34 protein-coding genes and 1 tRNA gene (2 of these 35 cut by a window edge) are annotated in these 57671 nt (G+C 58.1%); 21 read left to right on the top strand and 14 right to left on the bottom strand.

The features are described 5' to 3' along the window. The 7 genes from OXR04_RS00690 to yejF all read left to right on the top strand — a co-directional run. On the top strand, positions 1-622 hold the 3' portion of the coding sequence (locus OXR04_RS00690) for a phosphatase PAP2 family protein (protein ID WP_009089134.1). Its footprint begins 86 nt before the window's first position; the window shows 622 of its 708 coding nt (coding positions 87-708); the start codon falls outside the window, past its left edge; its stop codon occupies positions 620-622. Positions 623-1136: 514 nt separating this feature from the next. Further along, positions 1137-1712: a bifunctional murein DD-endopeptidase/murein LD-carboxypeptidase gene (mepS, locus tag OXR04_RS00685; protein ID WP_046102239.1), complete on the top strand. Its 576-nt coding sequence runs from the start codon at positions 1137-1139 to the stop codon at positions 1710-1712. 221 nt (positions 1713-1933) lie between these two features. Beyond that, entirely contained in the window at positions 1934-3496 is a 1563-nt protein-coding gene (locus OXR04_RS00680; protein WP_267371712.1) for a cyclic di-GMP phosphodiesterase, read from the top strand. Between the two features lie 49 nt (positions 3497-3545). Next, the gene (locus OXR04_RS00675; protein ID WP_267371715.1) at positions 3546-5354 is read left to right on the top strand and encodes an extracellular solute-binding protein; all 1809 of its coding nucleotides are present in this window, start codon (positions 3546-3548) and stop codon (positions 5352-5354) included. Between the two features lie 10 nt (positions 5355-5364). Further along, positions 5365-6456 carry a microcin C ABC transporter permease YejB gene (locus tag OXR04_RS00670; protein ID WP_267371718.1) on the top strand — a complete coding sequence of 364 codons (1092 nt, stop codon included), beginning with the start codon at positions 5365-5367 and terminating at the stop codon, positions 6454-6456. Then, the gene (locus tag OXR04_RS00665; protein WP_267371721.1) at positions 6456-7478 is read left to right on the top strand and encodes a microcin C ABC transporter permease; all 1023 of its coding nucleotides are present in this window, start codon (positions 6456-6458) and stop codon (positions 7476-7478) included. Before OXR04_RS00670 ends, OXR04_RS00665 begins: the two co-directional genes overlap by 1 nt. Next, a complete protein-coding gene (yejF, locus tag OXR04_RS00660; protein ID WP_267371723.1) occupies positions 7479-9083 on the top strand; it encodes a microcin C ABC transporter ATP-binding protein YejF in 1605 nt (534 codons plus the stop codon). It begins immediately after the preceding gene. On the opposite strand, the gene OXR04_RS00655 is transcribed toward yejF, so the two are convergent. The 3 genes from OXR04_RS00655 to rsuA all read right to left on the bottom strand — a co-directional run bounded on the left by OXR04_RS00655 (position 9070) and on the right by rsuA (position 11637). Beyond that, entirely contained in the window at positions 9070-9387 is a 318-nt protein-coding gene (locus OXR04_RS00655) for a hypothetical protein (protein WP_009089120.1), read from the bottom strand. The two genes, yejF and OXR04_RS00655, sit on opposite strands and share 14 nt — an antisense overlap. 283 nt (positions 9388-9670) lie before the next feature. Further along, on the bottom strand, positions 9671-10867 hold the full coding sequence (locus OXR04_RS00650; RefSeq protein WP_265138833.1) for a Bcr/CflA family multidrug efflux MFS transporter: 1197 nt from the start codon (positions 10865-10867) through the stop codon (positions 9671-9673). Between the two features lie 50 nt (positions 10868-10917). After that, positions 10918-11637: a 16S rRNA pseudouridine(516) synthase RsuA gene (rsuA, locus tag OXR04_RS00645; RefSeq protein ID WP_058956725.1), complete on the bottom strand. Its 720-nt coding sequence runs from the start codon at positions 11635-11637 to the stop codon at positions 10918-10920. 155 nt (positions 11638-11792) lie between these two features. On the opposite strand from rsuA, the gene OXR04_RS00640 reads away from it, so the two are divergent. Next, complete coding sequence (locus OXR04_RS00640; RefSeq protein ID WP_009089113.1) at positions 11793-13547, top strand: DEAD/DEAH box helicase family protein; 1755 nt, start codon at positions 11793-11795, stop codon at positions 13545-13547. 153 nt (positions 13548-13700) lie between these two features. After that, complete coding sequence (rplY, locus tag OXR04_RS00635) at positions 13701-13985, top strand: 50S ribosomal protein L25 (RefSeq protein ID WP_009089112.1); 285 nt, start codon at positions 13701-13703, stop codon at positions 13983-13985. Between the two features lie 118 nt (positions 13986-14103). Here rplY and yejK read toward each other — a convergent pair whose 3' ends face one another. Further along, positions 14104-15108 (bottom strand): nucleoid-associated protein YejK, encoded by a 1005-nt coding sequence (gene yejK, locus OXR04_RS00630; RefSeq protein ID WP_009089109.1) that lies wholly within the window; start codon positions 15106-15108, stop codon positions 14104-14106. Between the two features lie 158 nt (positions 15109-15266). On the opposite strand from yejK, the gene OXR04_RS00625 reads away from it, so the two are divergent. The 3 genes from OXR04_RS00625 to OXR04_RS00615 all read left to right on the top strand — a co-directional run bounded on the left by OXR04_RS00625 (position 15267) and on the right by OXR04_RS00615 (position 17421). Beyond that, entirely contained in the window at positions 15267-15494 is a 228-nt protein-coding gene (locus tag OXR04_RS00625; protein WP_009089108.1) for a YejL family protein, read from the top strand. A gap of 22 nt (positions 15495-15516) precedes the next feature. Next, positions 15517-17271, top strand: a complete 1755-nt coding sequence (yejM, locus tag OXR04_RS00620) for an LPS biosynthesis-modulating metalloenzyme YejM (RefSeq protein WP_058956728.1) — start codon at positions 15517-15519, stop codon at positions 17269-17271. Positions 17272-17344: 73 nt separating this feature from the next. After that, positions 17345-17421, top strand: a tRNA-Pro gene (locus OXR04_RS00615). 138 nt (positions 17422-17559) lie between these two features. On the opposite strand, the gene OXR04_RS00610 is transcribed toward OXR04_RS00615, so the two are convergent. Next, on the bottom strand, positions 17560-18330 hold the full coding sequence (locus OXR04_RS00610) for a DUF3800 domain-containing protein (protein WP_267371730.1): 771 nt from the start codon (positions 18328-18330) through the stop codon (positions 17560-17562). A gap of 246 nt (positions 18331-18576) precedes the next feature. Between OXR04_RS00610 and OXR04_RS00605 the strand changes: the two genes are divergently transcribed. The 5 genes from OXR04_RS00605 (at position 18577) to OXR04_RS00580 (ending at position 24246) form a co-directional block, all read left to right on the top strand. Next, the gene (locus OXR04_RS00605; protein WP_267371733.1) at positions 18577-20190 is read left to right on the top strand and encodes a restriction endonuclease; all 1614 of its coding nucleotides are present in this window, start codon (positions 18577-18579) and stop codon (positions 20188-20190) included. A gap of 1225 nt (positions 20191-21415) precedes the next feature. Then, positions 21416-22420, top strand: a complete 1005-nt coding sequence (locus OXR04_RS00600; protein WP_267371735.1) for a hypothetical protein — start codon at positions 21416-21418, stop codon at positions 22418-22420. Between the two features lie 14 nt (positions 22421-22434). After that, positions 22435-22809: a hypothetical protein gene (locus tag OXR04_RS00595; RefSeq protein ID WP_267371737.1), complete on the top strand. Its 375-nt coding sequence runs from the start codon at positions 22435-22437 to the stop codon at positions 22807-22809. A 445-nt stretch (positions 22810-23254) separates the two neighbouring features. After that, on the top strand, positions 23255-23458 hold the full coding sequence (locus tag OXR04_RS00585; protein WP_009089095.1) for a hypothetical protein: 204 nt from the start codon (positions 23255-23257) through the stop codon (positions 23456-23458). 71 nt (positions 23459-23529) lie between these two features. Further along, positions 23530-24246 (top strand): 4'-phosphopantetheinyl transferase superfamily protein, encoded by a 717-nt coding sequence (locus OXR04_RS00580; RefSeq protein WP_267371740.1) that lies wholly within the window; start codon positions 23530-23532, stop codon positions 24244-24246. Positions 24247-24402: 156 nt separating this feature from the next. Here OXR04_RS00580 and OXR04_RS00575 read toward each other — a convergent pair whose 3' ends face one another. The 3 genes from OXR04_RS00575 to apbE form a co-directional block, all read right to left on the bottom strand. Then, a complete protein-coding gene (locus OXR04_RS00575) occupies positions 24403-26055 on the bottom strand; it encodes a multidrug ABC transporter permease/ATP-binding protein (protein WP_267371743.1) in 1653 nt (550 codons plus the stop codon). 96 nt (positions 26056-26151) lie between these two features. Further along, positions 26152-26793, bottom strand: coding sequence for a DNA oxidative demethylase AlkB (gene alkB / locus OXR04_RS00570; RefSeq protein WP_009089090.1), 642 nt, complete (start codon positions 26791-26793; stop codon positions 26152-26154). Next, positions 26793-27842 carry an FAD:protein FMN transferase ApbE gene (gene apbE, locus OXR04_RS00565; protein ID WP_009089088.1) on the bottom strand — a complete coding sequence of 350 codons (1050 nt, stop codon included), beginning with the start codon at positions 27840-27842 and terminating at the stop codon, positions 26793-26795. The genes alkB and apbE overlap by 1 nt, the downstream gene beginning before the upstream one ends. 171 nt (positions 27843-28013) lie before the next feature. On the opposite strand from apbE, the gene OXR04_RS00560 reads away from it, so the two are divergent. Further along, positions 28014-28124 carry a hypothetical protein gene (locus tag OXR04_RS00560; RefSeq protein ID WP_009089087.1) on the top strand — a complete coding sequence of 37 codons (111 nt, stop codon included), beginning with the start codon at positions 28014-28016 and terminating at the stop codon, positions 28122-28124. Between the two features lie 152 nt (positions 28125-28276). Beyond that, positions 28277-28468, top strand: coding sequence for a hypothetical protein (locus tag OXR04_RS00555; RefSeq protein ID WP_009089085.1), 192 nt, complete (start codon positions 28277-28279; stop codon positions 28466-28468). A 17-nt stretch (positions 28469-28485) separates the two neighbouring features. Here the strand turns inward: OXR04_RS00555 and ompC are convergent, their stop codons facing one another. The 6 genes from ompC to OXR04_RS00525 all read right to left on the bottom strand — a co-directional run bounded on the left by ompC (position 28486) and on the right by OXR04_RS00525 (position 55153). Beyond that, entirely contained in the window at positions 28486-29604 is a 1119-nt protein-coding gene (ompC, locus tag OXR04_RS00550; protein ID WP_009089083.1) for a porin OmpC, read from the bottom strand. Between the two features lie 598 nt (positions 29605-30202). Further along, on the bottom strand, positions 30203-31372 hold the full coding sequence (locus tag OXR04_RS00545) for an HlyD family efflux transporter periplasmic adaptor subunit (protein ID WP_046102252.1): 1170 nt from the start codon (positions 31370-31372) through the stop codon (positions 30203-30205). Next, on the bottom strand, positions 31369-33510 hold the full coding sequence (locus tag OXR04_RS00540; protein ID WP_267371752.1) for a type I secretion system permease/ATPase: 2142 nt from the start codon (positions 33508-33510) through the stop codon (positions 31369-31371). The genes OXR04_RS00545 and OXR04_RS00540 overlap by 4 nt, the downstream gene beginning before the upstream one ends. A gap of 16 nt (positions 33511-33526) precedes the next feature. Next, entirely contained in the window at positions 33527-34882 is a 1356-nt protein-coding gene (locus OXR04_RS00535) for a TolC family outer membrane protein (protein WP_009089078.1), read from the bottom strand. A gap of 303 nt (positions 34883-35185) precedes the next feature. Next, a complete protein-coding gene (locus OXR04_RS00530; RefSeq protein ID WP_267371755.1) occupies positions 35186-37084 on the bottom strand; it encodes an Ig-like domain-containing protein in 1899 nt (632 codons plus the stop codon). Between the two features lie 351 nt (positions 37085-37435). Continuing rightward, on the bottom strand, positions 37436-55153 hold the full coding sequence (locus OXR04_RS00525) for an Ig-like domain-containing protein (protein WP_267371756.1): 17718 nt from the start codon (positions 55151-55153) through the stop codon (positions 37436-37438). 739 nt (positions 55154-55892) lie between these two features. Between OXR04_RS00525 and OXR04_RS00520 the strand changes: the two genes are divergently transcribed. Both OXR04_RS00520 and rcsD read left to right on the top strand, forming a co-directional pair. Further along, positions 55893-57047 (top strand): MFS transporter, encoded by a 1155-nt coding sequence (locus OXR04_RS00520; RefSeq protein WP_058957781.1) that lies wholly within the window; start codon positions 55893-55895, stop codon positions 57045-57047. 19 nt (positions 57048-57066) lie between these two features. Continuing rightward, positions 57067-57671, top strand: the beginning of a protein-coding gene (gene rcsD, locus OXR04_RS00515; protein WP_009089070.1) for a phosphotransferase RcsD. The gene runs 2053 nt beyond the window's last position; the window shows 605 of its 2658 coding nt (coding positions 1-605); it begins with the start codon at positions 57067-57069; its stop codon lies beyond the right edge, outside the window.

The following is a 57671-nucleotide window of genomic DNA, read 5'->3' as shown; positions in this document are numbered from 1 at the left end:
TGGTTTCTGGTTCGGCATCGATAAATCGATTTTTTATGGCTTCAATAATCAGATGGTGACCCATCCGCTGTTTGCGCTGATCGTCGCTATCACCAACTTCCGTGGCTTTGATGTGGTGTCACTGCTGGCGATGGGCCTGCTGTATCTGTCGATCTGGCGCCATGAAGCGCCTCAGGCACGCCGCCGGATGCTGGCTATCGGTATCACCATGCTGCTGACTGCCGTGGTGCTGAATCAGCTGGGGCATCTGCTGCCGGTGAAACACTCCAGCCCGACCCTCTTCTTCGAAAACGTGCATCGCGTCAGTGAGCTGACCGGCATTCCCGCCAAAGATGCGTCGAAAGACAGCTTCCCTGGCGACCACGGCATGATGCTGATTATTTTCGCCTGCTTTATCTGGCGTTATTTTGGTTTCAGCCGTTTTTTAATCGCGCTGGCAATTGTGGTGCTATTTTCTCTGCCGCGCGTCATGGCCGGGGCGCACTGGTTTACCGATATTGCCGTGGGATCGCTGTCCGTGGTTCTGGTGGGTCTGAGCTGGTGGCTTTTAACCCCTGCCAGTGACGCGCTGGTTAACTGGTTTTATCGCAAATTACCGGGAAAATATAAGCCCGTGATGTAAATGTTAAGCGCGGTCGGTTTATTTGACAGGATGTTAACTGCCCGCGCTAATAAAAAACAGCTCATCATTATTAGTCTGCTAATTAAAATAGCGAGAGGAAAAGGTTATGACCCCGCCAGGTGGTTAAATAGTCGTCACCCGCCGCTGTCAATAAAGAAAATTCCAGAATCCGTTTCTATGCGCCGAATTGGCGCCCCTTTTACCGCTTGTTATCGCCATCATTTCCCCATAATTGTTGCTAAATTAGTCAGCGTGTTACGGTTTGATTTCACATCAAAAAAACCTATATAAAATTGATTAAAAGCACTCGCCACGGCGTGTGTAATCAGTTAACCTCAGTCCCTGTGAGGCATTAGCGGCAGAAAATTCGGATTTTTACCGTGAAAAAATGTGTCCATTAACACATTTTAGTCATTAAGGATTTGTCTTAGTCTGTCTCGCTTATTAATCTCCCTGTTTTGTTATCTGGCTGGCGACAATTCTGTCGTAAGGACATCGAAGGAAAACCCGAATAATGGTCAAGTCTCAACCAATACTGAGATATATTTTGCGGATTGTGCCCGCACTGGCGCTGGCAACCCTCCTCTCAGCTTGTAGCAGTACCCATAGCAGTCAGAACGCGAATAACGAGAATCATGAAGTTAACAACCAGAATGGTTTTTTACTTCAGGCGTCTCAGGATGAGTTTGAAGAAATGGTGCGTAATGTCGACGTTAAGTCGCGCATCATGGAACAATACGCCGTCTGGAAAGGTGTGCGCTATCGTCTCGGTGGCGATACCAAACGCGGAATCGACTGTTCCGCCTTTGTACAACGTACCTTCCGCGATCAGTTTGGCCTGGAATTACCCCGCTCCACCTCTGAGCAGCAGGACACCGGCAGAGAAATTACCCGCAGTAAACTGCGTCCGGGCGATCTGGTGATGTTCCGCGCAGGTTCAACCGGTCGTCATGTCGGGATCTATCTGGGCAACGATAACTTCGTTCATGCCTCAACCAGCAGTGGCGTCATGATCTCCAGTCTGAATGATGACTACTGGAAAAAGCGTTACCGTGAAGGGCGCCGGGTACTGAGTCGTAACCCGTCCTGATCCTCAGATTCGATTTTCTCTCAGCCAGAGAACATGAAACGCTGCTTACGCAGCGTTTTTTTTCGTCTTTTGTTTTATCCGCCTTCGCCATAGCAGATAAAAGCATTGTATTTCAGATTAATAACGAGACATCCCCGGCATTCTCGTTATATTCTCGGTCGCTTAAACCGAAGCAGTCGTGTGCATTAACATAATAATAATTTGATCAGGGGAAGCTCCTCATGCCACTGTCGGGGGCGCTACAGCGCCATGCCACCTATCCTCACCGAATCGCATGGCGTAGCGCGATGGTCGGCGGCCTATTCTTTCTCCTGTTCACGCTGCTGGCGATGCATCACACCTGGCATAAGCGCGAGCGGCAACATCAGCGCCTGCTGGAGCACAGCCGGTCGGCACTACAGCAAACGCTCGCCAGCCTGTATAACAGCACCCTCAGTCCCCTGCTTCCGTTTACCCATAATGCCTGCCATACCATCAATCGTGAACTGACCTCACGCGCCGCCTTTGCCGGGAATCTTCGTGCCATCCTGCTGGTGAACAATGGCAATGCCTTTTGCTCCTCGGCCACCGGCAGTTTCAGTCTGCCGATCAACGTGATTTCGCCCCAGAGTGATATCTCGCGCGATACCGATTTGCAGCTGATGCCGGGCACGCCGTTGCAGCCGGATAAACCGGCCCTGGCCCTGTGGGTAAAGAATCCCGGCAATCTGCAGACCGGGGTTTTCGCGACACTCAACATCAGCCTGGCCCCCTATCAGCTGATGGCCTCCTGGCATCCGGAGATTACCGGTATGGCGCTGGTGGCACAGCACAGTGCCCTGACCAGCTGGCAGCATGGCGTAACGGAGAATGAGAACCTGCCGACACCGCTGGTTCAGCGGTCGCTGGAAGGCTATCCGCTGCAGTTTGTTCTCTACGGTTCCACTCTCGCCTTCAGCGATTATCAGAACATCCTGCTGAGTGGTCTGCTGCTGTCACTGCTGGTTGCCGGTGGCTGCTGGCTGCTGCTCGCCCACTATCAGCGTCCGGGCAGAGAGCTGATTCGGGGCATGAAGCGGGGCGAGTTTCACGTGGAGTATCAGCCGCTGGTTACTTCTCACGATAGTCAGCCTTATGGCATGGAGGCACTGCTGCGCTGGACGCACCCGACGGAAGGCCCGATCCCGCCCGATGTCTTTATTCAGTATGCCGAGTCGCAAAACCTGATTGTTCCACTGACCCGCCATCTGTTTCAGCTGGTTTCCCGCGATGCGCACCTGCTCTGTCACACCGTTCCCCGTTATGCCAGCCTCAGCCTCAACATTTCGCCCCTGCACCTGGCCGACCGCAGCTTCCGTCAGGATGTCCTGAACTGGCTTGAGAGCATGCCGGTCGGCCACTTTAATTATGTGTTCGAGATTACTGAACGCGTCATGGTGCGCGACGAAAATGTCGGCGAGCTGTTTGACTGGCTGCATCAGCAGCAGATCCGCATCGCCATTGATGACTTCGGCACCGGACACAGCGCACTGATCTATCTGGAGCGCTACGCCTTTGATTACCTGAAAATCGATCGCGGCTTTGTGCAGAGTATCGGCACCGAGACGCTGACCTCGCCTGTTCTGGATACCGTACTGCAGCTGGCAAAAAAGCTGAACCTGAAAAGCGTGGCCGAGGGCGTGGAAACGGGCGAACAGGCGGCGTGGCTGATCAATCGCGGCGTGACTCACCTGCAGGGTTATATCTTTAGTCGCCCGCTGCGGCCGGAAACGCTGATAGACTATTTTCAGCGTCATCGCGCCTGACCGGTCTGGCCCGGGCGGAGCCGAACACTTACTGGAGAGGGCATTCGCTATGCTGCTTCGCGCTGGACTTCTGCTGACAGGTGCCCTACTCAGCGCCCCGCTGCTGGCCGCCTCCGTTCTGCAAAGTTACGCTTTTACTCAGGCCGGGGAAGCGAAATATCCGCCCGGCTTCAGCCACTATGAGTATGCCGATCCCGATGCGCCCAAAGGCGGCAGCATCACCCTGGCGGTTATTGGCACCTACGACAACTTCAACCGCTACGCCTCGCGCGGCAATCCGGGTATCAATACCGGTGCGCTTTATGATGGGCTCTACACCAGTTCAGACGACGAGCCGGGTAGCTACTACCCGCTGATCGCCCTGTCGGCGCGCTACGCCAGCGATTTTTCGTGGACTGAGATTCGCCTGAATCCCCGCGCCCGCTTTCACGATGGCTCACCGATTACGGCCCGTGATGTGGCTTTCAGCTTTCAGAAGTTTATGACCGAAGGCGTGCCTCAGTTCCGTGTGGCCTATCGCGGCGTGACGGTGACCGCGCTGAACGATCTTACGGTGCGCATCGACGCGACTAAACCGGACAGAGATCTGCTGATGGGCTTGCTGACGCTGCCGGTCATTCCGGCGTCATTCTGGAAAGATAAGCAGTTTAATGAGCCGCTGAGCGCCCCGCCGCTCTCCAGCGGGCCCTATCGCATCAGCCGCTGGAAGCTGGGTCAGTTTATTGAGTTCAGCCGGGTCAAAGATTACTGGGCCGCCGATCTGCCGGTGAATCGCGGGCGCTTCAATTTTGATCGGATGCGCTACGACTACTATCTGGATGACAACGTGGCGTTCGAAGCCTTTAAAGCGGGGGCTTACGACTGGCGTGAGGAGGTCTCAGCGAAGAAATGGGCCACCCAGTATCGCGGCCGCGCCTTCGACGAGGGCGATATAGTGAAGCAGACCACGCCCAACGAGGCCGCTACTGATACCCGCTGGCTGGCGTTTAACAATGAGAAACCGCTGTTCCATGACCGTCGCGTGCGCCAGGCTTTTTCACTGATGTTCGATTTTAACTGGATGAATAAGGCGCTCTATTACGGTGCCTGGCAGCGCGCCAGCAGCTACTTCCAGAACACAGAGTATGCTGCTCAGGGTGCGCCGGATGCGGAACAGCGGGCCCTGCTGGCACCGTGGCGCGCGCAGTTGCCCGCCGGACTGTTCACTCAGCCTTACCAGCCTCCGGCGAGCGATGGCAGTGGCTACGACCGCGCCAGCCTGTTAAAAGCATACGCGCTGCTGAAAGAGGCGGGCTGGCAGATTAAGAATCAGCGTCTGGTCAATGACAAAACCGGTCAGCCGTTCACCGTTGAGCTGCTGCTGCGCGGCGGCACCAGCACGGAGTGGGCACTGCCGTTCCAGCACGCGCTCTCGCGGCTCGGCATCACCCTGAACCTGCGGCAGATCGACAGCTCGCAATATCTGCGGCGCTGGCGTGAAGGCGACTATGACATGATCGCTACCCTCTATCAGGCGATGCCGATCCCCACCTCCAGCCTGCAGATCCTGTGGCAGTCAAACTACATCAGCTCCTCCTGGAATACCGCGCGGGTGAGAGATCCTGTCGTTGACCACTTCGTGCAGCAGATCGTGGCGCACCAGGGCGATCCCGCTGCGCTGCGGCCGCTGGCGCAGTCACTGGATCGGGTACTGCTGTGGAATGCGTATATGATCCCGATGTGGTACAACGCAGAGCAGCGGCTGGCTTACTGGGATAAGTTTTCCCATCCCGCCCGCAAGCCTGCCTACAGTACCGGTCTGGATAGCTGGTGGTACGACGCACACAAAGCCGGACGCCTGCCGGCCAGTAAACGCTAAGGAGACGCCGTTGACCGCTTACTTTCTGCGCAGACTCCTGCTGATCGTTCCGACGCTGTGGGCGATCATCACGCTGAACTTCTTTATTGTGCAAATCGCCCCCGGCGGACCGGTCGATCAGGCGCTGGCTAATATTGAGTTTGGTCAGACAACCGGCCTGCCCGGCAGCGGCGCCGACAGCGCCGGTTCACATGCCACGCGCAGTCATCTCAATCCCGCCGACAATCAGTACCGGGGCGCACGCGGGCTGGACCCGGAGGTAATTGCAGAGATCAAACAGCGCTACGGATTCGATAAACCCCTGTGGCAGCGCTACGGCGAGATGCTGTGGAACTATCTGCGCTTCGATTTTGGCGACAGCCTGTTTCGCAGCGCCTCGGTAGTGGGGCTGATCAAAGAGAGCCTGCCGGTTTCCATCAGTCTGGGGTTATGGAGCACCCTGATTATCTATCTGGTGTCGATCCCGCTGGGTATCCGCAAGGCGGTGCGCAACGGCTCTGCGTTTGATATCTGGAGCAGCGCCCTGATTATTGTGGGCTACTCCGTTCCGGCTTTCCTGTTCGGCATCATGCTGATCGTACTGTTTGCCGGGGGCAGCTATCTGGACTGGTTTCCGCTGCGCGGGCTCACCTCTGCGCAGCACGACACGCTGCCCTGGTATGGTCAGGTGCTGGATTACTTCTGGCACATCGCGTTGCCGGTGCTGGCGACGGTGATCGGCGGCTTCGCCACGCTGACGATGCTGACAAAAAACGCGTTTCTGGATGAGATCCGCAAACTCTATGTGGTGACCGCGCGCGCCAAAGGAGTGCCGGAGCGGCGTATTCTCTATCATCATGTGTTTCGCAATGCGATGCTGCTGGTCATCGCCAGCTTTCCTGCCACCTTTATCAGCATGTTCTTTACCAGTTCCGTGCTGATCGAGGTAATGTTCTCCCTGAACGGGCTGGGGCTGCTCGGCTATGACGCCACCCTGCAACGCGACTATCCGGTCATGTTTGGCACGCTCTATATTTTTACCCTGATCGGGTTACTGATGAACATTCTCAGCGATCTGACCTATACGCTGGTCGATCCGCGCATCGATTTCAGGAGCCATTGATGCCGCTTTCTCCCCTCACTCAGCAGCGCTGGCAGCGCTTTCGCCATAACCGGCGCGGCTACTGGTCGCTGTGGATCTTTCTGGTCCTTTTTCTGCTGTCGCTGGGTGCCGAGCTGATTGCCAATGAAAAGCCGCTGCTGGTGCATTACCAGCAGCGCTGGATGCTGCCACTGCTGTTTAACTACAGCGAAACGGACTATGGCGGCGTGCTGCCGACCGCCGCCGATTATCAGGACCCGTGGCTGCAGCAGCGCATTGCCCGGCAGGGCTGGGCCCTGTGGGCGCCGATTCGCTTCAGCGACAGCACCCTCAATTTTGCGACCCAGGTGCCCTTCCCCTCTCCGCCGTCGGCGCAGAACTGGCTTGGTACCGACGCCAACGGGGGCGACGTGCTGGCGCGGCTGCTTTACGGCACGCGTATCTCGCTGCTATTCGGTCTGCTGCTGACGCTCTTCTCCAGCGTAATTGGCATTGTGGTCGGCGCGGTGCAGGGCTATTTCGGCGGCAGAATCGATCTGATCGGGCAGCGGCTGGTTGAAGTCTGGTCCGGCATGCCCGCGCTGTTTCTGCTGATTTTACTCTCCAGCGTGATCCAGCCCGGCTTCTGGTGGCTGCTGCTGGTCACCGTCGCCTTCGGCTGGATGAGTCTGGTCAGCGTGGTGCGGGCCGAGTTTCTGCGCACCCGTAACTTCGATTACATTCGCGCGGCGCAGGCCCTTGGCGTCAGCGACGGCCGGATTATGCTGCGCCATATGCTGCCTAACGCCATGGTGGCGACTCTGACCTTTCTGCCATTTATTTTGTGTGGGTCGATCACCACCCTCACCTCACTCGACTTTCTCGGCTTTGGTCTGCCGCTGGGCTCGCCCTCGCTGGGGGAGCTGCTGCTGCAGGGCAAAAACAACCTGCAGGCGCCATGGTTAGGCCTGGCAGGCTTTTTCACGCTCGCGATCCTGCTTTCGCTGCTGATTTTTATTGGCGAAGCGGTGCGCGATGCCTTCGATCCGGGCAAAGGAGTCTGAATGACGACACCCTTACTGGCCATCAACGATCTTTCGATTGCCTTTCGTCAGGGCGATGCGCTTCGCCCGGTGGTGGAGGATCTCTCCCTGCGCATCAATGCAGGCGAAACCCTGGCGCTGGTGGGCGAGTCAGGCTCCGGCAAGAGCGTGACGGCGCTGTCGGTGATGCGACTGCTGCATGAGGCGTCGGTGGTTTATCCCCGGGGCGAGATCCTGTTTCAGGGTGAAGATCTGCTGCGCGCCCCGGAGGCGCGGCTGCGTGCCCTTCGCGGCAATCAGATGGCGATGATTTTTCAGGAGCCGATGGTGTCGCTCAATCCGCTGCACACCGTAGAAAAGCAGCTGTATGAAGTGCTCTCGCTGCATCGCGGACTGCGTCGTCCGGCGGCCCGCGGAGAGATACTCAGCGTGCTTGATCGGGTCGGCATCCGGCAGCCTGCCGCCCGGCTCAACGATTTTCCGCACCAGCTCTCCGGTGGCGAACGCCAGCGCGTGATGATCGCCATGGCCCTGCTGACCGAACCCCAGCTGCTGATCGCCGATGAGCCGACCACCGCGCTGGATGTGACGGTGCAGGCGCAGATCCTGAAGCTGCTCCGCGAACTGCAGCGGGAGATGAACATGGGCATGCTGTTTATCACCCATAACCTGAATATTGTGCGCCAGCTGGCGGATAGCGTCAGCGTGATGCGTCAGGGTCGCATCGTGGAACAGAACCGCGGTCAGGTTCTGCTGGACCAGCCGCAGCATCCTTACAGCCAGCAGTTACTGGCCGCGGAACCGGAAGGAACCGCGCTGCCGCTGCCTGCGGACGCCCCGGTGATACTTCGGGTCGAACAGCTTCAGGTCAGTTTTCCGCTACGGCGCGGCCTGTTCCGGCGGCAGGCGGCCGAAAAGATCATACTCGCCGGGCTGAGTTTTACCCTGCGGCGCGGCGAAAGTCTGGGCCTGGTTGGCGAGTCCGGTTCGGGCAAAAGCACCACCGGGCTGGCGCTGCTGCGGCTGATCCGCTCGCGCGGGGAAGTCTGGTTTGATGGTCAGCCGCTGCATCAGCTGACGCGCCGGCAACTGCTGCCGCTGCGCCAGCGCATTCAGGTCGTGTTTCAGGACCCCAATTCCTCCCTGAATCCGCGGATGACGGTGCAGCAGATTATTGCCGAAGGCATGGCGGTACATCTGCCCGCTATCGGCCGGGCAGAACAGGAGCAGCGCGTCATCGCGGTGATGGAAGAAGTGGGACTCGATCCGGAAAGCCGTCACCGCTATCCGGCCGAATTTTCGGGGGGGCAGCGACAGCGGATCGCCATCGCGCGGGCGCTGACTCTGGAACCGGAGCTGCTGGTGCTGGACGAACCGACCTCTTCGCTGGACCGCACGGTGCAGAAACAGATCCTGACGCTGCTACGTCGTCTGCAGCAGCAGCGCCAGCTCAGCTATCTGTTTATCAGTCACGATCTCGATGTGGTTCGCTCCCTGTGTCACCAGCTTATCGTGCTGCGTCAGGGGGAAGTGGCAGAACAGGGAGAGTGTGAAAAGTTGTTTGCTTCACCTGAGAACGACTACACCCGCGAACTGCTGCAGTCGTCCCGGCTCAGCCTGCGTTAAAGGTTTCGGCAATCGCCACGCCCTGATTTTTCAGGCAGCAGTTAGTGGCACTCTCGTCACGGCGCTGAATGAACAGGCAGGGCTGCCCTTCACATTCGGCCACTTTACAGTCGACCTGAATCTCTGCCAGCACCTCTTTTAACTGCTGCAGGATTTCCCACGCCGGAATGCCATCGTGGCTGATCAGACGCAGCGCCACGAACTCCTGGTCATCCAGGGCTTCATCAGGCTCAATAGCACTGTGGCGATCGCTGGCCCAGCGGAAACGCTGCGGCAGGCGATGCACAATTGAAAGTTGCAGCATCGTTTACTCTCCCCGAATGAGTTTATGTCGCAACACACAGCAACCGACGCTGAAAGCTGACCGACAACCGCTGAGTCCGGACGAGTGTTAATCGTCTGCCCGCGCGCATTTTTTGCGACTCGCATCGCACTTCTGGCTATATGTACCGCGTTCACACGCCGTTAACAATCATTTTAGACGCAATATGATTACTTTTTTAGCTAAAGATTTTCACAATAAAGAAACATAACCAGAAAGGTCGTTAACAGAGCCAGCGGTAACGGGGAAAAACCCCTGCGCCCGGCTAGCGGGACGCAGGATGGGGACGTGACGCGTAGAAAAAGAGCAGCAGGGAAATCGTCGCGCACAGCGCGATGGTGCCCACCATCGGCCAGGCGCTGTTGAAACTCATCAGCGACAGTAGCGCCCCCACAAAAGCCCCGACGCCAAAACGCAGGGTGCCCGCCAGAGAGGAGGCCGTGCCCGCCATGTGCGGGAACACATCCAGGATCACCGCCATCGCATTGGATGAGACGATCGACACACAGCCGATAAACAGTGCGACACCCAGCACCAGCGGCAAAAAGCCCAGGTCAAAGGCGCTGACCAGCAGCAGCCAGATCCCCATAGAGAACTGGATCAGCAACCCCAGCCGGAACATCGCGACCGGGCCAAAGCGGCGCACGGCCCTGCTGTTAATCAGGGTCAGCACGAAGAGAAACACCACGTTAAGGCCAAAGTAGTAGCCAAAGTTTTGCGGCGAAACGTGATTCAGTTCGATATAAACAAAGGGACCGGCGTTAAGAAAGGTGAAGAGTCCGGCAAAGGAGAAGCCGCTCGCCAGCATATAACTGAAGGCCCGTTTGTGACGAAACAGCGTGACGAAATTACCCAGCGTGGTGCGCAGATGGAACCGCTGGCGCTGCTCCGGCTTCAGGGTTTCGCGGATCTGCGTGGTCACCAGCAGTGTGGTAACTAATGCCGCGCCCGACAGCGCCCAGAAGATGGCGTGCCAGCTCCAGAGCACCAGCAGCCAGCCGCCGATAATCGGCGCCAGCAGCGGCGCAATGGTGGTGATCAGCATCACGAAGGACATCATGCGCGAAAAGTCCTCTTTCGAGTAACTGTCGCGCATCAGGGCGTTGATCACCACGCTGGCGGCCGCAGCCGACAGCCCATGCAGAAAGCGCATGGTAATCAACTGATCAATGCTTTGTGACAATGCACAGGCCGCGGCGGCGCAGGCAAAGATCAGCGTGCCAAGTGCAATCACCGGCTTGCGGCCGTAGCTGTCCGCCAGCGGCCCATAGATGAGCTGCCCGATCGCGAACCCCAGAATGTAGAGATTCAGCGACATCTGCACGCTACCCGCCGACACGCCAAACTCACGCGCAATCTGCGGCATGGCAGGCAGATACATGTCGATCGACAATGGCATCAGCATGGCTAACAGACCGAGGATGACGACCAGACCTGTTGGCGAATTCTTTTCCTTACGCACACCTTCTCCTGCCCTGTGGGACTGGCACGGGCTGCTGGCAGCCCGTCCGCTTATTTAGCCTGTAACTCTTTTGGCAGACCAATACTGGCGATCTCTTCTTCCGTCAGCGGCCGGTATTCGCCCGGTTCCAGATCGGCGTCCAGCACGATGTCGCCAATGCGCTCACGATGCAGCTCCACCACCCGATTGCCCACCGCCGCAAACATCCGTTTCACCTGGTGATAACGCCCTTCGCTCAGGGTCAGCAGCACTTCGGTCGGCGTGATCACCTCCAGCTGTGCCGGTTTGGTCAGGCTCTTCTCATTGTGCAGCTGTACGCCCGCCGTAAACTGTGCGGCCGTATCGTCACTGACCGGCGATTCCAGTGTGACGCGATAGGTTTTCTCGCAGTGATGACGCGGCGAGGTAATCCGGTGTGACCACTGACCATCATCCGTCATCAGCACCAGTCCGGTGGTGTCGATATCGAGACGCCCTGCTGCGTGCAGTTTGAAAGACATCGGCTCTTCGAGGAAATAGAGGATGGTGGGATGATCGGGATCGTCGGTTGAGCAGACGTAACCCTGTGGTTTGTTCAGCATAAAGTAGCGTGGACCGGTGAGCATCTGCAGCACGTTGCCGTCATAGGCGACTTCGTGGTCGGGCAGCAGTTTAAACGCGGTATCGCGCACGATCTCCCCGTTCACGGTGACACGCTGGCCACGGATTTCGCGATGAGCGATGGCGCGGCTGATTTCCAGTTGCTGAGAGATGAATTTGTCGAGTCGCATGAATTCGTTTTGCCTGTTACTGCGGAGGGAATCTGAAACGGCCTGGTTAACCGTTGAAAATGTGCGGGAAGTATAACGTGATCTGCGTCCGCCTGACAGCGCGTTTACCGGACTTTCATGGCATAATTGCCGCCAGTTTTGCAAAAGTGAGCGCTATGTCTTTTACCTTACGCCCCTATCAGCAGGATGCGGTTAATGCCACCGTTGCGCATTTCCGTCGTCATCAGGAACCTGCCGTGATCGTACTGCCCACCGGCGCCGGGAAGAGTCTGGTGATCGCCGAGCTGGCACGGCTGGCACGTGGCCGGGTGCTGGTGCTGGCGCACGTCAAAGAGCTGGTGGCACAGAACCACAGCAAATATGAAGCGTACGGGCTGGAGGCGGACATCTTTGCCGCCGGACTGCAGCGCAAAGAGAGTCAGCGCAAAGTGGTGTTTGGCAGCGTGCAGTCCATCGCGCGTAACCTCGAACAGTTCGACAGCGCCTTTTCACTGGTGATTGTCGACGAGTGCCATCGCATCGGCGATGACAAAGAGAGCCAGTATCAGCAGATCTTCAGTCATCTGCGCCAGCACAATCCTCAGCTCCGTTTACTTGGCCTGACCGCCACGCCGTTCCGGCTGGGCAAAGGCTGGATCTATCAGTTCCACTATCACGGCATGGTGCGGGGCGACGAGAAATCGCTGTTCCGCGACTGCATCTATGAACTGCCGCTGCGTTACATGATCAAGCATCAGTTCCTGGTGCCGCCGGAGCGGCTGGATATGCCGGTGGTGCAGTATGACTTCAGCCGCCTGACGGCGCAGTCGAACGGCCTGTTCAGCGAAGCCGATCTGAATCGCGAACTGAAACAGCAGCAGCGCGTAACGCCCCATATCATTCGTCAGATTGTGGAGTTCGCTGAGGATCGGCTGGGGGTGATGATCTTCGCTTCCACCGTGGATCATGCGCGTGAAATCCTGCAACTGCTGCCCGAAAACAGCGCGCTGGTCTCCGCCGAAACGCCCGCCCGCGAACGTGATGCCCTGATCCTGGCGTTTAAAGCGCAGCAGCTGAAATTCCTGGTGAACGTAGCGGTACTGACTACCGGCTTTGATGCGCCGCACGTTGACCTGATTGCGATACTGCGCCCGACCGAGTCGGTCAGCCTCTATCAGCAAATCGTCGGCCGCGGCCTGCGGCTCTCGCCCGGTAAGCGCGACTGCCTGATCCTCGATTATGCCGGTAATCCCCACGACCTCTTCACGCCGGAAGTCGGCGCGCCGAAAGGGGCCAGCGACAATCAGCCGGTGCAGGTTTTCTGCCCCGCCTGCGGCTTTGCCAATACCTTCTGGGGCAAGGCGACCGAAGATGGTATGGTCATCGAACATTTTGGCCGGCGCTGCCAGGGGGTGCTGGAAGATGATGAGGGAGAACGCGAACAGTGCGACTATCGTTTCCGCTTTAAAAGCTGTCCCGACTGCGGCGCGGAAAATGATATCGCCGCCCGGCGCTGTCACCAGTGCGATAAAGTGCTGGTCGATCCCGACGATATGCTCAAAGCGGCACTGAAACTCAAGGATGCACTGGTGCTGCGCTGTGGCGGCATGACGCTGGAACAGGGATCGGATGCTAAAGGTGAGTGGCTCAAAGCGACCTACCATGACGAGGATGGCACCAGCGTCAGCGAACGTTTCCGGCTGCAGACGCCCGCGCAGCGGAAAGCGTTTGAGCAACTCTTTATGCGTCCGCATCAGCGCGCACCCGGTGTACCGCTTGGCTGGCAGACCGCCGCCGACGTGCTGGCGCTGCAGCCGCTGTTGCGCCATCCCGATTTTGTGGTGGCCAGGGCCAAAGGCCAGTTCTGGCAGATCCGTGAAAAGATGTTTGATTATCAGGGCCGCTACCGCCGCGCGAATGAGCTGCGCTGACGCGGATGCACCGCTGGCAGGCGGCTATATCGTTTGCTCCCGGCAGGGATAACCGCTATACTGCCGCCCGCTTTTGCATGTGCATCAGCGGAATTGAATAACCTGCCTGTTACTGGGTCGCCTGTAGCAGGAATTAAATAAAGAGACGTATTAATGTTCACTATCAATGCAGTAGAACGTAAAGAGCAGGGTAAGGGTGCGAGCCGCCGCCTGCGTACAGCAAACCGTTTCCCGGCCATCATCTACGGTGGTTCTGAAGCGGCTGTTGCCATCGACCTGGATCACGACTCCGTAATGAACCTGCAGGCAAAACCAGGTTTCTACGAAGAAGTGCTGACCCTGGTTGTTGACGGTAAAGAAACCAAAGTGAAAGTTCAGGCTGTTCAGCGTCACCCGTTCAAGCCAAAACTGTTTCACATCGACTTCGTTCGCGCGTAATCGCGAGCCTTGTTGAACGTAGAAGGGCCGGTTGCGAAACCGGCCCTTTTATTTTGTCTGTCACTGCCAAAGGTTATTGCCGCGCAGCGTCAAAAAAGCCGGGCTGAGCCCGGCTTTTTTATTTGCTGCTGGTGCGGCGCTGTAGCTGGTCACGCAGATTGGGGGGCGTGCCTTTGATTGTCAGGGTGTCCGTTGCCGGGTCCCAGAAAATACGCTCGCCCAGTAACATGGCGTCGAAGTTCAGAGTCAGTCCCCCGCCGCTGCCGGCAAACTTCGTCAGCTGGCGCAGCGTGCTGCGATCCGCCGGGAAGCTCTCCTCAAGTTCGTAGCCCTGCTCCTGGGTAAAGGCCTGAAAGGTTTTTTCACCCACCGGTGGCAGTTCGCCTGACAGATCTTCCAGCGCAATCTCTTCGCCCGCCTGCAGCTGCTCGTTGCAGTAGCTGTAGACCTGCTGGCGATAATTCTGCCGCTCCTGCTTATCCAGCCCGGATTCGTTGCAGTAGTCATCCACCGCCTGCAACAGTCCCCGGTTCTGCGCCTTGGTGTCTAATCCCACTTCAGCACCGAGGAAGTCCATGAAGAAGTCAGCCACTTTACGTCCGACGCGGCCGCGCAGGAAGGTCAGATAGCGGGTCGATTCCGGGTTGGTTTCCCACTCGGTTAAATCGATGCGCGCGACGATATCCGCATGATTGATGTCGAGATAGTGGGTGCTGCTGATATCCATCTGCTCGTTGACGCGCATGCTGGACTGGCTGTTCAGCACGGCGATCAGCAGATAGTCTACGGCCAGATAGCGGTAGTGAATAAACAGCACCACGCCGCTTTCGGCGAACGGATATTTCGCCAGTTCATCACGCAGGCGACCGGTGGCGGCACGGCTAAAGGCGAGAAAATCATCGTTGCCCTTACGACAATTACGCAGCGCTTCTGCCAGTTCACTCTCTGCATTAAACAGGCCGTAGGCTTTGCTTTTTGCGCTGTAAACCCGGTGTAACTCCTCCACCATCGCGTTGACCGTGTTGGTGGCAGGCAGCAGCGAATCGCGCAGCGCCAGCTCAAGCTGGTTTTCATCGCGTTTGATTAACTGGTGCAGGGCAATCTGGTCGATATCCAGACTCATGGTAGACTCTCCTTTTAGCTCAGGCGCGTATTCAAACACCGCCGGCATCGGCTTTCAACTCCATACGTAAAGCGGACGCGGTACTTTCGATAAAATTGCGGAAAAAAGTACGCTGTTCCGGTACTATATCGCCTTTTGAAATGAGCTCAGACGACCTTATGCCACAATCATCCCGTTACAGCGACGAACGCGTGGAACAACTCCTCGCGGAAATGGCCCAAATCCTGCAGAAGGATAAGGCCCCCACCGACCTCTCCCTGATGGTCCTGGGCAATATGGTGACTAACCTGATTAACAGCGATGTTGCCCCGGCGCAGCGTCGCTCTCTGGCCCGATCTTTCGCCGATGCCCTGCAGGCGTCAGTGCGTGACGACAACGCTCACTAATTGGCTGATTTGATTTTATAATATGGTAACCAACCGGCAGCGCTACCGCGAAAAAGTCTCCCAGATGATTAGCTGGGGGCACTGGTTTGCTCTGTTTAATATCTTATTCGCGCTGATTTTAGGCAGTCGCTACCTGTTGGTCGCCGACTGGCCTTCTTCACTGGCGGGGCGTATCTACGCCTATACCAGCTGGGTTGGCCACTTCAGTTTTATCGTTTTTGCCGCCTATTTGCTGATCATCTTCCCGCTGACGTTTGTGGTGATGTCGCAACGGCTGATGCGGGTAGTGTCCGCGGTGGTCGCCACCGCAGGTCTGACGCTGGTCATGGTCGACAGCGCGGTGTTCAGCCGCTTCCACCTTCACCTGAACCCGGTGGTGTGGGAGCTGGTGATTAACCCCGATCAGAGCGAGATGGCGCGCGACTGGCAGCTGATGTTTATCAGCGTGCCGCTGATTTTTCTGGTCGAGATGCTGTTTGCGACCTGGAGCTGGCAAAAACTGCGCAGTTTGAATCGCCGGTCGTTTGGTAAGCCGCTCGCGGCCCTGTTTATCAGCGCCTTCTTTGCCAGCCACCTGATGTATATCTGGGCTGATGCCAACTTCTATCGCCCGATAACCATGCAGCGCGCTAACCTGCCGCTCTCCTATCCGATGACCGCCCGCCGTTTCCTGGAGCGTCACGGTCTGCTGGATGCGCAGGAGTATCAGCGTCGCCTGGTTCAGCAGGGCGACCCGGAAGCGCTGGCGGTGGAATATCCGCTGAGCGACATTACCTTCCGCGATGGCGGTACACGCAATAACCTGCTGGTGCTGACCGTGGATGGCCTGAATAACGCCACGATGGCCAGTGCGCTGCCGCAACTCAATCAGTTTGCCAGCGAAAACGTGCGTTTCACGCAGCACTACAGCGCCGGAGATACCCCGGAGAAAGGGTTGTTTGGCCTCTTCTACGGCATCTCCTCCAGCTACATGAACGGTATTCTGGCATCCCGTACGCCGTCTGCCCTGCTGGGCGCGTTGAGCACGCAGGGTTATCAGTTTGGCCTGTTCTCCTCTGAGGGCTTTAATCCGCCGCTCTACCGACAGGCGCTGCTGACCGACTATTCACTGCCGGCGATGACCAGCCAGCCGAACGCCAGCACCGTCGCGCAATGGCAGAACTGGCTGGAGAAGCAGACAGGTTCCCAGGCACCCTGGTTCTCCTGGATCGCGCTGAACGGCCCTGACGTCACCGGCGACAGTGCCAAAGCCCGTCAGCGCAGTTATCTGCGTCAGGCACCCGCCGTCGATCAGCAGATTCATGCCGTTCTGAGCAGCCTGCAGGCACGTGATTTGCTGAAGAATACAGTGGTGGTGATCACCGCGCAGCGCGGTCTGGCGCTGGAGGGTAACCCTGACAGCGCAGGCAATCGCCAGACATTGCAGGTGCCATTAGTGATTCACTGGCCTGATACGCCCGCGCAGACCGTTGATCGTCTCTCCGATCATCAGGATGTGATGACGACGCTGATGCAGCGCCTGCTGCATGTGCGAACCAATCCGGTGAACTATTCGCAGGGTGAAGATCTGTTTGCTGCACGTCGTCGCCATGACTGGGTCGCCAGCAGCGAAGAGAACAAGCTGGTGATCACCACGCCGCAGGTGACGCTGGTGCTCAACAACAACGGCAGCTATCGCGCTTATGATGCCGCGGGCAATGCGCTGAAGGATCACAAGCCGGAACTGACGTTGCTGTTGCAGGTATTAACTGAGGAGAAGCGATTTATCGCTAACTGATTAATTATCAGGCAAATAGTCAGCTGGTGTCTTGCATTCATGCCGATAACCAGTAGACTAATCCTCCAGTGTTCGGCACGTAGCGCAGCCTGGTAGCGCACGGTCATGGGGTGTCCGGGGTCGGAGGTTCAAATCCTCTCGTGCCGACCAACCAATTTCCCCGTCATAGCAGTTTTTGATGAGTGACCACGGCGATTACAGTCATCATTACCGCCTCGTTTTTTATCTTTGGAAAGACGATGCAATTTGATCTTTCACACTTAAATTAGTGACCAATCGTTAAATAACTCACGACAATTCTTCTCGACGCACAAGAGGTACATTGTAGTCAGCCCTAATTGGCATGGTATCAGGCACCCTTCTCATCTCTAACGGAAAATGCCAGATGTTAAAGTCTTTGTTTGGGTAAGTGTCGTAATGAAAGACATCCCAACCCAATAATGCAGCCATGCGCTTAAATGCGATTTCTTTTGCTACAGATAACTCTAATTGTGGGTTGAGAAACTTCAAATAGCCAGAGTTTACAGCGCCAGTGAGAATGTCTACGACTTGTAATCCAGGATGATGTTTTGAATCCTGCATCGTTACTGATTGAACTAATTTTTTGACACCTTCCATTGCAAGCATGTTGTTCGCAATGATGCCTGTAACTTCATCATTCTTCTTATACTTGTCAATTTTCTGATCGATGATTACTTCAAGAGGCTTCTTTAGCTGACGTGCTGTATTTTTAACCAGCATTGTATATGTTTGATAGAAAGCCGTTTCTTTGTCAGTCTGCCAGTTACGGTAAATATTCTTGACGACAATGATTGAATGGAAGCAGCAAGAGTTTTTTAGCACCATTTGAAGCAACTCAATGCAGATGTTCGCCTGACCCGCACTGTTTTTGATCTTTGACCATTTTAGCTCGCCAACAATGCCGTACTTATGCTTCAATCGCAAAACGCGCTCATTGAAGATTTCAAGTGTGTCCTTACGTATGCACAGCAAACCTATGCTATAACAGCGGTCACTCCCTGTAGTACCACTTTCATCACCAAACGCTATATATTCCATGCTTTTGTTTACGCGCTTCTACCCATCTTCATGGGGTTAATCTTTCATCTATCTTAAGATCGAACCTGTCAGCTGGCAACAAGATTACTAATTTTGAGATGTCAGCCAATTGCTTTTTCTTAAATTCTATAGATTGATTTGATACTTATAGAGTAAATTAAGGGTAGTTTAATTAAATTGATGGTTGCTTGAGGCAACTTTACTAGTTAGAAACCGAAGTTTCGGTTGGAGTCTGTGGGGACTGGAATGGGACGGAGATCAGGATTTGAAGGTTTTATACGTGCTGCAGGCAGAGCCGCTGCTGCGGCAGAGCGTGAGCGTAAGAGATCAGAACGTCAACATTATGCCGAAGTTCGCCGTATAGAGCGTGAAATAAAGCGTGATAATGCACAAAGACTTCGTGAGCAAAAAGAGGCTGATAAGTTATCAAAAATCATGTATCTGGAAGAGCGGCAAGATGAAGTGTCAGATCTAAACGCTGAGCTTAACGAAAATATCACCGCGCTTACTACACTTCTGGAACACACTCTCAAATTTGACGATTCGATTGATTTTTCGGCTTTGAAAAAAACCCCGAAATTTGAAGATTTCAAGACACCTAAACATCTCTTACCTGACCCTGAGCCTGAGGTGAAAGCTGTGAACGTCCCGGCGTTATGGAAGACTATTTTCCCGTGGGTAAAGAAAAAATATTATCGAGACTTGCAGAGTGCAGAAGAATTGTTCATTAAAAGTAAGGAGGATTATGCAATTAAACTATCAAAACAAAAAATTGAGCTTGATTCTTTAGTTGCTGATTATCAGACTCGTAGAACTGCTTACCTTCAAGAAATCAAAAACCAACACGATGAAGTTGACCAGTTTGAGCAAGACTATCTTAACTGCGATCCTGACAGCGTGTTGGCTTATTGCGAAATGGTGTTGACGCGCTCTGAGTATCCTAAAGACGGCTTTCCCCAAACTTTTAGGTTGGCATACTTACCCGGCAACAAGGAGTTGGTGGTTGAATACAATTTACCTGAAATTTCAATAGTACCTCGTGAGTTGGAATACAGATATGTCAAAACAAGAGATGTCATAGATGCGAAAGCACGGAAGATTAGTGAGATTAAAGAACTTTATCAAAACATCATCGCTGCAATCACACTACGCACAATGCATGAGCTTTTCGAAGCTGATAAGGCGTCTGCTTTAACGTCAGTTCTGTTTAACGGTGTAATTGAAACTATCGATCCTACGAGCGGGCATGACACAAAAGTCACATTGGTATCTGCCCGTGCTCACAAAGACGATTTCATGCAAATAAAACTCGAAAGGGTTGAAAAAAGTGCATGTCTTAAAAGTTTGGGTGCACAAGTTTCAGGGCGACCCGATGAACTACAAGCAGTGAAACCTATTATTGAGTTCAACATGGTTGACAAGCGCTTCATTGAGCAAGGCGATGCTCTATCTGGGCTTGAAATAAGACCAAACCTTATGGAGCTTTCACCGTCTGAGTTCGAAGTATTGGTATCAAATCTTTTCAGTCAAATGGGGCTAGACACAAAACTCACCAGAGGTACAAAAGACGGAGGTGTTGATGCAGTTGCATTTGACACTCGTCCAATTCTAGGTGGCAAAGTTGTTATTCAGGCTAAAAGATACAAAGACACTGTCGGTGTCAGTTCTGTTAGGGATCTATACGGAACAATGATGAATGAAGGGGCTAACAAAGGAATTCTGGTATGTACGAGTCAATACGGTAAAGATGCATACCGGTTCTGCGAAGACAAACCGATTGAACTTATTGATGGAGGCGGGCTTCTTTACCTTTTGAAGGAGCATGCTGGCGTCTCAGCACGTATCAACCCCAATTTTTGAACACTGATTAGCTGACAACTACTGCTTGTAGCGAATGTTATCAAGATAAATACAGCACAAGATGTTAGTTAAGTAATCTGTAGGTTTTGGCTTAGGGCAGAAATTTCTGCCCTGCTTAATATTTGTTATCCCAATAAATCTACTACAGGACTTGCTTTCAAGTGACTATACTGAGTTAACATGCCGATACTTTTGTTCCTAAAGATGCACTATAACTGAATTGTGTTTAGCCTTTTCTCGGCATAAAGTATAATAGCAGTGTTTCTGAGGATGAGAAAACAAACACCAGTTAATTTCACGCTTCTCAGCTCTCTTGAATGCCTGTGATACAGTATAAACAACGTACTGAAACGGTATCTGTTTGTCTCTACCCTAGAATAGTTTTTTTAGTAGGAAGAGTGCTACAGGTGAGAGTGGAGCACCTCGGCTTTCACTATTTTTAGTTTCCGTCAGATGTATAACCTTAGCCCAAACTTAACAATACTTGTTTTGGCACTCAAAATTAACTGCACCTCACAGTTTCGTATGTGAGCATCACGGTTGGCTTCATTCATGGACTAATGACATCAAGTAATATCTTATATAATAGAGGTTAAATGATATTTTCATGTGGTTTTTCAGGCGAAGGTAATTTAACTAATTACACCACATCTGCACACTTAATTCCTTTATTAGCACTCGCCAAATGCAATATCGTGAAAGTCATTGTATCTCGAGTCGTATAATCCCACCAAAAAGGTTAAAGGATTAATAACAAAATTGGCTCTTTTATTTATGGATTATACGCTTCAGCCTCTCTCTTTTTTGCAGCTTTTAATTTTTTATTTCTTTGCTTCATATCACGATGTGGATGAAGACTTAACATCGCTCCAGCAATCTGCTGTTAATTAGGAGCCTTAAAAGAATTGCTATACTTTTCATACTCAAGGAATATCATGCTCTGATCTCGCGCGCCCTATAAAAACCTACTTGATAACAGATGTTGTTTTGCACAGCAGCAGTTATACTTAAATCTATAATTAATAACCTACACCCAAAAATTTCATTTCGAGAGAAATATAAAATTAAATAAAAACTATAGAGTAACACTCTTCAATTAAATGAAAAAACTTTAAATGTCGGATTATAATATTTATTTACATACATTTTTTAATATTATTGGTGAATTAAATGCTATCATATGGCAATATGCTTAGCTGTCTACTATTTCATCGGAGGAAATGGAATGTCACGCAACCTCGCACCTGCCTACTGCATCATTCAACAACCCGGTAACCTTGATTTCCAGACCAGAATGCTTTTTCGTGATAGTCATTCAGAGTCTGCCCGCATCTTCAAGCAAAACAATGCAGACACTCTTTGGCTCAATCCGGGACAGATAGCGATCGTGATAGACCCAGCCTCTAAGCCAACCCTTCAGATGCTTAATGCTCTACGACAGGCAAAACATAAAACTAACAGAGCGTTTATTGGCGTTAGCTCTGATGAAGCCAGCTTTTTACAACAACACTACGGTTTAATCGCTGCCCTCACCACATCAGGAGATAACATTTTTAGCACAGTTGGAGACATTGGCGAAAAGTACTTTTCAGAAATAGAAAATACCTTAAAAAAGATCGAAACGAGTTATCAGAATCAGTTTCGAATGCAGGGTACACTAATCAGTCAACAATTTTTCATTGAACGTAACCAACTTTTTCACCAATTAAAAGAACTGGTAAATAAGCCATTATTAAAATCTTTAACCCGCTATACAGTGAAGTTTAAACCTTATGAGGATATGCGTAGAGCACTCAATCTCTCCAGCCGTTCTCTGGTGCATGAATGGTCAACTGCGGGACTCGGGGGCATACCAGGCTATTCAAATTATGTTGGTAATGCAGCAAAAGCAGCAAAATTTCTAAAAACCGGTGGCTACATAGGCATTGGATTTTCGCTTATTGGAACAACAAACGATGTCGTCAATGCTTGTGTTAAGGGACGCGAAAACGAATGCAAAAGAACTGCATTCAAAGAGTATGGTAAATTTGGTGCATCAACATTATCGGGTGTTGGAGCAGGTGCATTTGGCTCAGCGGCTGGACTAGGAGTATGTGCGGCAATTGGGATAGCCACAGCAGGAACAGGGGCAGTAGTCTGTGCAGCTGTAGGGTCTCTGGCTGCTGGCTATGCAGGTGCTAAAGCAAGTGACGCTGCGATGGATACGATTTATCAATATATGGGAATATAAAAATGAAATCGGCCATGATGGTTTTAATCATCCTTCCCTTTTGTTGCCTGGTGATAAGTTTTATTTTATATCTGGTCAACAGATCGCAATATCAACGTCTTATTTCAGACTTCCAAAAAGGACGTACACTTCCTGCGCCTTATCTTTTTCAATGTAATATGGGATATCTGGGTTCACCACTAATGACCTGGTTTTTCGTTCGACTGAAAGATAAAAAGAAGATTTTCTTTTTAGAGCAAAAAAGCCAGAACTATGACTTCGCCAGTGAGCGTAAAAACCAGGAAAGGATCGACAGCCTGAAACCCCTTTATTACACATTTTTAGCCGGTTTCTTTTGCTGCTTTCTGTTAGCGTTTATTGCAATCCTGATCAGATTGAATGTGGTTTAAGCACAGAGCAATAGTGGGCGGCCTGCGTTTACGTCGTCATGCCGCCGACTTGATCAAATCCCCCTTTCCTCGCGTCCCCGCCAATCCGATCTATACTTAACAGCCTGTGGGTAACAAGAGGAGAGTTTATGACCTTTATTGAAAAAGACGATCCAACAGAAGCACCTGAGTCAGGCGATAAGCAACCTTCCCCGCCAGACCAGAAGTAACCCACCAGGGCCGCGCGTGACGCGGCCTTTTTCTGTCCGCGTACTCCCTGTTCGTATATTCAGATTAATCCTGCCAGCCGTTAACATTATCTCTGCAATCAGCCAGTTATGGCTTGCAGCAGAGGTGGATCCGCCTCACAGAAATCATCTCCCGCTACGCTTTTTCATCAAACTGAAACAAAAATGTCACAGAAACGCCTTACCCTGAATTCCCCTGAAACTGACGGATAATGTGTATGGCGATTAAAGCAAAGAGCCTGAAAGATGCAGAAACGTTATTGCACTCAGGCATCAGCAAAGTGGAACTGGCGTATGACATCGGCAGCGACGATTTCTTTCGCCTGGCAAGCCACTGGTGCGACCGCGGCGCGCGTATCAGCAAAGGTCATCACCATTTTGTTGTTTCTCTGAAGAGTTTTGCCATCCCGCCCAACGACTGATCCCGGCAGGCTGCTTGCCCTGTTTGCATGCACCTGATTTAATGCCGTTTTGGCATCCATCATGGTTCCGCATGCGCTATCCCGACCTGCCGCTGCCGCCTGTTGCAGGCGGCTTTATTCTCTCCTCGCACCTGAGCCACAGCGATCCGCTGCTGGCGGTGAGTCACTTTAATCCGCACGCTTACGATGAGGCACTGGCTGCTGCCTGGGGCATCACGCTGCCTGCCCGCCTGCAACAGGCCGTCAGCAAACGTCGTGCCGAATACCTGGCCAGCCGGATGCTGGTGAGGTCGGTCATGGCAGAGCTGGGCATCCCTGACTTTATCCTGAACAATGCCCCCGATCGCTCTCCCTGCTGGCCGGCGGGTATCCAGGCGTCGCTGTCACACAGCGCGGGCGTTGTGGTCGTCGCGGCAACGCGTCAGTCCTGCGCTGTCGGGGTCGATGTTGAACAGATCATGCCGGAGACGACGGCAAACGACATGGCTGGGCTGCTGATGAACGCGCAGGAGCAGCAACTGCTGCGGTCGCTGCCGGTCAGCTTCAGTGCCGCCGCGACCCTGCTGTTCTCCCTGAAAGAGAGTGTTTACAAGGCACTCTGGCCCCAACTGCATCAGCCGATGGACTTTCTTCAGGCGGCGCTAATGTCGGTGGATTGTGCCCGACAGCGCGCCACGCTGCGGCTGACTCAGCACTTCAGCGAGCGATTTCCGGCGGGCACATTATTACAGGCGACATTTTTGTGGCGTGAGAATCTGGTGATAACGCAGGTGGTGCATCCGGTTTAAAAAACCGGCTAAACAACGCAGCTTAGCCGGGGGTAAACACAGACGAAAGAAGAAGTTTCAGGATCGCAGAAACCGCTGTTTCTGCTGTCCGCTACAGTAACCGCTTTCAGGTGCGGCCTGCCAATACGCTTTTTTGCTAAGTTTTGCCATCTGCCGCTAAAGGCCGGTGTCGGTGCGTTTTACCGAGTCGAGCGTGGCGAGGTCGCGCTCATTTCCGGTCAGCTCGGTTAACTGCCCTTCGCGCATCTCCAGCAACCGGTCAGCGTGAATGAAATAGTGATCGTCATGGCTGATAGCAAATACCGTTTTGCCCGCTTCCTGCAGCCACGGCAGCAGCTCACGATAGAAGATGCGACGGAAATGGGGGTCCTGATCGGCCGCCCACTCATCCAGCAGCAGCACATCCCGCTCCTCTGCCACCGCCAGCAGCAGTGCCAGGCGCTTGCTCTGTCCTTTGGACAGCCGGAGGTTCAGCACCTTATTACCGGCAAGTTTCAGCTTATCCTGCATCTTCAGCCTCTCCAGCCACTGCTGAACCAGCGCCGGATTGGCCGGAACCCCTTCCCGCCCGATGAGCCGATCAAACAGGTGCAGATCGGTAAAGACCGCCGAGAACTGACTGCGCCAGCGATCGAGTTCATCTGCCGTGATCGGCTGGCCATCCAGCAGCAGCGTGCCGGACTGCGGCTGATAAAGCCCGGTCAGCAGCATCGCCAGCGTCGATTTCCCGCTGCCGTTACCGCCAATCAGAAAGACCAGCTCTCCCCGGCGCAGCGTCAGATTGATCGGCCCGACCTTAAAGCCGTTGTCACCGTAGTGGAAGGAGACATCACGTAACTCCAGCGTCTGCCACGCCGCGGTAGCGGCTGGCGCGTGGAAGCCGGCCTGATAAGGAGCGAGATCGAAAGCGTTAAGCTTACGGAACGCCACCTGCGCGCTGAGCAGCGTAGGCAGAGCGCCGACCGCCGAGAGCAGCGGCGTGCGCAGAAACAGCAGCGTCAGGGAGAAAGTCGCGGCGACGGCCGTGTCAGCCCAGCCCAGGCTGTTGGCCATAAAAAAGACGATGCCGATAGCGCCTAAGGTCATGATGTTCGACCAGTTAACCGCACTGAGATGATAGGTGTCGGCCCGCACAATATGATGACGCCAGGCGCGGGCATCTTCCTGATAAACCGTGTCGTAGACCTGCTGAGCGCGCGACCGGTTAAGCTGCAGCTCTTTACGCCCCTCTATCACCGTCTGGTAATCGCGATAGAGGCTATCTTCGATGTCCCGCAGCTTCGCCATATGCTGATAGACCCGCGAGACCAGCAGCCAGCCGCCCACCAGCGTGACGGCCATCCAGAGACTGGTCACCAGTAACATCTCCGGAGAGAGCCAGGCGAGATAGATCGCCGAACCGAGGGTAATGATGACGCCCTGAAACAGCTCCGGCAGCCGCACAAAGGCCAGCGTAATGGCGCGCACATCGCTGGTCAGCCCGGCCAGCAGCTGGGCACTGCCGAGTTGCTCAATGCGCTCGACCCGGGTGTCGAGAATACGTTTGATAAATTCACCGCGCAGCCGCCAGACAAACTGATGGCCGAGCGTCGTCAGCGCCAGCTGCGAGGCGAGCGTGACCGCCATCAGCACCACCAGCTGCAACAGGAACTGCGGCAGCACCGCAAAAGAGGTGTTAATGGCGACAATCATTTCGCGGTTGATGAAGGCAATCATCCCGATGCCCAGCACTGCGCTTAACAGCGTCAGGACAATCACCCCAATGAAAGGCCAGCGGAACTGGCGAAAAACAACGTGTAGCAACGTCATGCAGGCAATCCAGCAGTCAAAAAACAGCCTGCAGTGTAATGGGATGCGGAATGATAGCAATAGTTATTCTCACCACGCCGCACCGTGCCTCAGGGCTCAGAAGGCGCGGCGGAACGTGAGGTTATAACGCCAGGCGCCCACCAGCGGATGCACGCCGGGCTTGAGCGGCAGGATACCGTGATAACGCAGGCGTGACGGCCCGCCCCACACCACAATGTCGCCATGTTCCAGCAGCACCCGCTGGGTAGCGTCGCCCCGCTCAAAGCCGCCAAACTGAAACACGGCCGGTAGCCCCAGCGACACGGAGACAATGGGCTGGCGCATATCTTTTTCATCTTTGTCCTGATGCAGCGTCAGCTTTGCGCCCGGTTCATAGCGATTAAGTAAACAGGCATCCGGATTGAAGCCGGGAAAGCCCGCTTCAAGGGCGGCCTGTTGCGCCAGGGTGCGAAACAGGGGCGGCATCGGGGGCCAGCGGCGGCCATTAAGATTGTCCTGCTGCTCATACTGATAGCCGCGCGAATCCACCGACCAGCCAAAGTCGCCGCAGTTGGTCATCGCGACCGACATGCGGTGCCCGCCGGGCGTAATGCGGTGGGCAAACGGATTCTGTTCTGCAATCGCCATCACCTGCTGATAGAGCGTTTCTGCATCCTCACGCGCGCGGCGGCGCAGGATCACGGCGCCTTCTGCCAGCGGCTCCTGCCAGGGTTGCTCTTCACTAAAGAGATCTAACATCAGGGTTCTCCGGTCGTTTCAGCGGGGATCAGGAAAGCAGCAAACTGCGGCGACATCCAGCTGACAAATTTATCGCCCTGTTTGCTGATCAGATAGACCGCCAGATGCTGTTCGAGTGCCAGCGCTTTGGCTTTCTCCGTGCCGAGTACCATCAGGCCCGTATCCCAGCCATCCGCTTCCAGCGCCGTGGTGGCAATCACCGTGGCGGAAACCAGCTTATGCTCAATAGGCCGTCCGGTAACGGGATCGATGACATGAGAAATCCGTTTGCCGTCCAGTTCATAATAGTTGCGATAGCTGCCGGAGGTGCTGATGCCGTGGCCCTGCAGATCCACGCGCGCCTGAACGGCATTCTCGCGGTCAGTAGGTTTCTGGATCGCCACCCGCCAGGGCTGCTGCTGCGCATTCAGCCCGCGGCTCAGCACCGCGCCGCCCACCGACACCAGATAGTTGTTGATGCCGAGCTGCTCCATCAGCCGCGCCAGATGATCGGTCGCAAAGCCCTCGCCGACGGTTGAGAGGTCAACATAGAGTCCCGGCAGATCTTTCTGCAGCCACTGCCCCCCGGCGCCCTGCACCACCCGCAGATGCTGCAGACCGGTCTCCGCCCGGGCGGCCGCGATCTGTGCAGCATCGGGCGTGTGGACGGGCTGTTTCGTCGGGCCGAAGCCCCACAGATTGACCAGCGGGCCGACGGTGATATCCATCGCGCCACCGGTTTTACGGCCAATCCGCAGTGCGGTGGTGACAATGTCTGCCATGTTTTCACTCACCGGCTGCGGTGTGAGATCGCGGCTTTGGTTAAAGCGTGACAGCGCGGAGTCCGGCTTCCACGTCGAGAGTTCCGCATCGTCAGCATCCAGCCGCTGCTGAATACGCTGCTGCAGTTCCGCCTTGCGCGCCTGATCGACACCCGCAAGGCTCACCCGCCAGACGGTTCCCATCGTTTTCCCTTCCAGCACCAGCGCCGGTTCAGCCGCAGGTTTATCGCAGGCCACTAATGACAGTGCCAGCACTGCTGTAAGCAGCAGATTAGTCTGATAACGCATCCTTCCTCACTTGTAACACTTTATTCCGACCTGCTACAAAGCATAAACTTCGGGTAAAGACGCTTAAAGAGAGTTGAATCTCTCTGTTAAGCCCCTCAAACTTGACCCGTCATCTACCCTCTGCCCGCCTTTAATCAGGCGATCGACATTCATTTAATAAAGGAGCAGCAGATGATCTATCTGATTCTCGCCATTGCCCTGGGGCTGTTTGTTTTCAGCACCTATAAAGTTCTGCATCAGCGTCGTCATCGTCACATGCTCCCTTCCCGGCCGCGCCATTAACAGGCTGCACTGCACCGGCGTGGGGCAATCTGCTCCCGTCGGGCGCAGCAAGTGTATCAAAGCAGGCGTAAAGTCTGTGGCTGTGAGAGCGGTTAAGCTGGCATGAATTCTGCACTGTTGAAACAGTGTTTATCTCTGATGAGAGGTGCAGAATGAAAAATTCCGGATGGCAGGCAGCCTGGCAGCACTGGCTGAGCTTTTCAGCTTTCACCCTGGCGGGTGTGGCCTTTGAAGGTGCGCGATTTGGCAGCGTGGTATCGCCAGAAACCACGGTGGCGGAACCGGCAAAATGGCGCAAGGCTGACGCGGTCAGCCCGCAGGGTCACGCAGGAGCGCAGCGGTAACTGCGCTCCCTGTTGACTCAGAACTGGTAAACCAGACCCAGTGCCACCACGTCGTCGGTATTGATACCGGCTGCGTCGGTGAAGTCGTTGTCGTCCAGCAGGTTGATCTGGTAATCAACATAGGTGGACATGTTTTTGTTGAAGTAGTAGGTCGCACCGACATCAACATATTTTTTCAGGTTCTGTTTGCCCCAGTTCTGCACGTCGGTGCCGCGTGAGGTCACGTAGGCCAGAGAAGGACGCAGGCCAAAGTCGAACTGATACTGGGCAACCAGTTCCCAGTTGTCCGCTTTATCGGCATAACCGTAGGCTGAAGAGCTGTCACTGCTGTCGCCGAAGCGGGTGGCGTTGTAAGAGCGTGAGTACATGGCCGCCAGGTAGACGTTGTTGGCATCATATTTCAGACCACCGGTGTAAACTTCCGCCTTATCACCCCGTCCCAGGATACCCTCTGATCCGCCATTCTGGCGGTTCGTGCGATCGGACTGGAATGCGGCTGCACCGATACCGAAACCTGAGCCCAGATCATAGGTGGTGCTCAGACCCCAGCCGTCACCATTCTCACCCAGCACGTCGCGGCCACCAGCCGACTCGGTGTTGTTATCATTTTTGCCCTGATACTGAACCGCAAAGTTCCAGCCATCCACCAGACCAAAGAAGTTATTGTTACGGTAGGTCGCCATGCCGTTGCCGCGCTGGAACATGAAGTTATCAGCGCCATAGGTATCCCCGCCGAACTCTGGCAGCACGTCGGTCCATGCGCCGATATCGTAGGCGACACCGTAGTTACGGCCGTAGTCGAATGAACCGGCATCACCGAACTTCAGTCCGGCAAAGCCCACGCGGGTATAGCTGTCGGCAGTGCCTTCAGCCTCGGAGTTGTTCAGCGCAGCCTGATATTCCCACTGACCATAACCGGTCAGCTCGTTGCTGATCTCCGTTTCACCTTTGAAGCCAAAACGAACGTAGGACTGGTCACCGTCAGAGCCATCGTTGTCAGAGAAGTAGTGCAGACCGTCAACCTTACCGAACAGATCCAGTTTGTTGCCGTCTTTGTTATAAATTTCAGCTGCGTTTGCTGATCCTGCTGCTGCCAGTAATGCAGGGATCACCAGGGAGAGAACGCGACGTTTCATTTTATTACCCTCTGTTATGTGCCTTTATAATTTGCCACTGCTAACTGAATGTTTAAAATTCAGCCGGCAGGCCATTGTTCTTTTATAACGGGTAATAATCCACCTGGAAAATGCTACTAAATTTCCAAAAGTGTTACACAAGTCGAAACAGTTATTTCATAATGTAAATTTCGGGGAACTAATAACCAGCACAGATCGATAAAAATTGCCGCACAAATCGCTAAACTCATTCAGATTCATTGATTATCAATGAGTTATTTCAGATCATTCCGAAGCACTGAATGATAAAACTTATGACGCATCTGAGAATAGAATAGTCCCCGCTATCATCATTTATTCCATTATTACCTTCATTCTCCCCGAATGAGATGTACAACTTATTATTTCCCGCCGGACAATTTGTCCGGCTTTTTTTTGCCTGCGATTTACCGTTTCGCTATATCTGCGTAAACTTTCTTAAGGGGGTTAAATTAACATCTGGCGGTTACCGCACAGAGTGGTAAATTTCGCCCCCTTTTCCCGCCTGAATGCTGAAATAAACGCCATGTTAATTTATCACCGTAATTAAGCAGGCGGTTAGAGTGGCTTCAGAAAAGTCTCAGCGCTCCCGCAGCGATTCTTTGACTTTATTCAGGGGCTTAATCAGATAATCCATCACCGATTTCTGACCGGTTTTGATCTCCACGTTGGCCACCATACCGGGCACAATCGGGAATTTTCGCCCGGCCCGGTTGGTCAGCTCCGCTTTCCGGGTGCGCACATAGACCCGGTAGTAATATTGATCGCGTTTTACCTCATCCTGCAGGGTGTCCGGTGAGACCGTCTCGACTTCACCCGGCAGGTCGCCATAGATAGAGGAGTCGTAGGCCGTCACCTTGACGATGGCTGCCAGGCCAGGCCGGATCCAGGCGATATCGCGCGGGTTAATGCGCGTTTCAATCAGCAGCTGATCCTCCAGCGGAACGATCTCCATCAGTTTGCCACCCGGCTCCAGCACGCCCCCCACCGTCGTAACCTGAATATCTTTGACGATGCCGCGCACCGGCGAGTAGAGCGTGGCGCGGGTCAGCTGATCCTCTTTGCCAGCGGCCACCTGCAGTTGCGCATCCAGTTCCGCATTGTTTTTCACCTGCTCTTCGTGCGCACGAACCAGATAGTCATTGCGCGCCTCATCGATTTTGCCGCGCAGATCGCTGACCTGACGGCGCAGACGAATCACCTCCACCTGCCCGGCCGCGCCTTTGGCCACCAGCGGCTCCGTCAGCCGCAGCTCATCCTGCACCAGCCGCAGCGACTGCTGCAGATTGCTGATCGTTTCGGTGAGGTTGCGACGTCGCGACTCATAGAGCTGACGTTCCCGCGTCACCAGCTGCGGCTCTTTAAGGGTCTCTGCGCTGAAGGTCAGCGGCGTGCCGGAGAGCTCCGCCTCCAGCCGCTCGGCAGAGGCGCGCAGCGTGCGCACCTTCGCCTGCGCCTCGCCGAAGTTCGACTGAAAGCGCGTAGGATCGAGCGTTGCCAGCACCTGCCCTTTCTCAACGATGTCACCCTCATGAACGTTAAGCTGCTTGACGATGCCCCCATCCAGACTGTCGATCACCTGTGCGCGGCTGGAGGGGGTGACTTTGCCGGTGCCGACCGTGACCTCATCCAGAATGGCGAAGTGCGCCCAGATGAGAAAAAGGGCCAGCGCGGCGGTGCAGAGCCAGATAATCGCCGATGTGCGGCGCTCATGGCGGGCAAGATCTTTATCAACAATCACCAGACTCATGCGGCACCTCCTTTACCGGGCGCCGTTGGCGTCGCGCGGCGCAGAATGTCGTCGCGCGGGCCATCGGCCACAATCCGGCCGTTATCCATGACGACAATACGATCGACCATTTTCAGCAGCGCCGGACGGTGAGTCACCAGCACCAGCGTTCGCCCGCTGATCCAGCCCTGCAGCTGCCGGATCACCTGCTCCTCCAGCTGTTCATCCATCGCCGCGGTGGGCTCATCCAGCAACACCACCTGCGGCTGACGCAGGATCATCCGGCTCAGCATCACCATTTGTCTCTGTCCGCCCGACAGTCCACGTCCCCCCTCATTGATAATGCGATCCAGGCTGGCGGCATCCTGCTGCACCAGCGACAGCGCGCCGCTGATGCGCAGCGCCTGCAGCATCTCCTGCTCACTGGCGTGGGGATTGCCCAGCATCAGGTTCTGCCGCAGCGTGCCAAAGAAGAGGCGGGAGTCGTGTGACAGCCAGCCGAGCTGACGGCGCAGGTCGACGGGATCGATGCGTTCGATGTCGACGCCATCCACAATCACCTTGCCCTGGGTCGCCAGTGCCTGACCCGCCAGGATCTTCAGCAGCGTCGACTTTCCGGCCCCCACCTTGCCGAGGATCGCCACCTTCTCGCCCGGCTTGATCTGCAGCTGCTGCACGCTGAGCACCGTTTTTTCATTCTCTTCGTCATAGCTGTAGTGCACGTTGCGCAGATCGTAATGGCCGGTCAGCGTCGGACAGTGCGCCAGCGTGCTGGCTTCCGGTTGATCCAGCGGCTTCTTCAGCAGCTCATCCAGCCCTTTCATCGCCATTTTGGCGTGCTGCCAGCGTGAGAAGACCATCGTCAGCTGCATCAGCGGGGCGATGGTCCGTGAGGAGAGCAGACTACAGGCGACCAGGGTCCCGGTGGTGATTTGCGAATCGAGCACCAGGTAGACGCCAAAGACCAGCATGCCCGCGTAGGTGAGCTGCTGCACGGTCGCCGCCCAGCCGGTCAGACGCGCACCCCAGAGGCGCTGCTGATTGCTGATTGAAGCGCTGACTTCATGCGTCTGTTCCCACTGGCGCTGAAAATAGGGCTCGGCCTGCAGAGCCTTGATATCCTCAATGCCTTCGATGGTCTCCACCAGCACCGCATTGCGCAGCGCCCCCTCACGCAGCCCCTCTTTCGCCAGCCGCGCCATCGGGATCTGCACCAGCAGACCGGGGATCACGATCAGCGGAATGGCCGCCAGCGGAATCAGAACCAGCCAGCCGCCGACAAACGACATGATAAACAGGAAGAGAATAACAAAGGGGAGATCGGCAGCCGCCCCCACGGTGGTGGAGGTCAGCAGCTCGCGCACCTGGTCAATCTCACGCAGCTGCGAGATAAACGAGCCGGTCGATTTTGGCCGCGCCTCATTGCGGATGCTCATCGCGCGGGCAAACAGCATGGCGGAGACTTTCAGGTCGATCCGTTTGCCCATCAGGTCCGACACCTGGGTGCGCATCAGCCGGATCAGATACTCGATAGCCGCCGCAATCAGCACGCCGACAAACAGCACCCAGAGCGTCGACTGCGACTGCGCCGGGATCACCCGATCGTAGACCTGCATCGAAAAGAGGATGCCGGCCAGCGCCAGGACATTGCTGACCACCGAGGCCAGCGAAATCTCCGTGATGCGGCGTCCCATGCCACGAAAATTTTTCCAGAACCAGTGCGGCTCATAGGGCTGGATAAACTCATCAATGCGCGCATCCCGGCCCCGCACCGCGACGCCCGTGACCCCCACATCCCCCTGGGCGCGCGCCAGCAGTTCAGATAACGGACTTTCCCGCACCACGTCGCCGCCTTCACTCAGCCAGTAGCGCGCGCTGCCCTCTTTATCGATGCTCTCCAGCACCGCCACGCTGGCATTTTCCAGCACCAGCACCACAGGGGTGATCTCCTGACGCCAGCGCAGTTTATTCTGGGGCACCATTGTCAGATGCAGTCCCAGCAGACCGGAAAGGCGCTCCAGCTGCTGGGACACCGGCAGATGTTCAAACCAGCGCATCTGCTGGCGCAGGGTTTTGCCATCGGCCGGTTTACCGAATCGCGCGGCCACGCGCAGCATGGCGGCAATCCAGTTTTCAGTGTTCAGGGTGGCTGTACTCATTATTATTGCCTTATCGCTATTGCAGCGAAGGAAGAAGATCGCCGCTGCTCTGCTGGCGATCGATACCCATGATATCCAGCAGATTGTCGACTGCGGCGGCGTAGCGAACGGTGGCATCCCAGCCATCATAAAGCGCGGTGATCCGCGAACTGTCGGCCTGGAACACATCCTGCTCCACACTCAGGAGATCGTTCAGGCTGCGCTTGCTGAGGCGATATTCGTCGGCGTAGACGGCGCGGGTATGATCGGCACTGGCCAGCTGTACTTCTCCGGCAGCCTGCCGCTGCTGCGCGCCGATCATATCCGCATAGGCCGTTGAGGCGTTCTGATTGATGGCGAGTTTGGCCTGCTGCACGGCCGCCTGCGCCGCCTCACGATCGCCCTCGGCTGAGGCCGTTTTCGCATTCACCATGCCCCCCTGGTAGAGGGGCGCTTCCACCTGAAGCTGCACTTCATCATCCCAGTACGACTGGCGATCGTTTTCATAACGGGTCCGGCCCGCCTGCACTTTGATCGTCGGCCAGTGACCCGACTGCGCCTGACGCACCCGTTCACGGGCTGCTTCCTGTTTAGACTGGGCGCTGCGAACCGCAGCGCTGCTTTCATAGGCGATTTTGTCGAGGGTGATCTGCTGTTTCAGCAGCGCCTGCGGCAGCTCCGGCAGCGTGGCGGGCACCACGCCGGTCAGCACGGTCAGCTGGGCCGTGGCAGAGCGCAGCTGGGCGCGATACTGCTCCAGCGTGGCCTGCATGGCGGCGATGCGGGTTTCCGCCTGCAGCACATCGGATCGGGAGTTGAGTCCGGCGTCGGCGCGCAGTCCGGCAATATCCCGCACCCGCTGCAGTGAGGCGATATTGGTGTGCGCCGTTTCAGCCAGCGCCTGATAGCGTTTGACTTCGAGGTAGGCCTGCAGCGTATCTTCCGCCACGGTGGTCATTGCGTCGAACAGGCCGTAACGATAGGCATCTGACAAAGCATGCTGTTCGTCGATGGCACTGCCGGTGCGACCAAAGTCGTAGAGCAGCTGACTGAGCGTGATGCCGCCGGAGCCATTATTGTTCAGGCTGCCTGCGGAGTCGGTCTGATGCGAACGCCCCGCCGCGCCCTGCAGCGAGATTTGCGGATACCAGGCACTGCGGGCGGCGTCGAGATCGCCCTCACCGACATGGATTTGTGCCGCGGCTTCCGAGATTTTTGGATTACGGGCGAAGGCCCGGAGGATAGCGTCGCGCAGCGTTAAGCTGGCAATCTGCTCTTCGCTGGGCGCAGCGCGCCAGTTAAACTCCGCCTTCGGTAACGGTGCGGCCCAGGCCGCCGGGAGTGCCACGCCACTCAGGGCGCATATCAGAAAAGTTAATCGTGCTTTGTTCATTATCCATACCAACAGGCGTTCTTATGATCATGGTTTTTTTCCTGGTGAACAAAGCAGACAGAAAAGGCGTTACGGCGCACTTAAAGGTTTTATTGCGTTATTTTATTTATGTTTTACAAGCCAGAGTCTGAATAACCCTTAACATTATTAGATCATATTCTGCACCGAGTCCTGTTAAAAACTGATGAAATCTTTCATCTTTCTGCCGATTGCATAAAAAAACGCCATCTTAACAGCCTGAGCCACTCCAGACAGACTGAACAGACCTGTCCGGAAGGCCCTGCCTTTTTTAATGTTTCCGCATCAGGCCAGGGGATGCGCTGCCGGATGCTGTAACAGGTGATCGGCCAGGGTGTAGGGCATGCCAGAGACGATCACCCCTTCGGACGCAGAGGACGCCTGCGCCTCCGGCGCGTGCTCCGCCGTCACGCTGAAACTGTCGAGCAGCCGATCCACCGTCTGCGCAGGCAAGGTGCCGGCGCTTTCCGTATGGGAGGCCACCCGCACGCTCTGACTGGCCGTGGCCAGATTTCCGGCGCTGTCCTGGCCGCTGACCGTCATCGTGTAGTCACCCTCCTCCAGCGGAGCCAGCTGTCCGGCCAGAATGGTCAGCGCCCAGCCGCCATCGGCCTTCACACTGGCGCTGTAGTGCTGGTCAGCGAGCGTCAGCTGCACCAGGCTGCCCGGCTGCAGATGGCTGGAACTGCCCTGAATCAGATGCCAGCTGTTCACATCGGCGGCATCAATGACGTTATCGCCAAAGGCGGTCTCCAGCGTCAGCGTCGGCCGCTGATGCACAGCGACGGTAAAGAGCGCATCCTGGGTCTGGCTGTCGCTGTTGCCATACTGATCCCAGCGATGAAACGTGGCGGCAACCGGGCCATCCGCCAGCGCCATCAGCTCGGCGGAAGTCAGCGTCACCATTCCCCCGCTATCGGGCTGGTAAGTTATGCCGTTGATCTCAACGGTGTTGCATCCCTCAACGTAGAAGCTCAGATCGTGCTGCGCCTCCTGATAGTTAAGCGTCATGTCACCGCCGATATTCATCTCGGTGTAAACCGGAATAAACCCGGTGTGGATATTCAGTACATGCGTGACGTCGGTGTAGTTGCTGGCCCCGTCGATCGACCAGGCGCGGATCTCACCCACGTTGATGAAAGCGTTCACCTCTGCAGCCGGGATCACCACCTGCCAGTGCCCGCTTTCGTCCAGTGTGGCAGCGTAATCTTTCTGATTCGCACCGGTGATCACCAGCCGATGACCCGGCATAACCGTTGAGAGAGTCCCGCTGAGCAGCAGGTCCTGCTGGGTTTCCGCCAGATTGATCACATCATCCGGCGTCACGTTGTCGAACGTAATGAGTGGCAGGCTGCTCAGGTGCGTGATCAGCGTCAGATCGTGATAGTCGGTTGCGGTTTTCCCGTTGGGATCGGTCGCGGTCACTTTCAGGCTGTAGACGCCATCCTGCAGCGCCTGCATATCGCTTTCAGAAAATGTGCCAGACCACCTGCCATCCCTTCCCATGGTCGCGGTGGTCGTTTGCGTGCCCAGGGTTAATTTGAGCACGGACCCCACCGGCAGGTGGGTTGCGCTGCCGCTGATCTCAACGCCGTAGATGCTTTCAGCGATATTCACCGCATTGTCACCGCTGATCGTGTCGATGGTCAGGGTCGGACTGAGGGTGCGGTCAGCATAGAGACCAAACCCCACCTCAGTCGTGGTGCTGTGGCCTGCTTTATTGGTCAGGGTCAGCGTCAGCGTGTGATTGCCATCCGGCACCCCTTTCAGCGCCTCCACCGGCATGGAGGCGTTCCAGTAGCCCCACTTGTTGACGGTGCTGTACCAGCTCTGGTCGTTGAAGGTGAGTGTGACGGTCGAACCCGCTTCGCCTTCAGCCCGGCCGCGCAGATGCACCCGCTTTTGCGCTTCCCAGCCAGCGATCACGCCATCGGCAGCGACAGGTTCGTAGGGCCGCAGGGCTGCGGGTGACGCACTCTCAGCCGCACTGACGGTGCGGGCGCTGTCAGCGGTCGCCAGGGTATGGGAGGTTTCAGCGGGCAGCGGGTTTATGGGCAGGTTCAGGCGCGGCGTCGCCACGGGCGGCACAGCGGGCACGGCGCTGTCGGCGACGGCAAAGTCGCTGACTGCCGCCTGGAAAATGGCGTCGAGCCGGGTGGTACGAAACGTATCGCGTGTTGACATCGGTCACCTCAGTTCATAACAGATCAGAAACGCAGAGCAAAACCGTCGGATAACCCGAGAGTTGACTCTGACAACGTGGTAGTGAGTCAGCCGAAGCTGCCCGTTTCCGCTGGTCTGAACCGGTTACCCGCAGGTAACAGGGCGTGATGAACAGGACGCGAATAACGCGTCAAAGTAAGATCAGAAGCGTGATTGACGGCGTGTCGCCGTTTGCTGCGCCTACCCTAAGCTTTCATTCTGCTAATGAATAGTGGCGAAATTCTGGAAAGTGAAATTATCACGGGACTGTAACAAAAAAAGCGGGTGCTTTCGCACCCGCGCCTCATAACCGCCGGACAGACAACGTCGTGGCTATATCACATGGACCTGCAGGTTCTGCTGTACCAGCACATCCCCCAGGGTGTTATCACTGGTCAGCGCCGAGTTGTGGTAGATCTCAAAGACTCTGCCATCCACCGTCCGTTCGCCGGTCACTTCCCAGATACCGCCATTGCTGTTAGCCAGAGTCACCTGACTGCCGTCCGCGCCTTTGATCAGCAAATCGTCACTCTGTTTATCCGTCAGATTGAGTGCCTCATTGAGATCGAGTTTCACCGAGTTGGTGCCGGTTTTACCCAAATCGAGCACTTCAATGTGTTCGACTTTCAGGCCCAGCGCGGTGAGATCCAGAGTGAGGTTCTCACCGTTCAGCACCAGGGTATCGGTGCCTGCGCCGCCATCAATATGGGTAAAGCTGAGGTCACTGACCGTCACGGTATCCGCGCCGCTGCTGCCGGTAACCGAGGCCCCCTGCGCCGTGCTGCCATCCGCCAGCGTAATGACTACCCCGCCAATGGTGTAACCCGCCTCTTCGGCCGGGGCTGCAGCCACCGCTGTGTCACTGACCACGGCGCTCTGGCTGCTGCTGACCGGCGTCGCAACATCCGCGTCGGTCACCAGCGTAGAGGCCACGGCCACATGGGCGCTGCCGTCATCGCTGCTGCTGCTGTTGTGCTGCGTCTCCGTGCTGGCCACCGTGGCGCTGTCATCCACCACCGAGAACAGGGCCACGGACTCGGTAGCGGCCAGGGTGACCGGCAGGACAGAACCCAGCAGCAGGGTGTTGGTGGTGGTATAGCTGTTACCCGCCACGTCGGTGATCGACACTTTTGCCAGCGTGTTGAGCGACAGCAGCAGGCCACCCACCGACAGCAGTGACGGTGAGAAGTTGACGGCATAACGCCCCAGCGCGTCGGTGGTGGTATTCAGCGTTGGGCCGTTGCTGCCGTTGGCGAGCAGCAGCGTCACGCTGACTCTTGATCCCTGCGCCGCATTGAGCGATCCGCCCTGCACCACCAGACCGGTGAGCAGCGAACCGACGAGGCTGAGCACCGGATCGACCCCCACGACCGGCTGATTATGCGACAGCGCGGTAAAGCTGCTGGTGCTGGTGGCGGTGTTACCGCCAATATCCGTCACCGTCACCGTCAGAGGACGGCTGCCATCGGGGATGCTTTTCAGCGTCGCTGACGGCACGCTGACGCTCCATGCGCCATTGGCACCAATGGTGGTCGTGAGAATGTTACCCGCCACGTTTACCGTCACCGTGCCGCCCGCCGCATTAGTGCTGGTGCCTCTGATGGTTTCCGCCGCACTGGCTTCCGCGATATTGAGGTAGCCATCGCCGCCAAAGAAGCTGCTTACGCTGACCGTTGGCGTGGTGTGGCTGACGACACCCAGCGACGCGGAGATGGTGCCGCTGCTGCCCGCGCCGTTGGTGACGCTGGCCGTCACGGTCTGCAGACCATCCGCGATGGCGGCGAGGCTGGCCGCCGGAACCGACAGGCTCCAGTTACCGTTGCTGCTCACCGTGGTGCTGTAGGTCTGGCCGCCCAGCGTGACCCGTACTACCGATCCCTCGGCGTTACTCGCGGTGCCGCTGATGGTCTGTGCCGTTTTCACATCTGCCGCGCTGAGCGCGCCGTCGCCAAACAGCGAGGTAATCGCCACCACCGGCGTCGACTGGCTGATGACGTTCAGCGAGCCGCTGGCATTCGCCACGTTGCCGTAGGCATCCGTACCGGTCACCGTCACGGTTTTGCTGCCGTCCGTCAGCGCAGCCAGATCCGCTTTCGGCACGCTGATGCTCCAGTTACCGCCGCTGGCCACCTTGGTGGTGTAGGTAATGCCATTCAGCGTGGCGCTGACGGTTGACCCGGCAGCGAGGCTGGAACTGCCGCTCAGCGTCTGGTTTGAGGCCAGATCGGCCGCGCTCAGCACACCATCGCCGAATACCGTGTTAACCGAGAGGGTCGGCTGAACCAGTCCCAGCGAAACGCCTGCACTGGTGCTGCTGACGTTGCCGACCGGATCGGTGACCGAGGCGCTGACGGTGAAGTTACCGTTCAGCAGCGTCGAGAGCACGGCGGGAGAGACGGTGGTTGAGAAGGTGCCGTCGGCGTTGACCAGCGCGGTCGCGGTGGTGTTGCCTATCGCCAGCCTGACGCTGCTGCCCGCGGCCACGCCGGAGACGGTGCCGCTGATGGTCTGCGTGACCAGCGACTCGGCCAGGTTAAGCACCCCGTCACCAAACAGCGGATTGAGTGTCACTTTCGGCACGTTGTGAATGCCGACCAGTGCCCCCGCCGTGGCGCTGCTGGTGTTACCGGCGCTGTCGGTGACGCTCACGCCCACCGTGAGATTGCCGTCCGCAATGCCCTGCAGCAGCGTCGGCGTCAGCGAGACGTTAAAATTACCGTTCGCATCGGTCGCCGTCACAAACTGCTGGGCGCCTACGGAGACCACCACGCGCGAGCCCGCTTCCGCGCCGCCCACCACGCCGCCGATCACCTGGGTGACCAGCGCATCCGCCACGTTCAGCAGACCGTCACCAAACAGTGGATTGACGGTGATGGTCGGCAGCAGCGTGTCGACGCGGATGCCGGCGCTGGTGCTGGCGGTGTTACCCGCCGCATCGGTCACCGATGCCCCTACCGTCAGATTCCCCTGCGCCAGGGTGCCCAGGATATCCGGTGTGACCGTGGCGCTGAAGGCTCCGCCCGCGCCGACGGTAGCCGTCAGCTGGCTGTTCCCCACCGAGAGTGTGACGACACTGCCTTGGGCGACGTTATTAACCACCCCGCTGATCACCTGCCCGGTCGCGATATCCGCCAGATTAAGCACCCCATCCCCGAACAGCGAAGTCAGCGAGATGGATGGCGTCTGGGTGAAGATGCCGACAGTTGTACTGCCGGAGGCGACGTTACCCGCCACATCCCGGACGCTGACGCCCAGCGTCAGGTTGCCATCCAGCAGCGAGGTGAGATCGCTGGCCGGCAGGTTAACGCTCCAGGCACCGCCCGCCTGCACCGTAGTGCTGTAACTTCTGCTGCCCAGGGTCACGGTGACCTGTGAACCCACCGCCGCATTGTCGATGACGCCACCCACCACCTGTCCGGCAGCGGCTTCCGCGATGTTCAGCAGGTTATCGCCGCCAAACAGCCCGGTGAGCGCGCCGACGACCGGCACCGCATCAACAATCGCGGTGACGGTTTCACCCACGGTACGGGTGTTGCCTGCCGCATCCGTCAGCGTGACGTCAACGGCCAGCTGACCATCGCTTAACAGACCCAGCACCGACGGCGGCACCACGATAGCCCATTTACCATCCTGCCCCACGGCGGCCGAGAGTGTCGTACCGCCCAGCACCACGGAGACCGTCGCACCGACGCCCGCCGAGGTCGCCACCCCGGAGATGGTCTGCGCCACCGTGGTATCCAGCGCGCTGAGTGTGCCGTCGCCGAAGACCGAATCGACGACCAGCGTCAGCGCACTGTTGACCACTTTGTTAACCGTCAGCGTGGCATCCGTCTGGTTCCCGGCGGTGTCACTGACCCGCACGCCAAAGACCAGCGCACCCTCAGCGAGGTTCGTCAGCACCTCCGGCGTCAGATCGATACTCCAGCGGCCGTCGGCTCCGACAATGGCGGTGGCAATCGGCGCGGCATCGCCCAGGTAGAGGCCGATGGTCTGGCCTTCTGCGCCCTGCGCACTGCCGGTGAGCACCTGCGTAGTCACCAGGTCCGTGGCATTAAGGACGTTATCGCCCGCCAGGGCATCCACCTGCAACACGGGCGCCCCGGTATCCACCGTGACCGTCTGTGTCGCCGTGGTCACGTTGCCCGCCACATCCGCCAGCTGCGCGGTGATCTGCAGTGAACTGCCACTGGTGAGCGCCTGCATATCGCTGGCGGGCACCGTGGCCGACCAGCTGCCATCCCCCTGTACCACCGCGTTGTAGGTTTTGTTGTTAAAGGTCACCAGCACGGTGCGGCCGGCTTCGCTGACATCGGCGCTGCCGCTGATAGTCTGACTGGTGGCACTTTCACTGCCGTTGACCTGATTGTCGCCTGCAAAGTTATCCAGGTTCAGCGTCGGTGGCGTCAGGTCAATGGCGATGTTATTGCTGACGCTGACGGTATCCGTGCCGTTCGTCGCATTTACCGTGACGGTCGCGCTGCCATCTGTTTCGCCAAACGCGCTGACCGGCAGGGTCGCCGTTGACCAGTTGCCTGACGCATCCAGCGTGGTGGGGTAACTCGTGCCATTGATCAGCACCGTCACCGTGCCCCCGGTGCCGAGATTGGCCGATGTGCCACTCACCACCACGCCCCCCGCGACATCCTGGGTGCTGATGATGTTATCGCCCGACACGGTGCCCAAGGTCACCCGCGGGCCTGGCGGTGGGGTCAGATCGACCGTCAGCGGAACGGAGCCGGTGGCGAGGTTGCCTGCCAGATCGGTCACCGCCAAGGCCAGCGTGGTGGAAGGCCCGAAGGTGGCCATCTGCTCTGGCGTCAGCGTCAGACTCCAGTTGCCGTTGGCCGCCACTATCGCCGTGCCAAGCGGGGTATCATTCAGCGAGACGGTGACCACTGCGCCCGTCCCTGCTCCCGTTGCGGTGCCGCTGAGCGTCTGCGGCTGAATGCTCTCCGCGTAGTTCAGTACGTTGTCGCCGGTGAACGCCGAGGCAGTGAGCACGGGTGGGGTTTTGTCCAGCACAAAGGCGCTGTTAAGCGTCGTGCTGTTACCCGCCGCGTCCGTGGCCGTGATGATGACCGGATAGGTGCCATCCGTCAGCGCGGAAAGCTGCGCCGTCGTCAGCGGCACCGACCAGTTGCCGCTCTCATCCGCAGTCGCGGTATAGACTGTGCCTGCCAGCGTGAGCTGCACCGTCTCATTGACACCCGCGGTGCCGCCGAGGGTAATGCCGCCTGCCACATCAGCCGCATTAACATAGCCCCCGAAGTAGTCCGGATTGAGCACAGGCTGAGGTGCGCTGAGATCGGCGGTGAACGGCAGCTGCGCCGAGGCGCTGTTGCCCGCCGCATCCACCACGTTCACCGTCAGCGTCTGCGCGCCATCATCCAGGGCACTCAGCGCGTTAGCAGGGATCGTGACGCGCCAGTTCCCGTTACTGTCAACGACACCCGAATAACGGCTGCCATTGAAATCAACGGTAATGCTGGCCGCCTGGTTTGCCCCGACGCTGCCGGTGGTGCCGGTCAGGGTCACGCCAGCCGCCGCTTCACTGATGTTAAGCAGGCCGTCGCCGCCAAAGGCATCCGGGCTGAAGGTCGGCACCGGCACCGCGACTTCCGTTACCACACTCAGCGCCGTCGTGTCGCTGTTACCGGCGACATCGGTGGCGGTCACGGTGACGGTGTGCGCCCCGCTGGTGAAGGTGCTTAACTGCGCAGGCGACAGCGCCAGAGACCAGCTGCCATCGTCCTGCACCGTGGCCGTCAGCGGCGCATCGCCGTTAAAGCCTGAAATCAGTACCGAGACCGTCTGCCCGGCACCGGTAATGCCGGTGGTGCCACTGAGCGTCTGTTCACTGAGCGCTTCTTCAGCATTCAGCGCACCATCCCCGAATGGCAGGTTCAGCGTGACGTCCGGCAGCGCGTTAATGGCGACCAGCAGGCTGCCGCTGGTGCTGGCAATGTTGCCGTCCTCATCGGTGACGGTCACCGTCACCGGCCAGCTGCCATCCGGCAGGGACTGCAACAGCGCCGGTGACAGCGCCAGCGACCAGCGCGTCCCATCCTCGCTGAGCTGGGCGGCGTAGACGGAGCCATTCACATTTACCGTCACCGACGCCGCGTTATCAATGCTGACCGCGCCGCTCAGAGAACCCCCTGCGGCCGCCTCATCCGCATTGAGCCTTCCATCGGTAAAGGGCGTGTCCAGCGTGGGCGCCGCAATCGGCGTAATCGCCGAAACAAATGTCTGGGTCGTGACGCTGGTATTGCCTGCCCGATCGGTGGTGGTGAGGGTGAGCGTCTGTTCCCCCGCCCCCAGGCTGGCGATCACCTCTGGCGTCAGGCTGGCCGTCCAGTTGCCACTGGCATCCACCGTCACGGACAGCGGGATGTTCTGATCGCCCACCGTCACGCTCAGGGTCTGGCCCGGGAGAGGGTCAGATGTCCCGGTGACAAGCTGAACGACACCCGCTTCACTGATGTTAATGATGTTGTCGCCGAACAACGTGCTGTCAAAGGTGGCGTTATCCGGCGCAGCCTGCAGGATCTCAACCCCGGCGGTCACCTGGGCCGGATTGCCTGCCGCATCGGTGGCACTCACCACCACGTCGGTCACGCCATCGTCCAGCCCTGACAGCGCACCCGCGGCCAGATTCAGCGTCCAGTTGCCGCTGGCATTGGTCGTGGTGCTGAAATCCAGCCCGCCAATGGTGATGCTAATCAGGCTGCCCTCCGGCAGATTGGTGCTGTCGCCGCTCAGCGTGAGCGCGCCCGCAGCGTCAGCAGCACTGACCAGCGCATCGCCAAACGGCGTATCCAGCGTCAGCGCAGGCAGCGTATTAAACGCCACGTCCAGCGAGGTGGTGGTATCCGTGGTGGTATTGCCCGCCGCGTCGGTGACGGAAACCGCGATCGCGTTAGCACCATCTGCAAGCTGCTGCAGATCGGCTGACGGGATGGTGACGGACCAGTTACCGTCGGCATCGGCCGTGGTGGTGTAGCTGACATTATTCAGCGTCACCGTCACCGGCAGGGCCCCCGTGGTGGAACCGCTGACGCTGATATCCTCCAGCGACTCTGCAAAGTTCAGGGTGTCACCCGAACTGACGGTGATCGCCGTCAGTGCTGGCGGTGTGGTGCTGAACGTCACCGTCTGGCTGGCGGTGGCCGGATTCCCGGCAATGTCGCTGGCGGTCACGGTAAGGGTCTCCGTGCTGCCCGCCGTCACGCCGGCAAAGGCGGTGGAGGGAAGAATCACCGTCCAGTTGCCGTCAGCGTCCAGCGTCGTCTCATAGTCCGTGCCGTTAAACGATACGGTCACCGGGGTGCCCGCGGCCAGCTGGGTGCTGCTACCGCTGACCACCACATCCGAGGCGGCCTCGCTGGCATTGATCACATCATCCCCTGCCACCACGTCCAGAGTCAGCGTCGGCTGCGCCTGGGCGCTGGCCAGCACCACCAGTGAGGCGCTGCTGCTGGCCGGGTTGCCGGAGGCATCCGCAGAGACCACCACCAGCAGCTGATCGCCATCCGGCAGCGCGCCCAGATCGGCGGCCGGCACGGTTACCGTCCAGCTGCCATCCTGTGTCACCGTGCCGCTGTACTGAACGTTATTCAGCGTCACTGTGACCTGCTGGCCCTCGGCCAGATTGGTGCTGCTGCCGCTGATGCTCAGATCCTGCAGCGACTCAGCCTGATTCAGGAAATTGTCGCCGCTGATCGGCCCGATCGTCAGGGTCGGCAGGCCGGCACTGTCTGCATCACGCGTCAGGGTGGCGGTCGCGCTGCTGCTGTTGCCTGCCGCGTCCGTCAGCGTCACGCTGACCGGGTAGCCGCCATCGGTCAGCCCCTGCATCACACTGGCCGGCAGCGTCACCTGCCAGCTGCCATCAGAGAGCACCAGGGTGGTGTAATTACTGTTCTGGAAAGTGACGGTGACCGTCTGTCCGGCATCCTCCGCTGACGCGCTGCCGCTGATGGTGACGGCTTCCAGCACTTCCAGAGCGTTAACAATATTATCGCCACTGATCGGATCCAGGCTCAGCGCAGGCGGCGTCCGATCCACCGTGACCGCACTGGTCAGCGAACCGCTGTTTCCGGCCCCATCGCTGGCATTCACCACCAGGGTATTCACCCCTTCGTCCAGCGTCTGCACCGCCCCCGGCGTCAGGGTCAGCGTCCAGTTGCCCTGTGCATCCACCGTGGCGGGATACTCTTCGCCACCCAGGGAGACGGTGACCGTCTGCCCCTCACTGGTGACGCCGGTGCTGCCACTCAGGGTCTGACTGACGCCGGTCTCACTCTGGTTCAGATAACCGTTGCCGAACGGGGTATCAATCGTCACCGACAGCGCGCCGGTCGCCAGCGTAATGTCACGGGTTTCCGTCACCGGATTACCCGCCGCATCACTGACCGTTACCGTCAGGGTATAGGCCCCGGCCGGGATACCGGCCAGCGCACCGGCTGGCAGCGTCAGGCTCCAGTCGCCATCCTGAGTCACGGTGGTGGTATAGCGCTGGTTGTTGAGGGTGATGGAGACCGTCTGTCCGGCTTCGGCACTGGTCGTCCCGCTGAGCACGATCGGTCCGGTGCTCTCTGCGATATTCACGATGTCATCATCCGCGACGGCCGCCAGCGTCAGCGTCGGTGGCGTCAGATCCACCGTGACGCTGCCCTGGGTGCTGCCTGTGTTACCGGCGGCATCCTGCACCGTGACGGTGTAGCTGAGGGTCTCTTCCGGCAGATCAGCCAGCGCCGTCGCGGGAACGGTCACCAGCCAGTTGCCATTGCCGTCGACGGTGCCGGTGTAGGTCACGCCATTCAGCAGCACGCTGACGCTCTGTCCGTCGCCCGTTACGCCGGTGGTGCCGCTCAGGCTCTGTGCCGCGGTAACGTCGCTGCTGTTAAGCGCACCATCACCAAACGCCGAGACGATGAGCGGTTCCGGCAGGCCGGTCGCCAGCACGCTGAGCGTGGCTTCGCTGCTGAGGGTTGCTCCGCCGCTGTCGGTCGCGGTAACCGTCAGCGTGTAAGGTCCATCGGCGAGCGCCGTTAGTGCCTCCGCCGGAACGATAACGCTCCAGCGCCCGCTGGCCGAAACCTGGGCGGTGTAAGCGGTGTCGTTGAACAGCAGCGTGACGGTACTGCCCGCCGGCACGTTTACCGCGGTGCCGGTGACAATCAGCGGCTGACTCAGCTCCTGCGCATTGAGGTAGTTATCTTCGCTGATGGCATCCAGCGCCAGACCAGACGCGTTGCTGTTGACGTCAAAAGCGAGGTTGCTGGTGGTGGTGTTACCCGCCACGTCGCTGACCGCCACGGTAAATGTGGCTCTGCCATCGGCAAGCGCAGCCAGCGCGCCGGCTGGCACAATCAGACTCCAGGCCCCGCTGGCCTGGACGGCGGCGCTGTAGACCGTTCCGTCAAGCGTGACGGTCACCAGCTGGCCCGCCTCGACATTGGTTGTCGTGCCGCTCAGCCGCTGGTCGGTGAGGCGTTCCGCGCCATCGACCACATTGTTGCCAGCAAAGGCATCCAGGGTCAGCGTCGGCAGCGTGCCCGCCTCCACTTTCAGCGCCAGATCGCGGCTGGTGGTGGTGACGTTGCCGGCCGCATCGCTGGCGGTAACCGTCAGTGGATAGCTGCCGTTAACCAGCCCGCTGTAGACGGTGGCGGGCAGCGTCAGCGACCAGTTGCCGCTGGCGTCAGCGGTGGTGCTCAGGCTGGTGCCGTTGAAGCTGGCCACAATCAGTGCATTGGCTTCGCTGCTGCCGTTCAGCGTCAGCGGCTGCTGACTTTCAGCGGCGTTGATTATGCCGTCGGACGGCGTGACAACGGTCAGCACCGGCGGCAGCGTATCGACCCGCAGCGTGCCTGTCGCCTGGCTGCTGTTGCCCGCCACATCACTGACCACCACGTTGTAAGCCGTGTCGCCCTGCGGCAGCGCAGCGAGTGCGCCAGCCGGAACCGTGACCTGCCAGTTGCCCGCAGCATCGACCGTGCCGCTGTAGCTGACGCCATCCAGCGTAATGGTGACCGTCTGACCGTCACCCGTTACGCCGGTGTTACCGGTGATAGCCCCTCCGGTTGCGGCTTCGCCGCTATTCACAATGCCATCATCAAAGGCCACGCCCGGCGTCGCGACCGGCAGCGCGCTGGCCACGACCGTCAGGGTGGTGTCAGTGGTCGCCAGCGGCTGGCCGTTTGCATCGCTGACGGTGGCGGTCAGGGTCTGCGGCCCATCCGCCACGCCGCTGAAGGTGCCTGCCGGTAATGCCAGGCTCCAGTTGCCATCGGCGTTAAGCGTGGTGGTGAACGGCGTCCCGTTGGCGTCAACGGTGACCAGGCTTCCGGCAGGAAGACCGCTGCTGCTGCCGCTGACGACGACGGGGCCGTTCAGCTCGCCTGCATTCAGATAGTTATCGTCGCTGACGGGTGCCAGCGCAATCGCAGGCAGTGTGTTGTCCACACTGAAGTTAAGCGGCGCGCTGGCGCTGTTACCGACGGCGTTGTTCACGCTGACAATCAGCGTCTGACTGCCCTCGCCCAGATCCGCCAGCGCGCCCGCGGGCAGAATGATGCTCCAGTTGCCACTCGCCTCAACCACCCCGCTGTAATCGGTGCCGTTCAGTGAAACCGTGACCTGCTGACCTGGCTCAACGTTGAGGCTGCTGCCGCGCAGGGTAATCGGCTGTAACTGCTCCGCGGCGGTGACGATACCGTCACCGGCAAAGGTGCTGCTGTCGACGCTCAGTTGCGGCTGCACCGCTGGCGAGGTGGCCACATTGAGATCCACCACCTGGCTGCTCTGATTTCCGCTGGCGTCCGTTTCGGTCACCGTGACGGGATTTGGGCCGGACGGCAGCGCTGCCAGATCGCCAGACGCGATCTCCAGCGTCCACTGACCGTTCACCCCGACGATGGTGCTGTAAGTCTGACCATTAAGCTGAACCGTCACGAGGTCGCCGTTCTGTCCGCTGCCGCTGACCACCAGCGGCTCTGCCAGTTCGCCGACGCTCAGCGCGTTATCCTCACTGATCGGCGCAACCACCAGCTGAGGCGGCGTCGTGTCGACGGTCAGCGAACTGTTCTGGCTGCTGCTGTTACCGGCTGCATCGGTCACCGTCACCGCAACCGGATAGCTGCTGCCGCTGGCCAGACCGGCCAGTGCCGCAGGCGGCACGGCCAGAGTCCAGAGACCGTCTGCGCCGACGGTGCCGGTGTAGGTCACGCCATTCAGGGTCAGGCTGACCTGGTCGCCCTCACTGCCTGCACCACTGAAACTGAACCCGGCCGCCTGTTCAGCAAGGTTCAGCACACCATCGCCCGCTGGCGGATTGATGCTGAAGTCCGGCACGCTGGTGTCGACGGTAACCGGCACCGGCGTGGTGGCGACGTTGCCGCCCACGGTGGTTACGGTGACGCTGAGATCGTAACGGCCATCGGCCAGCTGACTCAGATCGTCGGAGGGCAGCGTTGCACTCCAGCTGCCATCGGCGGCCACGACGGCGTTATAGGTTTCGCCGCCCAGCAGAAGGCTGACGCTGCTGCCCGGCGCAGCGGTACCGCTGACGATCAGGTCGGCGGCGGCTTCCGCCGCGTTAATGACGCCATCGGTGGCAATCGGGTTCACGGTCAGCGCCGGTGTGCCGGTATCCACCGTCAGCGGTTCACTGATGCTGGTGCTGTTACCCGCGCTATCGCTCACCGTTACGGTAATCGGGTTGCTGCCCTGAGCAAGGGCCTGCAGCGCTTCCGGCGGCAGCGTGACGCTCCAGGTGTTATCCGCCGCGACCGTTGCCGGATAGCTGACGCCGCCCAGAGTGACGCTGACGGCCTGGCCTTCCGTGACGGAACCGGTCAGGGTCTGCGGCGCGGTGACCTCGTTATTGCTGAGGATGCCGTCAGTGAAGGGGGTATCAATCTGCGGGGCTGCCAGCGGTGTGGTTGCCACCAGCAGCGTCTGGCTGCTCTGCACGTCGCCGGAAGTAACGGTCACCGTGGTGTCACCCTGCGACAGGTTCGCCAGATCGGCGGCGGGCACGGTAACCGTCCAGTTACCGTCCGGATCGATGGTAGTGCTGTAAACGGTCCCGCCCGGCACCAGCGTCACGCTGACCGGGCTGCCTTCAGGCAGGCTGGCGGAACTGCCGCTGAGGATCAGATCGCTCTGCGCTTCCAGCGCATTCAGCGCGTTATCTTCACTTATCGGTGCAATCGACAGCAGCGGCGTGTCGCTGGTGACCACGGTGATCAGCCCCTGCGCGGGCTGCGCCGGGTTGCCAGCCACATCGGTGATCGCCACGGTAAAGGGCTTGTCGCCCGCGCCTCCCAGCGATCCGGCAGGCAGCGTCACGCTCCAGCTTCCGTTTGCCTGTACCACGCCCTCATAAGACTGGTTGTTGATGGTTACCACGACCGGCTGGCCTGCCGGTACGCCGGTCACACTGCCGGTAATGAGTGTGTCAACGCGCTGTTCCGCGCTGTCGATCTGGTTGTCGCCGGTCACAGGGTCCAGGGTCAGCACCGGCGATGCGGCCGCCAGTACCGTCACGCTGGAGGCGACGCTGCTGCTGTTGCCATACGCGTCGCTGAGCACCACCTCCACCGGATAGCGGGCATCGCCCAGCTGGCTGACGACCGCCGCAGGCACCGTAACCTGCCACGCGCCGCTGGTATCCACGGTGGCAGTGTAGGTTTCGCCATTGAAACTCACCGAAACCGTGTCGCCCTGCACGCCTCCGCGCCCGTCAATCGTCAGATCCTGGCTATGTTCCGCGATATTAATGTAACCATCACTGCCCGGTGTGGAGACGGTCAGCTGCGGCGGCGTGGTCGCAAAGATCGGGGCACTGTTGATCAGCGTGGTATTCCCGTCACCATCCGTTGCCACCACTGCCAGCGGCTGTGTCCCGTCAGGAACAGCGGCCAGGTCGGATGCCGGAATGGTGACACTCCAGCGGCCCCCCTCCGCCACGACGGCGGTGTAGGTCTGGTTATTCAGCGTCACGCTGATCGTATCGCCCGCGTCGCCGCTTCCGCTGACGATCAGCGGCTGCTGTGCATCAATGACGTTGATGACGCCATCGTCGCTGATCGCATCCAGCGTCAGCGCAGGCACTGCGGTGGCAACCCGCAGTGACGTGTTCTCTACGCTGCTGTTGCCCGCCGGATCGGTCACGGTGACCGTCACCGGATAGGTCTGACTGGTCAGCGTGCCCAGATCGGCCACCGGCACCTGCGCACTCCAGTTGCCATTGTCGTCAACCAGCGCGCTGTAGGTTTTGTCGTTTAACTCAACCGTGACCTGATCGCCCGGGGTGCCGGTTCCGCTGATCAGCAGCGGCTGGGTCAGTTCATTACTGGTCAGCACACCGTCACCACCCGGCGCGTTAACTGACACGTCCGGCGACAGGGTGCTGACGGCCAGCGTCTGCGACTGGCTGACCGTATTGCCGCTGGCATCCGTCAGGGTGACCACCAGCGTATAACTGCTGCCCTCAGCCAGCGCCTGCAGATCCTCCGCGGGCAGATCCACCGTCCAGTTGCCCTGTGCATCTGCCGTGGCACTGTAGATCAGATTATTCAGCGTGACCGAAACGACATCGCCCGGCGCGGCACCCGAACCGCTGACCGGCACGCCCGCCGCCACTTCAGCGCCGTTAAGAATGCCATCTCCGCCTGCCACCGCCGCCACAATCAGATTCGGTGGCAGGGTATCGACGCTGAAGTCCAGCGTCTGGTCGACACGGTTACCCGCCTCATCAATCGCGGTCAGTGTCAGCGTGTTAGCGCCCTGCGGCAGTAAGGCGAGATCGGCGGCGGGCAGCGTCAGGTTCCAGCTGCCGTCCTCATTCACCGTGGTGCTGTAGGTTTTCCCGTTGAGTTCCAGGGTGACCTGCTGGCCCGGCACGGCTTTACCGGTGTTTCCGCCGATCGTCAGGTCGCTGCCCGCTTCCGCCTGATTCAGAATGCCATCACTGATCGCACTCTCATCCAGGGTGATTTGCGGCAGCGTGTTCACCACCACAGTGAGCTGTGCGGCGTCGGTCAGCAGCGCTCCGCTGGCATCGGTGGCCGTCGCGGAGATCAGTTTTGTCCCGTCGGTGATGCCGGTGAGATCGCTGGTCGGAACGGTGACGCTCCAGAAGCCGTTGCTGTTTACCACCGCGCTGTAGGTGTTGTCGTTGAAGGCCACCAGCACCGTCTGGCCGGGGTTAACGCCCACAGCCGAGCCGCTGATGATCAGATCGCTGGCGGCCTCCTGCTGGTTAAGGAAACCGTCGAGACTGAGTGGCTCAGCGATGGTGAGCACGCCCGGTTCGCCTGCGGCAGGGGCGACGTTGATATCCCGGCTGCCGCTGGCTGAAACGCCCGCCGCCGTGGTCACGCTGGCGACCAGGGTGGTGGTGCCCGCCGCCAGTGCGCTCAGCGCAGCGGACGGGATCGGCAGACTCCAGCTGCCATCCGCCTGAACGGTGGTGCTGTAGGTCTGCCCGTTCAGCGTGAGGGTGACCGCCTGGCCCGCCTCTACGTTGCTGGTGCTGCCTGACAGCGTCTGATCCAGCGCTTTTTCGCTGTTGTCGAGCAGGTCGTCGCCGGCAAAAACAGCGATCGTCAGCGTTGGTGCGCCCGGCTCCGGTGAGGCTTCCACCACAATGACCCGATCTTCACTGGCGACCACACCCGCCTGGGTGGTTACGCTGGCGCTGAAGGTCGCGTTGCCCGCCGCCAGGGCGGCCAGGGCGCTGGAAGGGATGGTCAGGCTCCAGCTGCCATCGGCCCCGACGGTGGCGCTGTAACTCTGGTCGCCCAGCGTCACCGTCACCACCTGACCCGCCTCGACATTGCTGGTGCTGCCGCTCAGCAGCTGGTCGCTGGCTTTCTCGTCGTTGCTCAGCACATCATCACCGGCGAACTGATTGAGTGTGATGACCGGCTGGCCCGGTTCGGTCACCGGGGCTTCAACGACGATGCCCAGCGTGTCGCTGACAGAGGTACCGGCTGCATTGCTGACCGTCACCACCAGTGAGGCCGGGCCTGCTGCCAGTGCGCCCAGCGCATCGGCCGGAATCGCAATATTCCAGCTGCCGTCAGCGCTGACCGTTCCGCTGTAACTCTGTCCACCCAGCGTAACCGTCACAATCTGGCCCGCCTCGACGTTGGTGGTGCTGCCGGAGATGGCCTGCGCCTCCAGCTTCTCCTCATTGCTTAACACGTTGTCTTCAGCAAAGGCATTCAGGGTCAGCGTCGGGTTGCCTGGTGCGGTGCCCGAGGACTCCACCAGGAAGTCACGCGTTTCGCTGACCGGGTTCCCCGCCTGATCCGTTACCGTGGCGCTCAGGGTGGCGCTGCCTGCCGCCAGCGCCGCCAGTGAACTGGCCGGCACCGTGAGGCTCCAGCTGCCATCCGCGCCGACCGTGGCGGTAAAGGTTTCCCCGTTCAGGGTGACGGTAACCTGCTGGCCCTCTGCGATATTGGTGGTGCTACCGGTCAGCAGCTGATCGCTGGCTTTTTCGCTGTTGCTGAGGATGTCATCCCCGGCAAAGGCGTCAAGGGTCAGCGTGGCGGCCCCCGGCTGCGTCGCCGGGGCGTCTACCGTGATCGGCTGCGTTGCGGTCACGCTGTCGCCCGCCGCATTGCTGACGGCAACCGTCAGCGTGGTCGTGCCTGCTGCCAGCGCGGAGAGCGCCGTGGCGGGCACCGTGACGCTCCAGCTGCCATCCGCCTGCACGGTGGTGCTGTAGGTCTGGCCGCCCAGTGTGACCGTGACCACCTGCCCGGCTTCGATATTGGTGGTGGTACCACTGACCGCCTGATCGACCGTCTTCTCGTCGTTGCTCAGCAGGTTATCGCCGGCAAAATCATTCAGGATCAGCCCCGGCACGCCAGGTTCAGTAGCGGGCGCTTCCACCGCAATATCGCGGGTTTCACTGCCGGTTGCCCCCGCGAGGTTGCTGACCGTAACGCTGATGGCATTGCTGCCCGCAGGCAGGCTGCTCAGGGCAGCGGCCGGGATAATCACACTCCAGTTTCCGCTGCCATCCACGGTGCCGAGGTAAGTCTGTCCCCCCAGGGTAACGGTTACCGTCTGCCCCGCTTCGACATTGGTGGTGCTGCCTGAGAGAGTCTGCGCCGTGCCTTTTTCGTCGTTGCTCAGGATGTCATCCCCGGCGAACTGATCGATAGTCAGGGTAACGTCGCCCGGCTGTGTCACCGGAGCCTCTACCGTAATCGGCAGGCTACTGGTCACGGTGTTACCGGCTGCATCGCTGACTGACACCGTCAGCGTGGTTTCACCAGCCGCCAGGGCGCTCAGGGCCGCCTGGGGCAGCGTGACACTCCAGTTGCCCTGCGCATCCACGCTGCCGCTGTAGGTCTGACCGCCCAGCGTGACGGTAACAATCTGTCCGGCTTCAATATTGCTGGTGCTGCCGGTCACGGTCTGATCGCTGGTTTTTTCTGCGTTAGTCAGCTGATTGTCGCCGGTAAAATCATCCAGCGTGAGGGCGGGCGCGCCCGGGACGGCGGGCGTATCGACGCTGATCGCGCGGTTTTCACTGGCCTCAACGCCCGCCTGGGTGGTGACTACTGCAGAGATCGTGACCGTTCCGGCGGCCAGGGCATTCAGCGCGGCGGGCGGCAGCGTAATGCTCCAGTTGCCCTGGGCATCGACCACAGCGCTGTAGGTCTGGTCACCCAGCGTCAGCGTGACAACCTGTCCCGCTTCCACATTGGTGGTGGAACCGCTCAGCGTCTGGGCGCTGTTTTTCTCCGGATTACTGAGAATGTCATCGCCGGCAAACTGATCGATGGTAATGACAGGCGTCCCCGGCTGAGTCAGAGGGGCTGCAACACTGACGCTCAGGCTGCCGCTGGCGGAGGCACCGGCCTGATTCGCGACCGTGGCCGTCACCGTGGTGGTGCCTGATGCCAGCGCTGCGAGCGCATCAGCAGGCACGGTCACGCTCCAGCTGCCATCACCGGCAACGGTGCCGCTGTAGGTCTGACCGCCGAGCGTGACGGTAACAATCTGTCCGGCTTCGACATTGCTGGTGCTGCCGGATAAGGTCTGCGGCGTGGTTTTTTCCGTGTTATCCAGCACGTTATCGCCAGCGAAAGGATTCAGGCTGATGGCGGGCGTCGCAGGGGTGCCCGGATCGGCAGCAGCCACGGTAATGGGCAGCGACCCGCTGGCGGCGGTGCCTGCTGCGTTTGTCACGCTGACCGCGATCGTGGCAGAGCCGGCGGCCAGGGCCGCCAGCGCGGCAGCAGGCACGGTCACGCTCCAGCTGCCGTCAGCGCCCACCGTCGTGTTGTAGGTCTGGCCGCCCAGGGTCACCGTGACAACCTGTCCCGCTTCGACATTGCTGGTGGAACCGCTCAGCAGCTGATCGGTGGTTTTTTCGGCATTATCCAGCACATTATCGCCGGCAAAGGTGTTGAGCGTGATGGCGGGGCTGCCTGGCGTACCTGGCGTGCCGGGGTCAGTGCCAGGGTCGGTACCGGGATCCGTGCCGGGATTCGTACCGGGATCGCTGCCGCCGTCATTTCCGCCGCCACCGCCTCCGCCGCCACCCCCCAGACCCACGGCCAGCCCGGCTAAGCCAAGTACGCCGAGACCGCCCGCGGTGATCACACCCATCGAGGCGTTGGTGTTATCGGCCAGCAGCAGCGGCTCGACGCTCTCCAGTGATTCGTAGGTTGGTGTGACGGAACCGGAGGCCAGTTCAGTGCCTTCTGCGGTCTGCGGGAACAGGGCATGTTCCGGTGGATTGACCCCATCATCGAACACCAGCTCACTGTGATTACCCTCGGCATCATCAACAAAAAATTTCTGATAGCGGACGGTGCTGCCGTCACGCATGTGCAGGACCAGGTCATTTCCCTGGCGCTCATATTGCGTGACCAGTTCGCGGGTGCCATTGATGCGCACGACGCTGGGCTCGGTGAGGTTAATGGATTGTGATGAACCGGGAGTGGCCTGCGAGATGAGCGTGCCGTTTTCGCGCGAGATGATGTCTACACGGCCTTGCGTGAGTTCTGCCATTTGTAACCTCTACTCCACCAGATTAGCTAATATACTGAATCCGTAAACATAAATTTATTTTACGTTTACGATATTCACACTTAGTTCCACCCACTGAAAAACAGCGGGCGCGTTAACCTGGTGTATGAAGTAAGGGCAAAGCCAAGCGGCGCCGCAGATCCTGGTCCGGGCAGAAAACAACGCTTTTATTGTTAGATTAAGTTGTACAGACGGACGCGAAACGCAGCGGTTCTGACAAAATAACTTTTATCCTAAACGTGCTGAAAATCAACACCAATGTACAGATTTAATTATGATTTAATCTTTATTACATAAGTCAGTCTTGCTATAAAACGTTCATGAAATAACGCTTTGCCCTTGATTTTTCATGTCAATTTGTGGCGGGATGTTTCCATAAATGTCACAAAAGGGCTAAAATATCGCCATTCTGAGAACTTCAGGGCGCTGAAAAGATTTTTTTAGTTATGCGATTCAGCCAGCATTTCCCACCGAGACGACAGCTTCGTTTAAGCAGACAACCCGTTGAAAACGGCACTGAAATTTGAGTTAAGTCGACTTGCGCGGCGTCCCGTCCTGCCAGGAAAGTTCTGGAAAAAATCCGCAGCGCATTAAAAATCGGTAAACTCCCGGTTTTGTCATATTGATGAGGGTGCTGCACCCCTGCTGATAAGAGGCGCGACGGCCACAGATTGCCGGCCGGTGCTACACTTTTTCGCTTTATCACTGATGAATCTGACCTATGACCGCACTGGACGCTGCACAACAACATCAACAGCAGAGCCGCCTGAACTGGGGCACCCGCACCATCTTTCTGATCAACGGGTTAGGCATGTCAGCCTGGGCACCGCTGGTGCCGTTTGCCCGTGATCGTCTGCAGCTGAGCGGCGCCTCACTGGGTGCGTTGCTGCTCTGTCTCGGCATCGGTTCACTGGCGGCGATGCCGGTCACCGGCACGCTGGTTGCGCGCTTTGGCTGCCGTCGGGTGATGTGTTTCTCCACTCTGTTGGTGCTGGTCATGATGCCGCTGCTGGCCACGGCGGACTCGCATCTGCTGATGGCGGCCGCGCTGATGCTGTTTGGTGCCGGGCTGGGCATGCTGGATGTCGCCATGAATTATCAGGCGGTTCAGGTTGAACAGGCGGCGGGTAAACCGATGATGTCCGGCTTTCATGGCTTCTTCAGCCTTGGCGGCATTCTGGGTGCAGGGACGGTCAGCCTGCTGCTGAGCCAGTCGTTCTCACCGCTGGCCGCCACGCTGGTGGTGATGGCCGTGATGCTGCTGCTGTTACTGTGGCGCATCCCGGTTTTAATGAATGAGCGTCTCCATCAGCCCGACCAGCCCTGGCTGGTGATACCGCGTGGCTGGGTGGCGTTTCTCGGCCTGCTCTGCTTTATTCTCTTTCTGGCAGAGGGTGCGGTGCTCGACTGGGGCGCGCTGCTGCTGCTGCAGAACCCGGCGATGTCAACGGCCTATGCCGGCCTCGGCTATGCCACCTTCTCCGTGGCAATGACGCTGGGGCGGTTCAGCGGCGATAAAATCATCCAGCGCTTTGGTCGCTATCCGGTGATGATAACCGGGGCGCTGACCGCCGCAGCGGGCATGACGCTGGCGGTGTGGCTGCCGTGGCCGGAGATCGCCCTGCTGGCTTTCCTGCTGGTCGGCTTTGGTTTATCCAATACGGTGCCGATGTTGTTCAATGCTGCCGGGAATCAACAGGATATGCCCGCGAACCTGGCGATTTCTGCCATGACAACGCTGGGATATGCGGGTATTCTCTCAGGTCCGGCTTTAATCGGATTCATTTCGCAATGGATCAGCCTCAGCGGCGCGTTTTTAGTGATCGCCCTGCTGCTGTTAGTGGTAGCCGCCAGTGCGCGAAGAGTTGCGCGATAATTCAGGTACCTGACACGCTATGTTGTATAAGTTTCCACTGACATCCGGCAATGTCACCCGCTTTTTTGTGGTTTTCAATCTGGTGCTCCTGCTGGCGCTGGGCTTTATGGTGCAGAACTCCGTGAATGCCTGGCTCACCGGAAAACGCTATGCTATGGACGATCTGGCCCGCGACGTTCAGAAGCGTATCGACGCCTATCGCTTTGCCACCTGGCAGATCTATGAAAACCTATCCACCAGTGCGGCAGGAACGCCTCCGGGCAGCAGCCTGCAGGAGACGCGCCTGCGTCCTGACGTCTACTATCTGGAAAAAACCCGCCGCAAGACCGAAGCGCTTATCTTCGGATCGCATGACAGCAGCACGCTGGATATGACCATGCGGATGTCCAACTATCTGGATACGCTCTGGGGCGCGGAAAACCCGACCTGGTCGATGTACTTTTTAAATGGTCAGGACAATAGCCTGATCATGATCTCCACGCTGCCGCTGAAGGATATGGCGACGCGCTACAAAGAGAGCGCCATCAGTTCAATGGTGGACAGCCGTCGCGCTGAAATGCTGCAGCAGGCAAACGCGCTGGACGAGCGTGAGAGCTTCTCGCCCCTGCGTCACCTCGCCTTCCA

Source organism: Pantoea sp. GM_Pan_3 (assembly GCF_026541045.1).
Classification (GTDB): domain Bacteria; phylum Pseudomonadota; class Gammaproteobacteria; order Enterobacterales; family Enterobacteriaceae; genus Pantoea; species Pantoea anthophila.
This window is presented reverse-complemented; position numbering and strand designations above follow the sequence as displayed.

What these genes read in the sequence shown, in the direction of transcription:
- mepS (WP_046102239.1), top strand. Translation starts at nt 1,137, where the DNA reads ATGGTCAAGTCTCAACCAATACTGAGATATATTTTGCGGATTGTGCCC.
- OXR04_RS00680 (WP_267371712.1), top strand. Translation starts at nt 1,934, where the DNA reads ATGCCACTGTCGGGGGCGCTACAGCGCCATGCCACCTATCCTCACCGA.
- OXR04_RS00675 (WP_267371715.1), top strand. Translation starts at nt 3,546, where the DNA reads ATGCTGCTTCGCGCTGGACTTCTGCTGACAGGTGCCCTACTCAGCGCC.
- OXR04_RS00665 (WP_267371721.1), top strand. Translation starts at nt 6,456, where the DNA reads ATGCCGCTTTCTCCCCTCACTCAGCAGCGCTGGCAGCGCTTTCGCCAT.
- yejF (WP_267371723.1), top strand. Translation starts at nt 7,479, where the DNA reads ATGACGACACCCTTACTGGCCATCAACGATCTTTCGATTGCCTTTCGT.
- OXR04_RS00655 (WP_009089120.1), bottom strand. Translation starts at nt 9,387, where the DNA reads ATGCTGCAACTTTCAATTGTGCATCGCCTGCCGCAGCGTTTCCGCTGG.
- rsuA (WP_058956725.1), bottom strand. Translation starts at nt 11,637, where the DNA reads ATGCGACTCGACAAATTCATCTCTCAGCAACTGGAAATCAGCCGCGCC.
- OXR04_RS00640 (WP_009089113.1), top strand. Translation starts at nt 11,793, where the DNA reads ATGTCTTTTACCTTACGCCCCTATCAGCAGGATGCGGTTAATGCCACC.
- rplY (WP_009089112.1), top strand. Translation starts at nt 13,701, where the DNA reads ATGTTCACTATCAATGCAGTAGAACGTAAAGAGCAGGGTAAGGGTGCG.
- yejK (WP_009089109.1), bottom strand. Translation starts at nt 15,108, where the DNA reads ATGAGTCTGGATATCGACCAGATTGCCCTGCACCAGTTAATCAAACGC.
- OXR04_RS00625 (WP_009089108.1), top strand. Translation starts at nt 15,267, where the DNA reads ATGCCACAATCATCCCGTTACAGCGACGAACGCGTGGAACAACTCCTC.
- yejM (WP_058956728.1), top strand. Translation starts at nt 15,517, where the DNA reads ATGGTAACCAACCGGCAGCGCTACCGCGAAAAAGTCTCCCAGATGATT.
- OXR04_RS00610 (WP_267371730.1), bottom strand. Translation starts at nt 18,330, where the DNA reads ATGGAATATATAGCGTTTGGTGATGAAAGTGGTACTACAGGGAGTGAC.
- OXR04_RS00605 (WP_267371733.1), top strand. Translation starts at nt 18,577, where the DNA reads ATGGGACGGAGATCAGGATTTGAAGGTTTTATACGTGCTGCAGGCAGA.
- OXR04_RS00600 (WP_267371735.1), top strand. Translation starts at nt 21,416, where the DNA reads ATGTCACGCAACCTCGCACCTGCCTACTGCATCATTCAACAACCCGGT.
- OXR04_RS00595 (WP_267371737.1), top strand. Translation starts at nt 22,435, where the DNA reads ATGATGGTTTTAATCATCCTTCCCTTTTGTTGCCTGGTGATAAGTTTT.
- OXR04_RS00585 (WP_009089095.1), top strand. Translation starts at nt 23,255, where the DNA reads ATGGCGATTAAAGCAAAGAGCCTGAAAGATGCAGAAACGTTATTGCAC.
- OXR04_RS00580 (WP_267371740.1), top strand. Translation starts at nt 23,530, where the DNA reads ATGCGCTATCCCGACCTGCCGCTGCCGCCTGTTGCAGGCGGCTTTATT.
- OXR04_RS00575 (WP_267371743.1), bottom strand. Translation starts at nt 26,055, where the DNA reads ATGACGTTGCTACACGTTGTTTTTCGCCAGTTCCGCTGGCCTTTCATT.
- alkB (WP_009089090.1), bottom strand. Translation starts at nt 26,793, where the DNA reads ATGTTAGATCTCTTTAGTGAAGAGCAACCCTGGCAGGAGCCGCTGGCA.
- apbE (WP_009089088.1), bottom strand. Translation starts at nt 27,842, where the DNA reads ATGCGTTATCAGACTAATCTGCTGCTTACAGCAGTGCTGGCACTGTCA.
- OXR04_RS00560 (WP_009089087.1), top strand. Translation starts at nt 28,014, where the DNA reads ATGATCTATCTGATTCTCGCCATTGCCCTGGGGCTGTTTGTTTTCAGC.
- OXR04_RS00555 (WP_009089085.1), top strand. Translation starts at nt 28,277, where the DNA reads ATGAAAAATTCCGGATGGCAGGCAGCCTGGCAGCACTGGCTGAGCTTT.
- ompC (WP_009089083.1), bottom strand. Translation starts at nt 29,604, where the DNA reads ATGAAACGTCGCGTTCTCTCCCTGGTGATCCCTGCATTACTGGCAGCA.
- OXR04_RS00545 (WP_046102252.1), bottom strand. Translation starts at nt 31,372, where the DNA reads ATGAGTCTGGTGATTGTTGATAAAGATCTTGCCCGCCATGAGCGCCGC.
- OXR04_RS00540 (WP_267371752.1), bottom strand. Translation starts at nt 33,510, where the DNA reads ATGAGTACAGCCACCCTGAACACTGAAAACTGGATTGCCGCCATGCTG.
- OXR04_RS00535 (WP_009089078.1), bottom strand. Translation starts at nt 34,882, where the DNA reads ATGAACAAAGCACGATTAACTTTTCTGATATGCGCCCTGAGTGGCGTG.
- OXR04_RS00530 (WP_267371755.1), bottom strand. Translation starts at nt 37,084, where the DNA reads ATGTCAACACGCGATACGTTTCGTACCACCCGGCTCGACGCCATTTTC.
- OXR04_RS00525 (WP_267371756.1), bottom strand. Translation starts at nt 55,153, where the DNA reads ATGGCAGAACTCACGCAAGGCCGTGTAGACATCATCTCGCGCGAAAAC.
- OXR04_RS00520 (WP_058957781.1), top strand. Translation starts at nt 55,893, where the DNA reads ATGACCGCACTGGACGCTGCACAACAACATCAACAGCAGAGCCGCCTG.